Consider the following 53705-nt stretch of genomic DNA (forward strand, 5'->3'; position numbering starts at 1 on the left):
GGCAGCCAGGGCAACGGCACCTCCCTGGGCAAGATCCTGGGGCCCTCGTTCTTCCGCGAGGACGTGCCGGAGGTGATCGACAAGCTGCTGCAGGTCTATGTCGGCAGCCGCCAGCCCGACGAGACCTTCCTCGACACCTATCGCCGCATCGGCCTCAAACCCTTCAAGGAGCGTGTCTATGCCTGAGCAGACCGTCACCCGCCCGCTGATCGTCAAGCGCCGCCTGGTCGAGGACCACTGGATCCGCCACGACGAGGAGACCGCCCCTGCGCAGGGTCCCGCCCTGGTCCCCCTAGCGGTGTGGCAGGCCGCCGGCCGGCGCGACGACCTGGCCCCCTGGCTGCCCAGCGACACCGAGCTCACGCCGGCGCTGGCCGACGAGCTGATGGCGGCCCCGCTGGTGGGCATCGACTTCCCGAAGTTCACCGATGGCCGGGGCTACAGCATCGCCCGACTGCTGCGCGAGCGGCATGGCTACCGGGGCCAGATTCGCGCCCTGGGCGACGTGCTGATCGACCAGCTGTTCTACATGTCCCGCTGCGGCTTCGACGCCTTCTCGCTGCGCGAGGACCAGGTCGTCGAGGATGCCCTGCGCGCCCTGGATACCTTCAGTCGCGGCTACCAGCCGGGCACCGACGACCCCGAGCCGCTGTTCCGCCGTCGCCTGCGCGAACTCGCGCAGCGGCGCGCGCAACCCGCGCTGGCCTGACGCCCCCTTCCGTGCAGAACACGCCGCCGGCCCGAGGGCCGGCGGCGTCGTTTGTATCCGGGGTGTCTCAGCCGCGGCGCTTCTGCTGGCGCTCCCGGTTCGCGGCCCTCGCCCGCTCGCTCTTGCGCAGCATCACCCAGGTCGCGCCCAGGCCACCGTCTGCCTGGGCCGCCGAGACGTAGGCCTGAACCTCGTCGAAGGCACCGAGCCACTTCGCCAGGTAGGAGCGCAGCACGTTGGGCGGGCTGTCGATCTCGCGCCCCCGGCCGTGGACGATCAATACCGAGCGCAGGTCGTGGGCGTAGGCCTCGCGGATGAAGGGCGGCAGCAGGCGCCGGCACTCCTCCAGGGGCCGACGCAGCAGGTGCAGGCTGGCCTGCACCGGGTAGCCGCCGTGGCGCAGGCGGTCGACCACCGCCTGCTGGATGCCGTCCCGGTAGAAGGACAGGGGGTCGAAGGGCGGCACCAGATCGACGAAGTCGTCGGAGAGGAAGTCGCGACCCGCCGCCTCGGCCGCGGCACTCTCGCGCCTGGCCAGCTGCGCCTCGCTGGGTGCGTGCCGTGCGCGCCCGGGGTCGGCCCGGTTGGTGGCGCCATGCAGGGGGCGCACATCCTCCATCAGTGCCCGGAAATCCACGTCGTCGCGATTCACCTGGCTCATGGGGCACCTCCTGAACGTCATGGGGGAAATCCCATCCTAGCAGAGCCGTCCCGGCGGCTTAAGTCGCCGGCCCGATCGTGGCAGGATGGCCCTCGGACCATGACAAGGATACCCCATGCGACCCCTCAAGTGGCTGGGGGCCCTGGCCCTCGGTACCCCGCTGGCCCTGGCCGGCTGGCTGTGGCTCTCCCTGCTCAGCCCCTGGACCTACGACCGCCCCGACCACCTGGCTCCCGTCCAGGAGGGGCCCCACCGGGTCTTCGTCTATGGCACCCTCACCCATGCGCCGGTCCGCTGGCTGGTCTACGGACGTGTCGGCGACCCCGAGCCCGCCGTGCTGGAGGGCTACCGGCGCAACGACCTGGATCTTGAAAAGGCCCCTCGCGGGGAAGTGGAAGGCCTGGTGCTGACCGTCGATGCCGGGGAGCTGGCCCGCCTGGATCGCTATGAGCGGCTGGGCATTCGCTATGATCGCGTCCAGGTGACGCTGGCGGATGGCCGCCGCGCCTGGGCCTATCGACGACGCGATTAGGCGGCTTCGCGGTTATACGGGGGTGGGGATAGGCGATATCCTGTCACTGAAGCCGGCCCCGCCGTGCCTCACCCCACCACCCCCGGCGGTCTTTTCGGCTCAAGGAGATGTCATGGAAAGCGAGATCTCGCTGCTCGACATGTTCGCCCGACTGGGCGTGGCCGCCGGCCTGGCGCTGGTGCTGGGCCTGGAACGCGAGCTGCGCGGCAAGCCCGCAGGGTTGCGCTCGCACATGCTGGTGGCGCTCGGGGCCGCGGCTTTCCTGATCGTGGGGCTGGAGATCCTCTTCGCCACCGCCGAGGGAGATCCCTCCGCGCGCATCGACCCCACGCGTATCGTCGAAGGGGTGATCGGGGGCATCGGCTTCCTGGGGGCCGGCAGCATCATTCGCAGCGGCGCCAGTGTCCACGGCATCACCACCGGCGCCTCGATCTGGCTGGCCGGCGCCATCGGCATTGCGGCCGGGGTCAACAACTTCGCACTGGCCGCCATGGTCACCTTCATGGCGCTGGTGATCATGTCGGTCCTGGGCGCCATCGAGCGCGTCCTCCCCGGCCACCGGGACGCAGACTGAGTCCGGTCGGTTGTGGCGAGATTCCGCCGCAGCCTACAATGAGCCCCCTTCTCTCCGAGTGGCAAAAGGACGCGTCCATGATCACCCTCCTCCACAACCCGCGCTGCTCCAAGTCACGCCAGGCCCTGGCCCTGCTCGAGGAGGCCGGTGCCGAGGTGACCGTCCGCCGCTACCTGGACGAGCCGCTGGATGCCGATGAGCTGCGCTCCCTGGTCCGGCGCCTGGAGGGGAGTGTCTCGGCGCTGGTGCGGCGCAACGAGACCGAGTGGAAGCAGCTGGGGGCCGATGTCGAGGATCCCCGCCAGGTGATCGATGCCATCGTCACCCACCCGCGCATCCTGCAGCGGCCCATCGCCGACGATGGGCGACGGGCGGTCGTCGGCCGTCCGCCCGAGGCGGCCTTTGCCCTGCTCGACTGAGCGCCATCCGCACGCCACGTCTCTTCAGGCCATCAGGAACCCCCATGACCGACCACCGCCCCTATGTGCTGATCCTCTTCTACTCGCGCCACGGCGCCACCCGCGCCATGGCCGAGCGCCTCGTTGCCGGCGTCGAGTCCTGCCCCGGCATCGAGGCCCGCCTGCGGACCGTGCCACCGGTCTCGACCACCTGCGAGGCCGTCGACCCCGAGATTCCCGAGGCGGGTGCCGTCTATGCCAGCCTCGATGACCTGCGTCACTGCGCGGGCCTGGCCATCGGCAGCCCGACCCGCTTCGGCAACATGGCCGCTCCGCTCAAGTACTTCATCGACGGCACCAGCGAGCTATGGCTCGGTGGCGCCCTGGTCGACAAACCGGCCACGGCCTTCACCTCGACCTCCAGCCTGCATGGGGGCCAGGAGACCACCCTGGTCTCGATGCTGCTGCCGCTGCTGCACCACGGCATGGTCTATGCCGGCCTGCCCTACAGCGAGGTCGAGCTGATGGAGACCGCCGCCGGCGGGACGCCCTACGGGGCGAGCCATGTCGCCGGCAAGCGCAGCGACCGGCCGCTGGACGAGCATGAGCGCCACCTGGCCTTCGCCCAGGGCAAGCGCCTGGCCCGGCTGGCCCTGGCCCTTGAGGCCTCGCGCCGGGAGGCCAAATGAGACAGTGGCTGGAAGGCGTGGAAGCCCGCAAGGGGCTCGACCGGCTGACCGACGGCTCGCGCCGGCTGGTGCTGGGCAGCTACGGCCTGCTGCTGGCGTTGATGGTCTATCGTGGGGTGATCGTCACCACCGACGGCAATCCGCTGGTGCCCCTGCTGGCCTTCGTGCTGCCGCTGGTGCTCTTCCTCCCCTCGATCCTCACGCGCCGCCCCCGCGGCCATGCCTGGCTGGCCTTCGTCAGTCTGCTCTACTTCACCCAGGGGGTAATGGTGGCGACCCTGCCCGGCCAGGGGCTGCGCGGCGGAGCCGAGGCCCTGGTCGCCCTGGCCCTGTTCGTCGGCTGCACGGCCTACGCCCGCTTCCGCAGCCGGCAGCAGCGGGCCGACTAGCGGATGGCGAGGGAGCTGCTAGGCTGAGCGTGACCGGCGTCAAGCGGCGACCGGTCATCCCCTCAACGGACACGAAACGGAGATCGTGATGCCTCTATCCCGCCTTTCCCTCATCGCTGCCGCCACCCTCACCACCGCCCTTCTCGCCTCGACCAGCAGCCAGGCCGACGTCGACAAGGCCATCGAGTACCGCCAGGATGCCCTGGGCGTCATGGCCTGGCAGATCGGCCCGCTGGGTGACATGGCCCAGGGCAAGATCGACTACGACGCCGAGGTGTTCGCCCGCCGTGCCGAGAACCTCGCCGCCGTGGCGCCTCTCCCCTGGGAGGGGTTCGTCGAGGGCTCCCTGCGGGGGGGCGGCCATGGTGTCGACACCGATGCCCTGGCCGATATCGCCGACGACTGGGCGGACTTCGAGTCCCGCCAGCAGACCCTGATCGAGGAGACCGCCACCCTGGCCGAGCTCGCCCGCGGGGATGACTTCGCCGCCATGCGCCGGCAGGTGGCGACGGTCGCCGACACCTGCAAGGGCTGCCACGACAACTACCGCGCCGAGTGATCCGGCGCGACGCCGCAGCGCCGAGGCGGCTCGCTGTGACGCCTCGGCCCTGACCTCAGCCCGCCGCCTGTCACAGCTGCCACCATAGCCAGCCCACCACCCCGACGGCGACCAGCAGCAGGACAGCCGCCAGCCAGGGGCTTCCACGCACAGGGTCCGTGCCTTCGACTGCCAGGTCCGCGGGACGTGCCGGCAGCTGCTTGCGCCCCGTGACCATGGCGCCCACCAGGCGCTCCCCCTTCAGCCGATGCACCACCAGGGCCACCAGGTGCAGCACGATCAGCACGATCAGCAGCTGTGCATTCCAGTGGTGCAGGGTGCGCAGGGTGTCGCTGACATCGGCCGGGACCCGGTCATGCAGCGGCGCCTGGAAGAAGATGTCGTCGCTGAGGAAGAGCCCGCTGACCGCCTGGACGCTCAGTGACACCAGCATGGCCAGTACCGCCAGTCCCCCGAGGGGGTTGTGACCCGCATAGGGCGGCAGCGGCCCGCGGCGCAGGGCGCGCAGATAGTCCACGATGGCCCCGGGCCCGTGCAGGAAGTGCCACAGCCGCGCATGCCGGCTGCCCCCCAGGGCCCAGCCCCAGCGAAAGAGCAGCAGGCCCAGCACGACCAGGCCGGCCCGACCATGTATCTCCACGGGAAACACGAAGGGCGCGCCGCCGGTCTTCATGGTGTAGAAGGAGAGCGCCACGGCGCTCACCAGGGCCCAGTGAAACAGGCGGATCGGCAGGTCCCAGACCCTCACTTGGTGCATCGTGCTGGCTCCTCGCGGTGTTGGAACGACATCCTTGCCGGCGGGTGAGGCCCGGCCCGCCTAGGCGTATAATGTTCTGCTCATCAAAGTGTCGGCGCTATGCCGCACGACGACAAGGAGGTCCACCTTGCCCAAGCGTCATGCCTGGCAGGAAGCCGGTGTCACCACCCTGCCGGTCGTGTTCGGCTACCTGCCACTGGGGGCGGCCTTCGGCATCCTCGCCATCGAGGTGGGCATCCCGGCCTGGGGAGCGCTGCTGATGTCACTGCTCATCTATGCCGGGGCCGGGCAGTTCCTGGCCGTCACCCTGCTCGCCGCCGGCGCCGGCCTGGTGGAGGTGGCCGTGGCCACCCTGATGCTGAACTCCCGCCACCTCTTCTATGGCCTCTCCCTGCTGCGACGCTTCCAGGGGGCCGGCTGGCGCAAGCCCTACCTGGTCTTCGCCCTCACGGACGAGACCTACTCGCTGCTGACCAGCCAGGCCGGGGACGCCGGCCTGGACCATGCCCAGGCCTTTCGGGTCAGCCTGCTCAATCAGCTCTGGTGGGTGCTGGGCTCGATGGCCGGGGTGCTGGTCGGCACGACCCTGGCGTTCGACAGCCGCGGCATCGAGTTCGCCCTCACGGCGCTGTTCATCGTGCTGACCCTGGAACAGGCACGACGGCTGCGCCAGTGGCTACCCTTCGCCATTGCCCTGGCCACCGGTCTCGGGGCCATGCTGCTGCTGCCGGACCGCCACCTGCTGCTGGGGGCCATCGGGGCGGCCAGCCTGGTGCTGCTGGTCGACTATCGGCGTCGACAGCCCGGAGGTCGCCCATGAACGGCCTCGACCTGCTGGGATTCATCATGGTGTGTGCCGCGGCGACCCTCGCGACCCGGGTGCTGCCCTTCGTGGCGCTGGCGCGACAGGCGGAGCACCCGCTGATCCTGCACCTGGGGCGCTACCTGCCGCCGGCGGTGATGATGATCCTGGTGCTCTACGCCCTGCGCGACTTCCGCCCGCTGGCCGACGGCCAGCTCAATGCCGCAGCGGATGGCTGGCCGATGATCCTCGCCTCCCTGGCGGTGGTGGGCCTGCACCTGTGGCAGCGCAACGCCCTGCTGTCGATCATCGGCGGGACCGGCGCCTACATGGCGATGGTGCAGCTGGGCTGGGCGCCATAAGGTTAGCCGAAAATATCTCTCACCCGCCCCGTTCGAGGTATTGAGCTCGACCCGGCGAGCGGCGACCATGGCACAAAATCCGAGGAGAAGGTCATGACACGCAAGATTGCCGACATCCGGCGCGACTATGAAGGTGGCCAGCTCGACGAGTCCGCCACCCCCGACGAGCCCATGGCGCTGTTCGACGAGTGGCTGACCCTGGCGCTGGAAGAAGAGGGAGATGACGGCAATGCCATGACCCTGGCCACTGCCGACAGCCAGGGCCTCCCCCATGCCCGCATCGTGCTGCTCAAGGGCATCGACGACCAGGGGCTGGTCTTCTACACCAACTACCACAGCCACAAGGGCAGCGAGCTGACCAACGTGCCCCATGCGGCCCTGGTCTTCTGGTGGCCGTCGCTCTCCCGACAGGTGCGCGTCGAGGGCCGGGTGGAGCAGGTGGCGCCCGAGGAGTCGGATGCCTACTTCGCCACTCGCCCGCGCGGCAGCCAGCTGGGGGCGTGGGTGGCCACCCAGAGCGTGGTGATCCCGGATCGCACCTGGCTCGCGGAGCGCGAGCAGCGCTTCGAGCGCGCCTATGAGGGACAGGAGGTTCCGCGCCCCATCCACTGGGGCGGCTACCGGGTCGTTCCCGACATGATCGAGTTCTGGCAGGGGCAGCCGAGCCGGCTCCACGACCGTATCCGCTACGAACGGCGCGACGGCAGCTGGCACCGCTTCCGCCTGGCGCCCTGAGCTCGCCTTCGGCTCCCAAGGAACGGCCCCCGCCTACGGGGGCCGTCGTCGTTCGGCGGGTGACTCAGTCCGGCAGGCTCTCCAGGCGATGCTTCTGCCAGTCGCTCTCGGGCTCGTTGAGCCGCAGCACCGCATCCACCACCTGCTCCTCCATGTTGTAGCGCTGCTTGAAGCCCAGGTGCTTCATGAGCGCGCGCATCGGGTGGTTGTCGACCATGATCTTGCCGATCATCTCCAGGGTGCCCACGCTCTTGCAGTAGCTGATCATCTTCTTCATCAGCAGGCTGCCGATGCCCAGCCCCTGGAGGTCGTCGCGGATGATGACCGAGAACTCGGTGCGGATGTTGTCCGGGTCGTTCCATACGCGGACCACGCCGAGCATCTCCTTGCTGCCGTCATCGCGCAGGTGCTCGGCGATGAAGGCCATCTGCCGGTCGTAGTTGATGTGCGAGAGGTTCGACAGGTCTCGCTGGGTCAGGTCGGCCTTGTTGTGGAAGTAGCGGAAGCGGATGCTCTCCTCGGAGAGCTGCTCGTGGAAACGGGTGATCAGCGGCGCGTCCTCGGCCCGGATCGGGCGAACCTCCACCTGCCAGCCGTTCTTGAGCGTCACCCACTCCCGCAGCTCCTCGGGATAGGGCATGATCGCGAACCGCGCGGGGGGGCCGAGGTCCATGGCGAAGTCCACCGCTACCACGCCATCGCGGTTGAGCAGCAGCGGGTTGAGCTCCAGGCCGCGCAGCTGAGGCAGATCGCTGGCCATCTGTGACAGCTTGACCAAGAGCTCGCAGAGCCGCGCCAGGTCACGCTCAGGATGGCTGGAGTGTTCGCGGATCAGTCGGGCCGCATGGGTGCGCCCCACCACGTCCGAGGCCAGGCTCATGTTGAGCGGGGGCAGTGCCACCTGGCGGTCGGCCAGGATATTGACCTTGTAGCCGCCGATACCGAACACGATGACCGGACCGAAGATCGGATCCCGGGTGATGCCGGCGCACAGCTGCATGGAGTGCTTGCCGCGCTGCATGGCCTGCAGGCAGTACTCGCGGATCGCGAAGTCCGGAAACTTCTCCTTCACCTTGTCGTGAAGACGACCCACGGCTTCGGCGACCTGCTCAGGGCTCGCCAGGTCCTGGACAAGGCCGGCGGAGATCTTGTGCGGGTGCTGGCGGTAGCGGAAGGGGCGGCAGTTGCCCTCGTGGACCACCTTGAGGGCCATGGGGCCCTCGAAGGCGGTGGCTGCCTCGGCGGCCTCCTCGGCGGTCTGCGGATAGCGGCTAGGGGCCACCGGGAGCCCGTAGGCCTCCAGCACCTGCGCGGTCTCGGAGTGCGACAGGCACTCGCGGCCTGTCTCGCGGGCCTCCTCGATCAGTGACCGGCAGCGCCGGCGGATCTCCGGGGTGGTGGTGAAGGGCAGGCTCGGGGGAAGTTCCTGGAGCAATGCCTGCACGCGCTGATAGTCGACCATGTGCATGAAGGCCTTCACCGCCTTCTCCGGGGAGATGTAGGTCGGTATGCCGGCCAGGTTGCACTCGTGGCGTGCCGATAGCGCCTCCTCCAGGCCCATCCAGCTGGTCAGCAGGTTGCGCCGGAAGCGCTTGCGTGCGGCGATGATCGCCTGGGCGGTGGTCTTCGACGGGGCCAGGCGGGTCGGGGCATGGACCACCAGCACGGCATCCACGCCCGGGTCGGCCGCCACGATCTCCAGGGCCTCGACGAGTCGCTCCGGGCTGGCATTGCCGCCCAGGTCCACCGGGTTTTCGCCAGGCTTGCTCATGTCGAAGTCGCCTCGGCGCAGGGCATCGCGGGTTGCCTCGCTGAAGCTGGCCAGCTTGCCCCCGGCGTTGATCAGCTTGTCGATGGCCAGCATCGCCGGCCCCAGGCCATTGGAGACGATGGCCAGGCGGTCCCCCTTCAGGGGCTTCATGCGCGAGAGCGTCTCCAGGGCATCGAACAGCTCGTCGGAGTCATCGACCCTGACCACCCCCGCCCGGGCGAAGGCCGCATCGAAGACCTGGTCACGATTGGCGATACCGGGCGTGGGCGGCAGGCCGGAAATGTCGGACTCCGCGGTGCGCCCGCTCTTGATGGCCAGTACCAGCCGGTTGCGCGAGGCATCGCGCAGCGCGGTCATGAAGTGCTGGGCATCCATGATGCGCTCGAGATGGAGCAGGATCGCCTGGGCGGGCGAGAACTGGTTGATATAGTCCATCAGGTCGGGCAGCAGGACGTCGACGCTGTCCCCCACCGTGAGCAGGTGCGAGAAGCCGATGCCGCGGCCGGCGGCCCAGTCGATCATGGCATTGCCGAGCATCCCCGACTGGCCGAGATAGGCCACGCGCCCGGCCTTCACCGGCTGGCTGGCATAGGAGGCGTTGAGCTTGCGCCCCGGCACGATCAGCCCCATGCACTCGGGGCCGAGGACGCGGATGCCCGAGGCCCTGGCGGCGGCGAGCATACGACTGCGGATCGAGCCCTTGTCGCCCCGCGCATCGTCGAGGTGGGCACCGCCGGAGAGCACCAGCGCGGCCTTGACGCCGAAGCGCCCGAGCCTCTCGATCAGGCCCGGTACCGTCTCCACCGGCGAGCAGATCACCGCCAGGTCGGGCACCTCGGGCAGCTGCGAGACCCGGCTGACGCAGGGCATCGAGAAGACCGACTCATAGCCCTTGGGATTGACCGCCCACACGCTGCCGGCAAAGCCGCCTTCGCGGAGGTTGCGGATCACCAGGCCGCCCATGGAATGGGGCTTCTCGGAGGCCCCGATCACCGCGATGGTGGTGGGCTCGAAGAAGTGGCGCAGGAAGCGGGTGCTCAAGCAGGATCCTCCCTGAAGGAACGTTGCCCTTTATTGTGTAAGACTTATTGACACTGTTCTGCAAGCGGGCGTCACGATTAAGGTGACCTCAGTCACTTCGGAGCCAGTGCATGATCACCGCCTACATTACTCACCCCGACTGCCAGTTGCACCACATGGGCCCCGAACATCCCGAGAGCCCGCTGCGGCTGGATGCCATCCGGGCGAGGCTGATGCTCTCCGGCGTGCTGCAGCAGACCATGCAGTCGGAGGCCCGGGAGGCCACCGAGGAGCAGCTCGCCCGGGTCCACCCCCTTCGCCACCTGCGGGCCCTGGACAAGTGCGTCCCGGAGCAGGGCATCGTCACCCTCGACAGTGACACCATGATGAACCCGGACAGCCTTAAGGCGGCAAGGGTGGCCGCGGGGGCGGTGGTGCGCGGGGTCGACCAGGTGTTCCGCCACCAGGCCGACAACGTCTTCTGTGCGGTGCGTCCCCCGGGGCACCATGCCGAGGCCACCGACGCCATGGGCTTCTGCTTCTACAACAACGTGGCGGTGGGTGCCGCGCATGCCAGGGCCAAGTACGGGGCTCGCCGGATCGCCATCCTCGACTTCGACGTGCACCAGTGCAATGGCACCATCGACATCTTCAAGGATGATCCCGAGGTGCTGGTCTGCACCAGCTTCCAGTTCCCGTTCTACCCCTGGCGCTACCTGCGCAGCGAATGGCAGAACGTGGTCAATACGCCCCTGCCCGCCGGCACCGACAGCGCCGCCTTCCGCCAGGCGATCGAGGACGACTGGCTCCCCGCCCTGCATGCCTTCAAGCCGGAGATCGTGCTCGTCTCGGCGGGCTTCGACGCCCACTGCGAGGACCCCATGGCGGAGCTCTGCCTGGAGGATGAGGACTTCCACTGGGTCACCCACATGGCGCTGGAGATCGCCGCCCTCTATGCCGATGGCCGCCTGGTGTCGGTACTCGAAGGCGGCTATGACCTGGATTCCCTGGGGCGTAGTGCCGAGGCCCACCTCAAGGCCCTGCTCGGACTGCCCTTCGGCAATTGAAGCCGTTTCTCGTCGCCGGGAAACAGCCGAGCCTCCGCCGGACAGGCATTTCGCCCGTCGCTCCTCGGCATGACGGCGTCGCCGGCGTGGGGCCGCACGCGGCGACTGTGGTAGGCTTGGGGAAACCTCGTTTCCCATAGTGAACAGCGCATGACCGCCACCACCGATCAGGATGCCGCCCTGCGGATCGCCGCCGGCCGCAAGCCCTTCGTCGAGCCGCTGCGCCTCGGCGAGCGACTCAAGGAGATTCGCCTGGCGCACCAGTGGACCCTAGAGGACGTCAGCCAGCGTACCGGCCTGGCGCGCTCCACGCTCTCCAAGATCGAGAACGATCAGATCTCTCCCACCTTCACCGCGGTGCAGAAGCTGATCAATGGCCTGGGCATCGACCTCCCCCAGCTGCTCTCGCCACCCAGGGTGCAGCCCCGCACCATGGGGCGGCGCGACCTCACCCGCCGGGGCGAGGGGCAGCGCCACCCCACTCCGACCTACGAGCACGAGCTGCTCAGCTGCGAGCTCGCCCAGAAGCGCATGATCCCCTTCAAGACGATCGTGCGGGCGCGCGCCTTCGACGAGTTCAGCGAATGGGTGCGCCACGACGGCGAGGAGTTCCTGATGGTGCTGGACGGCGAGATCCTGCTCTACACCGAGTACTACGAGCCGCTGGCCCTGGCCAGCGGCGACAGCATCTACTTCGACAGCGCCATGGGCCATGCCCTGGTCTCGGTCAGCGATGACGATGCCGCGGTGCTGTCGGTCTGCACCCGGGGCGAGGGCAGCACCTGAGGCTCAGACCCGCACCCGGTCCCCCGGGCGCCGCGCGGGGACGGCATCGAGCTCGAGCCGCCCCGCGCCATGGATCGCCTGGAAGTGGCGTCCCTTGGCCCGGGCGATCAGCAGCACGCCGAAGCGCTCGGCCAGCTCCACCCCCTTCTGGGTCACGCCCGACCGTGACACCAGCACCCCGATCCCCATCTGCGCCACCTTGAGCACCATCTCGGAGGTCAGCCGCCCGGTGGTGTAGAAGATGTCGGCGTCGGCACTCTCCGCCGCCAGCAGCCACTGGCGTCCGGCCAGGGTGTCCACGGCATTGTGCCGCCCCACGTCCTCGACGAAGTCCAGCACCGCCTCCTGGCGACACAGCGCGCAGCCGTGCACGGCGCCGGCACTGCGATAGGTCTCGTTGTAGGCCCCGAGGTTGTCGAGCAGCCGGTAGAGCACCGACTGGCGCATCACGGTGGCCGGCAACGGCCGCAGGGAGGTCGCCTCGAGCAGCCGGCCGAAGACCGTGCCCTGGCCGCAGCCGGTGGTCACGGTGCGCTGGCCAAGGCGCTCCTCCAGGTCCTCCGGCAGGTGGCGGGTGACCACCGCGGCGGCCTCCACCTCCCAGTCCACGTGCACCGCCTGGAGGTCCCGCCGCTCGGCCAGCAGCCCCTGGTTGCGCAGGTAACCGACCACCAGGGCCTCGGGGTCGGCACCCAGGGTCATGAGCGTGACGATCTCCCGCTTGTTGAGATAGACGGTGAGGGCCCGTTCCGCGGCGATGGCCTGCCGCTTCGCCTCGCCGAACTCGTCGAGCACCTCGATCTCCAGGGTGGCAGGCAGGCGCGCCCGGCTCAGGCTGATGTCGTGCATCGACGGCTCCTCGACAGAACGTTGATTGACGATGATGGCATTGTCTTTCTCTACTGTCTTTACTACATGGACACAAGGCTGGAGCAATTCGTCAGATGTCACCAATCAGCAGCACTCGCTCCCTCAGCTTCGATGTCGCCGGCGAGCCGCTCGCCATCAAGGGCTTCACCACGACCCGCTGGAGGATCATCGACCTCGCCCCCGGGCATGCCGGTCCCTGGACCCTGGACCTGCAGCTCTACATGACCGAGCGGGCCGCCTACCGCTTCAACCTCTCCAGTGCTACCCCTCGCCTGTTCGTCAGGGCCGGTGAGGCCGGCGCCCAGCCGGTTCCCGCCGCCATCACCGCCAGCCAGGAGGTGGCCGCGGGCTGGCTCGATGGCGAGCACCGGGTGCTGGAAGTGCCCATGCCGCTGGCGATACAGGCCTGGATCGAGGCCTACCTCGCCCATCATGGCGAGGCCCCGGTGGAGGGGCGCAAGAAGAAGCGCAAGGGAGCCGGGCGCGCCAGGGAGATCGGGGCATGAGCCGCTTCGAGAGATGGTCCCGCCTGAAGCGCGGCGAGCACCCGGCATCGCCCGAAGCGCCGTTGCCGCCTCGGGCGGGCGATGAGCCTGCTCCGGTATCGCCGTCGTCCGACGACCGCTCCGATCGGGAAGCCTCACCGGCAGGTGCGCCAGAACCCGGCAGCCTGGACCACACCCTGCCCGACCCGGAGACCCTGCCGGTCGGCAGCGACATCAAGGCCTACCTGGCCTCCGGGGTCAGCAGCGGACTGCGCAAGCGCGCCCTGCGACGCCTCTTTGCCGGGTCGCATTACGGCATCCGTGACGGCCTCGACGACTACGACGATGACTACCGGGAGAAGCTCCAGCCCCTGGCCGGCGAGGTGGCCGAGCGGCTGCGCCACTGGACGCGGCGGCAGCTGGAGGACGACGAGACACCGGAAGAGGTCCCGTCAGAGGGTCTGGCCACCGATGGCGAGGGCCACCAAGAGACTCCCCCGGAGGCAACCGAACAGGTGTCGCATGCCGATACCGCCGAGCCACAGGAGGCACCACGCTCCCATGAACAACCGGGATGACGCCGGGGCGGGCGCAGCCGGCAAGCCCCGTGGCCTGTCCATAGAACCGGCCTGTCGGGGCCATGCATCTGTCCTGTGCATTAGACCAAGGGAGCGTTTGCGCGCGGCGCCGATTGGACCAACACTGGTAAATTAGCACTTCACAACAAGAACAAGTTCAACCTACGCAACCCGACCGCGAGACTGCATGAACCAGCGAATCGATATCATGCCGGTGGATGATGACCGCAACCGGCAGGCGCGGGAGGCGGCACGCCAGCGTGTCTCCTGGCCGGTCAACCTCACCCCGGCCAGCGTCGGCTACCGCAGCGAGGGGCACGCCCTGGTGCTCGGCAACGAGCGCGACGTCCGGCGTGCCGCTCTCGCCCTGCACGACCGGGGCCTGCCGGCGCCGACCCTGCTCTTCACCGAGCCCATGGCCGGCGGCGAGCCGGACCAGGAGGACGAGGCACTGCTGGCCGACACCGCCGGCATGACCAGCCAGCGACTCTCACGGTCGCAGGCCCGTTCGCTCGAGCTCGAGGGCTACCTGGGGCACTTCTCGGTCCGCCTGGCCGGCGTGGACGACACGCTCGACCTGGCGCGGGCCCTGGCCGACCGCGAGCATTTCGACCTGGTGCTCGACCTGGGCGAGACCCCGGTGCTTGCCCTCGAACTGCCCCCGCCCGGCTATATTGCCCTCGCCTGGCATGACCCGCAGCGCGATGAGCAGCTTGAGGCGCTCGCCGGCCTGGTCGGCGAGTTCGACAAGCCGCGCTACTTCCAGATCGACAATGCCCTCTGCGCCCACTCGGCCAGCGGCTACACGGGCTGCACCCGCTGCCTGGAGGTGTGCCCCGCCGATGCCGTCAAGAGCCACCAGGGCCGGATCGACGCCTGGATCGAGATCGACCCCTTCCGCTGCCACGGCGTCGGCAGCTGCAGCAGCGCCTGCCCGACCGGGGCGATCCAGTTCCGTCTCCCGGAGACCGCCCGCCAGCAGGAGACCCTGCTGGCCTGGCTCGCCGCCTACCGGGACGCCGGCGGCACGGCACCGGTGGTGCGCTTCGCCGAGGCCGGCGACCTGGCCGCGGAAGGGGACGCCGCGGGCCATGTCCTCGACATCCCCCTCGAGGAACTGGGGGCCGCCGGCCATGACCAGTGGCTGACCGCCCTGGCCGGCGGTGCCGCCGAGGTACGCATCCAGTGCCGCCCCGGCATGCCCGACCGCCTCACGGCCTTCATCGACGACCAGCTCGCCCAGGCCCACGCCCTCCTCCACGCCCTCGGCCACTCGCCATCACGGGTGAGCCGCCTGACGGCCGGGGACACGGCGGCGCGTGACGCCCTGCCGGGCGAGGCGCCGCTGGAGGGCGATCCCCTGGTGTTCACCGGCAGCGACAAGCGCGACCGCCTCGACAGCGTGCTGGACCACCTGGCACATCACGGCACGCCCGATGGCCAGCGCCATGCGATGCCCAGCGGTGCCCCCTATGGCGGCCTGGCGGTCGACGGCGAGGCCTGCACCCTGTGCCTCTCCTGCGTCACCAACTGCCCCACCCCGGCACTGGCCGCCGGCGATGACCGCCCGCTGCTGAGCCTGCGCGAGGCGGACTGCGTGCAGTGCGGGCTCTGCGCGGAAGCCTGTCCGGAGAATGCCATCACCCTGGTGCCCGGCTTCCTGGCCAACGCCGGGCGACGCGAACGCCGGGTCCAGCACGAGGAGGCCGCCTTTCCGTGCATTCGCTGCGGCAAGCCCTTCGCCACCGCAAGCACCGTCGCGACCCTCAAGGCCAAGCTCGCCGACCATCCCTACTTCGCCGGCGATGCCCTGACGCGCCTGGAGATGTGCGAGGACTGCCGTGTCAAGGATGTCTGGCAGGCCATGGCCCGCGACCCCGAATCGCAGCTGAAGGTATGACGCCATGAACGAGTTGAACGAGCGCGACGCCCTGCGGGCCGATGTCTACCGGCTGCTGGCCCGGCTGCTGCGCGAGGCGCCCGATGCCTCGCTGCTCGAATGGCTGGCCGGGCTGGAGGTCGAGCAGGACGGCACCCTGCTCGCCGAGCGCTGGGCATCGCTGGTCGCCGCCGCCGGCGCGAGCACGGCCGATGATCTCGCGCGGGCCCACTTCCGCCACCTGGTCGGAGTGGTGCAGGGCGACATCACGCCCTACGCCTCCTGGTACCGAAACGGCGAGCTGATGGATGCGGCGCTGGTCGCCCTGCGCCGTGACCTCAAGGCGCTGGGCTTCCAGCGTGCCGAGCACAGCCGGGACCCAGAGGATCACCTGGCCGCCCTGTGCGAGGTGATGGCCATGCTGATCGAGGGCCGCGCCCCGGACGAGGCGCGCTTCTTCATGGCCCACCTCGCGCCCTGGGCCGCGAACTGCCTGGCGGATCTCGGCCGGGTCGACACCCCCTTCCACGCGCGCCTGGGCCTGCTCGGCCAGGCCTTCATCGAGGAGGAGTCCCGGCGACTCGAGGCCGAGTCGCGCGAGGATCCCGTCAGGATCGTCGAACCCTGACGCCCCACACCGGACCGTGATGCCACAACCACACAACAGGGCCCGGCAAGGGCCGCAGACAGCATGAGTAGAGGAGACATCCCCATGCCCAACACACGCAACCCGGAGCGCCGGCGCTTTCTCAAGACGCTCGGCATCGGTACCGCCGCCGCCGGCGCGGCGGCGGCAGTCGGTCACGTGACCCTGGCCCAGGCCGACGCCAAGCCGACGGCGAAGGAGGCAGAGCCCTCCCGAGAGTACCGGGAAACCCCCCACATCCGTGCCTTCTACGCCACCCTGCGTGACTGACGGCCCCGAGCCAGGAGAGCGATGCCATGCGTCTGACACCTAGATCCGATACCCCGAGGGCCGGCGGACTGGGCATTTCCCGCCGCCAGTTCCTCAAGCGCAGCGGGGCCACCACCGGCGGGCTCGCCGCCGCTGGCTTCATGGGCGCCCCCATGATGCAGCGTGCCGAGGCCGCCGAGAAGACCGCCGTCTCCGATGCCCCGGTGGAGACCAAGCGGACGGTCTGCTCCCACTGCTCGGTGGGCTGCGGCGTCTACGCCGAGGTCCAGGAAGGCATCTGGACCAAGCAGGAACCCGCCTTCGACCACCCCATCAACCGCGGCGCCCACTGCGCCAAGGGCGCCTCGCTGCGGCAGCACGGCCACTCGAGTCGCCGCCTCAAGTACCCCATGAAGCTGGTGGGCGGCGAGTGGCAACGGCTGAGCTGGGAGGATGCCATCGAGGAGATCGGCAGCAAGGTGCTGGAACTGACCGAGCAGCACGGCCCGGACAGCATCTACTGGCTGGGCTCGGCCAAGTTCAACAACGAACAGGCCTACCTGATGCGCAAGTTCGCGGCCCTGGCCGGGACCAACAACACCGACCACCAGGCGCGCATCTGTCACTCCACCACCGTGGCCGGGGTGGCCAATACCTGGGGCTACGGGGCGATGACCAATTCGCTCAACGACATCCAGAACAGCAAGTCGATCATGTTCATCGGCTCCAATCCCTCCGAGGCGCACCCGGTGGCCATGCAGCACATCCTGCTGGCAAAAGAGCGCAGCCAGGCGGAGATCATCGTCGTCGACCCGCGCTTCACCCGCACCGCGGCCAAGGCCGACAGCTACGTGCGGATTCGCCCCGGCTCCGACGTGGCCTTCATCTGGGGCCTGCTGTGGCACATCTTCGAGAACGGCTGGGAGGATCGGGAGTACATCAACCAGCGCGTCTACGCCATGGACGAGGTGCGCGAGGAGGTGGCCCAGTTCTCCCCGGATGTGGTCGAGAACATCACCGGCGTCTCCGAGGAGGCGATGCGCGACACCGCCCGGCGCCTCGCCGAGAACCGTCCGGGGTGCGTGGTGTGGTGCATGGGGGGTACACAGCACACCACCGGCAACAACAATACCCGTGCCTACTGCATCCTCGAGCTGGCCCTGGGCAACATCGGCAAGTCCGGCGGCGGGGCGAACATCTTCCGTGGCCACGACAACGTCCAGGGCGCCACCGACCTGGGCCTGATGTCCCACTCCCTGCCCGGCTACTACGGTCTCTCCGAGGGTGCCTGGCAGCACTGGGCCCGCGTCTGGGACCTGGACTACGAGTGGCTGAAGGGGCGCTTCGACCAGGCCGAGTACGCCGACGGCCAGCCGATGTACTCCAGCGGCATCACCGTCTCGCGCTGGATCGACGGCGTGCTCGAGCAGGAGGAGGACATCTCCCAGCGCACGCGGCTCAAGGCGATGTTCTACTGGGGGCACGCGGTCAACTCCCAGACCCGCGGCCCCGAGATGCAGAAGGCCATGCAGCAGCTCGAGATGATGGTCATCGTCGACCCCTATCCCACCGTGGCGGGGGTCATGCACGACCGCCAGGACGGCGTATACCTGCTGCCGGCGGCCACCCAGTTCGAGACCTACGGCAGCGTGACCGCCACCAACCGCTCCATCCAGTGGCGTGACAAGGTGATCGAGCCGCTGTTCGAATCCAAGCCCGACCACGAGATCATGTACCTGCTGGCCAGGAAGCTGGGCTTCGGTGACGAACTCGTCAAGAACTACCAGATGAATGGCGACGAGCCACTGATCGAGGACATCACCCGCGAGTTCAACGCCGGTATGTGGACAGTGGGCTACACCGGCCAGAGCCCCGAACGCCTCAAGGCCCACCAGCAGAACTGGCATACCTTCAGCTTCCGCGACCTCAAGGCCGAGGGCGGGCCCGCCGACGGCGACTACTACGGCCTGCCCTGGCCCTGCTGGGGCACCGCCGAGATGGGCCACCCGGGCACGCCGATCCTCTACGACACCAGCAAGAAGGTCTCCGAGGGCGGCCTGACCTTCCGCGCCCGCTTCGGCATCGAGCGCAATGGCGAGAACATCCTCGCCGACGGCTCGTTCAGCGAAGGCTCCGAGCTCGAGGACGGCTACCCCGAGTTCACCGACGCCATGCTCAAGGACCTGGGCTGGTGGGACGACCTGACCGAGGAGGAGAAGGCCGAGGCGGAAGGCAAGAACTGGAAGACCGACCTCTCCGGCGGCATCCAGCGCGTGGCGATCGCCCACGAGTGCGCCCCGTTCGGCAATGCCAAGGCGCGCTGCAACGTCTGGACCTTCCCCGACCCCATCCCCAAGCACCGCGAGCCGCTCTATACCAGCCGCCGCGACCTGGTGGCCGACTACCCGACCTGGGACGACGTGGCCTCCCACTACCGCCTGCCCACCCTCTACAAGACCATCCAGGAGAAGGACGTCACCGGGGAGTACCCGATCATCCTCACCTCCGGGCGACTGGTCGAGTACGAGGGCGGCGGCGAGGAGACCCGCTCCATGTCCTGGCTCGCCGAGCTGCAGCAGGAGATGTTCGTCGAGATCAATCCGGCACTCGCCAACGACCTGGCCATCGCCGAGGGCGACATGGTGTGGGTCGAGGGCGCCGAGGGCGGCCGCGTGAAGGTCAAGGCGCTGGTCACCCCGCGGGTCGCCCGCGAGGTGGTCTTCATGCCCTTCCACTTCGGCGGCATGTTCCAGGGCGAGAGCCTGCACGACCGCTATCCGGAAGGCTCGGCACCCTACGTGCTCGGCGAGGCGGCCAACACCGCCACCACCTACGGCTATGACTCGGTGACCCAGATGCAGGAAACCAAGTGCACGCTGTGTCGCATCGAGAAGGCAAGCTGAGGAGAACACCATGGCCACTATGAAGTTCATGTGCGACGCGGAGCGCTGCATCGAGTGCAACGGCTGCGTCACCGCCTGCAAGAACGCCAACGAGGTGGAATGGGGCGTCCAGCGCCGTCGCGTGGTGACCCTCAACGACGGCGAACCCAGCGAGGTCTCCATCTCGGTGGCCTGCATGCACTGCGACGATGCACCTTGCATCGCCGTCTGCCCCACCGAGACCCTGTTCCAGCGCGATGACGGCATCGTGCTGCACGACAAGGACCTGTGCATCGGCTGCGGCTACTGCCTCTACGCCTGTCCCTTCGGCGCCCCGCAGTTCCCGAAGCAGAACGCCTTCGGCGAGCGGGGCAAGATGGACAAGTGCACCTTCTGCGCCGGCGGCCCGGCGGAGACCAAGGAGGAGGAGTACCAGAAGTACGGGGCCAACCGCATCGCCGAGGGCAAGCTGCCGCTGTGTGCCGAGATGTGCTCGACCAAGGCCCTGCTCGCCGGCGATGCCCAGGAGGTCGCCGATATCTTCCGCCAGCGGGTCGTGCAGCGGGGGCACAAGGATGGCGGCTGGTCGGGAAACCCCCGGGCCGACGCCGATTCCCTGGCCTACGACGCCACCCAGCAGGGGTAAGGAGGTCATGTCATGAGCAAGTCCACACCCTGGCGGGCGCTGTGGCGACTGCCCCTTCTGGTGCTGGCCCTGGTGGCAAGCCTCGGGGTCGCCCAGTTCGCCCTGGCCCAGGCCGACCCCGATCGCGAGGCGGCCACGGCGGTCCCGGCCCTGGACGCCGATGCCTGGCGGCAGATCAAGAGCGGCGAGACCGGCCCCAACTACCGGGACAGCCGGTTCGACTCCAACTACAACCTGATCAACGCCAGCGGCGAGACCTGGCGGCAACTGCGTGAGCGCTGGGTGTCTCCCTTCGGGGTGATCGCCGTGGTGGGCATGATCGTGGTGATCGCCCTCTTCTACCTGGTGGTCGGCCGCAAGAAGCTCGACGAGCCGCGAACGGGGCGCAAGCTCCTGCGCTGGTCCCTGGTGGTCCGGTCCCTGCACTGGACGGTGGCGACCCTGTTCATCCTTCTGGCCCTCACCGGGCTCAACCTGGCCTATGGCAAGGCCGTCTTCCGCCCGATCTTCGGCGACGGCTTCTGGGCGGCGATGATGTCCGGCACCAAGCTGATCCACAACTACCTGGGGCCGCTGTTCGGCATCCTGCTGGTGATCCTGCTGCTGCGCCTGCTGGCCCACAACATTCCCCGCAAGCATGACCTGGCGTGGTTCGCCAAGGGCGGCGGCCTGGTCGGCAAGGGGCATCCCGACGCAGGCTTCGCCAACGGCGGCGAGAAGCTGTGGTACTGGCTGCTCGCCACCGCCGGCATCGCGGTGATCGTCAGTGGCCTGGTGCTGGACTTCCCCAACTACGGCCAGGCCCGCGACACCATGCAGTGGGCCAACATCATCCATGCCGTGGGCGCCTTCGGCCTGACGGCGGTCGCCCTGGGCCACATCTACATCGGCACGCTGGGCACCGAGGGCTCCTTCGAGAGCATGGCCACCGGCTACGTGGACGAGACCTGGGCCAAGGAGCACCACAACCTCTGGTACGAGGAGGTCAAGGACCAGGCAGTCCCCGAGGAGCAGCTGACGGCCGACCGGTCGTCCGCACAGGGTGACGAGCCGGCCCCCCGCTCCGGCTGAGCGTTGGCAGGAAGGCGACCCTCGACACCGCCTACGGGCGGTGTCTTTTGTTAAGCTGATACAACAGACGCAATGCCACCCCGAGGAGCCACCATGCAGCATCTCGACGACGCCACCCGCACCGAGCTCGAAGCGGCCGCCTTTCGCCGCCTGCTCCGCCACCTGGACGAGCACAAGGAGGTGCAGAACATCGACCTCATGATCCTCGCCGACTTCTGCCGCAACTGCCTCTCCAAGTGGCTGGTGGCCGCCGCCGACGAGCGCGGCGCCGAGCTCGACTACGATGCCGCCCGGGAGCACGTCTACGGCATGCCCTACGCGGAGTGGAAGGAGAAGTATCAGCAGGAGGCCACCCCCGAGCAGATGGCCGCCTTCGAGGCGCGCCAGGCCGCCAAGCAGGAGCAGAAGGACGGATGAGCGAGCCGATGATTCCCCTCTCCATGGCGGTGCTGACCATCTCCGATACGCGCAACGAGGCGACCGACCGCAGCGGCCAGGCGCTGGTCGAGCGCCTCACGTCTGCCGGACACACCCTGCACGAGAAACGCATCGTGCCCGATGACGTCTACCGCATCCGTGCCGTGGTGGCCGGCTGGATCGCCGATCCGGACGTCCAGGTGATCCTGACCACCGGCGGCACCGGCTTCACCGGCCGCGACTCCACGCCCGAGGCGGTCTCGGTCCTGCTCGACAAGCGGATCGAAGGGTTCGGCGAACTCTTCCGCCACCTTTCCTGGCAGGAGATCGGCAGTTCCACGGTGCAGAGCCGCTGCCTCGGCGGACTGGCCAACGCCACCGTGGTGTTCTGCCTGCCCGGCTCCACCGGGGCCTGCCGCACCGCCTGGGACGGCATCCTGGCCGAGCAGCTCGACAGCCGGCACAAGCCGTGCAACTTTGCCAACCTCGTCATCCCCGAGCGAGGCCAGCATGCTTGAGACCATTGGCAGCCGGCACACGCCCTGCAACTCTCCATACGTTCAGGCCAATCCCGTGATCCCCGAGCGAGGTCAGCATGGCTGAGCTGCAATCGGTCGAGGCCGCACTGGCGGCGCTGCTGCGTGGCGTCGCCCCGACACCGCCGGAACCCCTCTCCTGCGACGCGGCGGCGGGCCGGGTGCTCGCCGAGGCGATCGAGGCACGGCTCGACGTGCCCGCCTTCGACAACAGCGCCATGGACGGCTATGCCCTCCACCACCGGGATGCCGGCAAGCGGCTGCCGGTCGCCCAGCGCATCGCCGCGGGCTCGCCGGCCACGCCCCTGGCGCCCGGCACCTGCGCGCGCATCTTCACCGGGGGCGAGATCCCCCCCGGGGCCGACTGCGTGGTGATGCAGGAGCGCGTCGAGGTGGCGGCCGACCTGGCCGCGATACCGCCCGACATCCCGGCCGGCGACAACGTTCGCCGCCGCGGTCGAGACGTCGCGGCGGGCGCCCCCCTGCTGCCTGCCGGCGAGCGGCTGGAGGCCGCGGCGCTGGGCCACCTGGCCGGACAGGGCATCACCGAGGTGGTGGTGCGCCGGCGGCCTCGAGTGGCGCTGCTCTCCACCGGCGACGAGATCGTCGACCCGGGTCAGCCGCTTGCCGCGGGCCAGATCTACAACTCCAATCGGCCGATGCTCAGACGGCTGCTGGAACGCTTCGGCGCGGAGCTGACGCTGGTCACCTCGATTCCCGATGACCCGGCGGGCACCCGTGAGACGTTGAGCGCCGCCGCCCGGGAAGCCGACCTGGTGATCAGTACCGGCGGCGTCAGTGTCGGCGAGGAGGACCACGTCAAGGCCGCCCTGGCCTCGCTGGGCCAGCTGGACCTGTGGCGGCTGGCGATCCGACCCGGCAAGCCCCTCGCCCTGGGGCGCCTGCCGGGGCGGGAGGGACGTGAGGTTCGCTTCGTCGGCCTGCCCGGCAACCCCGTCTCCTGTTTCGTCGGGGCCTGGCTGTTCCTGCGCCCCCTGCTGGGTGCCCTGCAGGGGTGTCCGGCACTCGCGCAGCTGCCCGGCCTGCGGGCCCGGGCGGATTTCTCCACGCAAACCGGCCCGCGGCGCCATTACATGCGCGTGATGCTCGAGTTCGGGGAGGACGGGGTCGTGGCCCGGGCCTTCCGGGACCAGAACTCCGGCGTGCTGTCGTCCTGCATCAGCGCCGATGCGCTGGCGGTGGTTCCGGCCGAGAGCCGGATCGAGCCGGGCGATGCGGTCGACTGCCTGTGGCTCAGGGTCGAGTGACCCCTCCCTGGCGAGGGGGCACCCCCAGGGCGTCGTTGACCGCGGGCCAGAGCCTGTCGAAGTCGCGGGCGAGCCGCTCGTAGTCCTCCTCCAGCCAGGGCACCAGCTCGGCCAGGCGGTTGGGCCCCGAAAGCCGCCGGCCGATGCCCTCGATGGCCCGGCAGGTGAAGGCGAAGTCGGCGTAGCGATTGAGCCAGTCCTGCTCCACCAGGACCGGCATCATCGCCGCCAGCCGCGCCGGGGCGGGACGCCTCGCCAGCACCTCATAGCAGCGCTGGACCAGCCAGCACCGTTCGTCGCTAGCCAGTGTCCGCGCCGCGAAGTGGTCCCAGACCAGGTCCAGGGCGATGCCGGCATAGCGGCGTTGCCTGCGGGGCGAACGCGCGAGGACGGCCGAGACTACCGAATGGCCATCGACGAAGGCATCCACCCGCCGATGGTGGCGAATGCCGCTGGCCTGCTCGGCGCTCCAGGCCGAGAGGTCCGCGCCCTTGACCCCGTCGGCGATCAGGTTGCCGTAGAGGAAGTCATCGCTGCCGCCCCGGGCGAGCCAGCCATGCGCCAGGAAATTCATGATCGGTGGATCACAGGCAATGGGTGGGCTTGGGCAACCCGGCCAGACGGGCGGCCACCTTGGCCGGGCTGCCCGGGAAGAGGCGCATCAGGTGGATGGAGCGTCCCTTCTCCGGCCCCAGCGCGCGCGCCACGGCCTTCACCAGGGGGCGCATGGCCGGCGCCATCTCGTAGCGTGCATAGAAGTCACGTAGCACCTGCAGTATCTCCCAGTGCTCAGCGGTCAGGGTGATGCCTTCCTCTCTGGCCAGGGCCTCGGCGACTTCCGGTGACCACTCATCCATGTCGACCAGGTAGCCTTCCGGATCGAGGGCATACCGCTGTGAGTCGACAGGAAGATAACGGTATATTTTCGTGGATGCCATCAGTACCAGCTCACCGTGCGCTCGGCTTCCTCGGTCAGGTCCACGAAACCGTCCACGTCGACCACCTGCACACTGGCGTCGCAGCGCCCGAGCAGGCCGCGCGATTCCAGGTCTTCCTTCAGGGCGAACAGCCGCCCCTCCAGGCCCGCGTAGTACCGCACCAGCTGGGGGAGCGCCCCCTGGACCCCATCCTCGATCAACAGCAGGCGATCCTCCGGTGACATGCCGGCCAGGGCCTGCTGGTAGACACGGCTGGTCGCCGGGGAACGGTTCACGACATGCAGCAGCATTGGCGCACTCCTTGCGTCTGGCTAGAAGGTCAGCACCAGGCGATGCCCGGAGAGGACACGCGCCAGTGCCGAGGGCGACAGGCACTCCACCTCGAGCATCAACTCGTCGCTCGAGAAGCCGAGACACGAAAGCCCCTGCTCTTCCACCAGCAGCGTCTCGATATCATACATCTCCAGCATCTCCAGCGTCGCGGCCGTGCCCTTCTGCCCCAGGGGGCCTACCTGCTGGCCCGGCAGCAGGGCCGTCACCCCCTCCCCCATGAACAGCAGGGAGACGCGCCGACCGAAGGCCGCGGCGACCAGGGCAGCATCCAGGCCCTCCCTCAGCCAGCTGCTGCCGTGGGGAGCGTGGCGCAGGATGACCAGCAGGTCACTGTCATCATGGTGTTCTTGCATCGGGACTCCGTGGGAGGCGCTCAGGGACCGAAGGTGACCAGGCGGTCGCAGCGGGTGCCGAGGTCGACCAGCTGGCCCAGTCCGGTCAGCTCGAAGGGAGGCTCCACGCTGACGCCATCCTTGCCATGCCGGGCCGCTTCCCGTTCGTCCAGCAGGCCCCGGCGCAGCGCGGCGGCGATGCAGACCTGCAACGCCACTCGATGCTCCTTGGCCAGCGCCGCCCAGGCATCCACCAGATGCGGCTCGTCCTGGGGGGGAGCGGCCAGCCGGGCGGCGTTGTACACCCCGTCATGGTAGAAGAACACCGCCTCCAGCTGGTGGCCTCCTGCCACCAGGGCACGGGCGAAGCGCAAGGCGGAGTGGCTCGCCTGGTCACTGTAGGGGGCACCCATCAGCAGGATGGCATAGCGCATGGGGTCTCCTGAAACAGCCTGGCCCCGCCGGGAGGCGGGGCCAGGTATCCGTGCTGTGGCGAAGCCGTCAGTCCTGGCTCATGATCCCAAGGATGGAGAGCAGGCTGACGAACAGGTTGTAGATCGACACGTAGAGGGTAATGGTGGCGAGGATGTAGTTGGTCTCGCCGCCCCGATGGACGATCTCGCTGGTCTGGTAGAGGATCGCGGCCGAGGCGAACAGCACGAAGCCGGCCGAGACCATCAGCGACAGCGCGGGAATCTGCAGGAAGATGCCCGCGACCATGGCGATGATCAGCACGATGGCACCGGCCATCAGGAAATTCGCCAGGAAGCTGAAGTCCTTGCGCGTGATCAGCGCCACGGCCGAGAGGCCGACGAAGGTCACCCCGGTCATGCCCAGCGCGGTCATGATCAGCTGGGCCCCGTTGGGCAGGGTGAGGTAGGCGCTGAGGATCGGCCCCAGGGTGAAGCCCATGAAGCCCGTGAAGGCGAAGGTGGAAAGCAGGCCGATCGCCGAATTGGCCGTCTTGTGCACCAGGAACATCAGGCCGTAGGCACCGATGAAGAAGACCAGAATGTTCATCCGCTCGATGCCCATGGGCATGGCGGCACCGGCCGTCACGGCGGAGAACAGCAGGGTCATCGCCAGCAGGCCGTAGGTATTGCGCAGGACCTTGCTGGTACCGACAGCCTGGGTCTGCTGCCGTGTCATCTGCGTGTCTTGGTAAGCCATGGATCCGAAGCTCCCTGTATGGTTGATCTTGGCACTTGACCTAGAATGCCGCCAGAAGGTTCCCGACGCAAGAGACTGGCTAGTCGGGCTTCAACGCGCTTTCTGCGGACATCGCCTCGGCCAGCACCCGGCGCGCCACCCGGGACGCCGATTCACAGACCTCCCCGTCATCCTGTTCGAGGGCCTCGAGGTCCATCCAGCGCAGCTCGGTGGCATCGTCGGCTGCCGCCTCCACCCCGCCCTGCCATTCGAGCTGCACCACCACGATGACGAAATGCATCCTCAGCAGGCCCGCGTCGTCGTGGTCGAACAGATCGATCGCCGTCAGGATCCGTCGGGGGGCCGCGAGCACACCGGTCTCCTCCAGCAGCTCCCTCGCCGCGGCCTGCTGGAGGCTCTCGCCCGCTTCCACCTTGCCGCCGGGCAGGGCCAACATGCCTGCGCTCGGCGGGTTGCGACGTCGCACCATGAGGATGCGGTCACCCTTGATCACGGCGGCCGAGACGGCGGGGACCGGACGCACCCCGGGGGTCAGTGTGGGGTCAAGCATGATGCTCTCCTGCAGTCACCGATTCCCTCATTGTGCCTCAGCTCGCCATGTGAGGCCTAACATCTTGATCCCTAGGCGCTCTTGACCCGGCGAGGAAAGCTGGTAGTATACCCATCCGTGAGCCGGAGGGATGGCAGAGCGGTTGAATGCACCGGTCTTGAAAACCGGCGAAGGTGAGAGCCTTCCCAGGGTTCGAATCCCTGTCCCTCCGCCATTACGTCTTACGAATCAAGCGCCTACGGGCGCTTTTTTCGTTTACCCGCCCAAAGACCCGCCCACCCCAAAACGCTAGCATTAGTGACGCTTGAAAGCCGTCAACCAGACGTAGACCACCAATTCGGTGAAACGCGACAAGTCTAGTCAGCAGGGTATCTTCTACACTGCTATGGGACTGCTGGCTTGCCGAAGTACCGGAGGAGGTTCGGATGCGCAATTTTATAGGCTTCGTGATAATCGCCATTGGCGTGGTCTTCATGGCCTACCTTGCCGGGCCTTTTTTGCTCGACGGGCACATTGTTATGACGTTCTTCATGATGGTCCCAGGCGGCCTAGTGTTGGCGGTTGGCATCGCCCTGCTCGACGACACCCCGCCGGGCAAGTCTGGCCAGGCCCAGTCGAACTCGTCAGATCATCCTCCCCGCGATTAACCCTCACCACTACCTTTTGACGCCTCGGCTATCCGCCGGGGCGTTATGGTTCTGGGAACTGCTGGCTTACCAAAGTATCCGCATGGCGGCTTAGTTGAACACATCCCGGAGTAAATCACGGAAAAACCCTAAACTCTCGAGAACCACGCTCGGCGGTACTCGCGGTGGTGAAGGGTTCCAGGAAGGACCCGCGACCTCAGACGGCAAGGGTTAGCCCGGGCGGGGGTTGCCGTGTAACCAAACCGGCGGATTCCGCCGGGTATCCGCCGCCTATCGTCCGAGTAACGTCCGCCTATCGTCCGGGTTGTCCGGTTTGCACCGTTTGCCGGGTTTGCCGCCCCCCCTATAAGGGGCGGCAACCCGGCGACACCCCGGACGGCATAACGGCAGGTCAGGAGGAGTGCAGTAAGTTCACCGTCTCGCCATCGTCTTCAGCGAAGATCCACCCCAGCTTGGCTAAACTGTCCAAGGCTTCCGATACCCGGCGGCGGTCTACGCCTTCCTTGTCCAGCTCTCGGCGCAACGTTTCCAGGGCTACCCGGCAACCGCCCTCCCCGCTTTCCACGTCATCCGGGAAGGCAACCAGATTCTCCAGGATCTCCAACACGCGACGGGGGTGCTTACCCTTCGGCCGTTTCGGCACTCCTACCCGTGCTTCGGTCGGCTCGGGTGCGCAGGACCAAACCGGCTTCCCGTCGTCATCCGTCAAAGGCAGCTCGATAGACGCCAGCCGGAAGGCCCGGCGGCCGGGCGTGTCGGCGTCCTTCATCTTGGTAGCCTCGAGGGTCACCGTGCCAGCGGGGTCCTTGGTTACCCGGTATTCCGCATCCACCGCACCGCGTAGCGCCGTCGATCCTCGAGCGCCCCTCGCGGCGTCCTTGCCGCTGTGGTGGACCACCAGCACGGTCGAGCGCCAGCGGTGCCGCAAGGCGTCCAGGTTAGTGACGAAAGCCCCTATGTCCGTAGCGCTGTTCTCGTCACCACCGAAGCAACGCGCCAGGGTGTCCACCACGATAAGGGCGGGCGTTTGCCCGGTCTCCATCGCCAAGTCATCCACTACCCGAAGGACCTCGAGGGCGCTGTCCTTATCATCCAACGGGGCTGCCCGCTTCGATGCGTACAAGGGCACCCCCGTCAGGCTAGCCCCGCGGTGGAGTTCCCACGCCTTATAGCGACGGCCTAACCCGTTGTGGCCCTCCCCGGCGATATAGAACACGGCCCCCGGCTGGGTCTCCGCCCCGTGCCAGGGCGTGCCGGTGGCGATACTGGCGGCCAGGTCGATAGCCAGGAAGGACTTTCCGTGTCCGGGCTCCCCATAGACCAGCGCCAGGGAGTCGGCCTCCAGGTAGCCCCTGACCAGCCACGACACCGGCCGCAGGTCGGCGACCAGGTCCCCGACAGGGACGAAACCAAAGGCCCGGCTCTGGCGCTTTCTGCCGTCCTCCCGGGCCTCCCCGTCCTCCGGGTCACCCAAGTCCTTGAACGCCTCCAGGGTGTCAGCCCGCAGGGTTTCGCGGTAGCGGTCCTGATTGAACTCGGTAAGGGTGCGCCCATCCTCCGTGGTCATCATGCCGCCCACGGCCCGCAGCGCGGCGTCCGGGTCGCCGCCACACTCCCAGAACGTCAGCAAGTCAAAGGCATCCCCCCACTCCGGCAGGCCGGCGGCCAGGTCGCTTCCGTGCTTGGTGTGCCAGCGGGTGCCGTCCTTAGTGATGGTCACGCCAGGGGTGCCGGACTCGGACAGCGGCGACAACCAGCGCGTGCCGTGCTGCCGGTAGCCGTGGGCTTCCAGGACCAGCGGCAAAGGATAGGCGGCGTTATAAGCACCGATGGGGCTAGCCTGCCCGGTTGCCTCCCGTCCTGCCAGCTTGGCCCGGGCCTCTGCCTGCCGGCGCTCCAGCTCCTCCCGGCGCTCTGCTTCGGCCTTGTCGTGGGCTGCCAACTCGGCGGCGAAGGCAGCCCGCCAATCAAACCCGTCCAGCGCCAGCACGTCCTCCCCGGTGGTCGCGGCGTAGAACTCCCCGCGGTTGGGCAGATAGCAAACCTGATTCGCGCGCTCGGTGGCCCGGTCGGGGGTGATCCCCAGGGCCTCGAGACGGTCATTCAAGATACGCTGGCAAGCCTCAACACGGCTGCCCGGGCAGACAATGGCGAGGGGGACCACCAGCCGGGCCTTCGGGTTGTCTTCCGTGGCGCTGGCGCTGGTATAGGCCAGCACGGTTGCGCCGAGGTCAGCGGCCAGGCAATCGGCTGCGTCCTGCAACTCAGGCGGGATGTGGTCCAAGTCCGCCCACAAGGCGTAGAACCGCCCATGCTGGCGCTGCTCTTCCGCCCGGCGACTCGGGTAGTCGGAGAAGATAGCCCAACGTGCGTGGGCCTTGTCGACCCGCTGGGGGGCTCCCAACATGGCGACAATCGCGGCGCCCGTGATGGTCTCCAGAGCACGCGGGTTGCGCTTGGCGTCGGGACTGTGAAACTGGCCTTCCCCGCTACAGAAACGTGCCTCCAGGAAGGTACGGGGCAACCCCAAAGCCCCGGCGTCGATGGCAGGCGAAGGGTGAAGGGGGACCACGCTCGCGGTCATGCGACGTCCTCCGTGTTGAAGGCGGCCAGGATGCGCGCGATGCTCCGGCGATCCGCAGCCGTGGGGACGTACAGACCACACCACGACGGGTCGCCGTCGATAGTCGTGCAGGGGATACGCTCACAAGGCAGCGCCAGCCGATAGGCCCGGCGAAGCGTGCCGATGAAGTGGGGCCCGTTGGTAGCCGGGGCGATGCGGTCGGCATCCTCACGGCTCACCGGACCGAGTGCCAGGGCCTCCAGCAGACGACGCTGCCGGGGCGTCGGGGGTGCAATGGCGTGCATTGCTGGTCCTCCAGGTTCAAAGGCACCAGCACGGCTAGGGGGGACGCCTGCCCAGGCTGGCAGGGTTTCAACTCCAGGTTGAACGGCTGCCGGTCGTGGGTTAGGCTTCGAATATCCCGTAGCCAGTGCTGGGGCGGGTTTCGGGAGGTTCAAGGCATCCGGTCGCCAAACTGTCAGCCCTGATCCCCTCCAGGAAAGAACACGCGCAAACGCTCGGACCTAACCCTTCAAGGTGGTGTCGAGCGTTTTCGTTTCGGGTTCAACAATTCGTGCACCAGCGTCAAGGGCATCGCTGATATGGACCTTCGCTGCCCAAGCGCGCTGCAGGTGCACAAACCCATTTCCCCCCCGGCGCTTTGCTTCACAGGCTGCACGCCACTCCCGCAAAAGCATCGGAATAGCGACATCGACCTTGTCACTTGACGGATGCAGAAAACAGCCTGCATCGAAGATAGCGAAAAAGCGTTTTGTCTCGATAATTTCGCGGTCGATCCGTGCGATTTCCTCGGTAGGGGTCATGCGCGCGCCTCCCGTGATGTCTCGAAACTCTCCAAATCGACCAAGCGCCAGCGAGTGCAGCCGGGCCCCAACTTCACAGGAGTGGGAAACGCACCAGCCTGAACCCAGCGCCAGACGGTCGACGGGCTCACGCGATAGCGGGCGGCGGTTTCCTTGTCGGTAAGGAACGGGCGTTCCTTGGTGTGGTCAGTCATGTTCTATCCCCTTTCATCTCAACAGAGACCAAGCGTGGGCTTGGTAGGAGATAGACTAGATTGCACGGGAATAGAGTCTCAAGCGGTTTTTTCAATTAGAACAGATACTTAGAGTCAACCTTAGGTTGACTCTCTCCGAAAAATGCCAATCGGTGCAAAGGGTTAGCCCAGGCTGGGGTTACGCCTCCACTTTGCGAATCGGCGTCACTTTCTCTCCTTCTTTTGGCACCTGCCGGCAGAATTCCGCCCATTGCTGCATGAGTCGGCGGCGCTTATCGAGCAGGTCGCCGCGGCGATAGGCAGCCTCTGCACTGTTCTTGATGGTATGAGCCAGGGCCATTTCTGCCACGTCATGCGGTGTCGCGGTGAACTCGGCAACCCAGTCACGGAAGGTCGAACGGAAACCGTGGGCGGTGGCCTTAATTCCCATGCGCTTAAGCACATTGGTCAGAGCATTTTCGGATAGCTGGCGCCCACGGCTTGGCTTGAAGACCAAATCCCCGGCGCCACCAGCCGGCAGCCCACGCAGAACGGCTAGGGCATCATCCGACAGCGGCACACGGTGCGGCCTGCCGGCCTTCATGCGCTCGGCGGGGATGATCCAAACCTTGGCGCCCAGGTCTATCTCCGTCCAAGTGGCGCCCCGCACCTCACCAGAACGCGCAGCCGTCAGGATAGCGAACTCGAGTGCACGGGCTGCCAGGGCCTCACGCTTGCGCAGGACATCCATAAATGCGCCCATCTCGGTAATGGGGAGCGCGGCATGGTGGCCGGCTTTCTTCACTTTGGCCGGCTTCGGTAGCACCGCATCCAGATTGCCGCGCCACTCTGCCGGGTTCGGCCCTTCCCGATAGCCATGCGTGGTAGCCCATGACAGCACGGCCTCGATGCGCTGGCGTACACGGGTGGCGGTCTCCGTCTTGGTTTCCCAGATAGGCCGCAGAACCTCGACAACATGCGCAAGCTCGATTTCCGACGCGGCCAGGGCACCCAGCTTCGGCGAGGCGTAAGTCTCGAGAGTGCTTTGCCACTGCGCGGCGTGTTTCGGGTTGCGTGACTCGGCTTGCTTCACCTTGACCACCTCGGCAGCGCACTCGTCGAAGGTGATTTGTTTTCGCTGGGCAGCCAGCAGTGCAGCGAGCGCCGCCTTGCGCTCGGCAACCGGGTCGATGCCTTGCGCCAGCTTGTCGCGGAGCTCGGCACCCTTAGCCCTAGCGGCCGCCAGGGAGACCATGGGGAAACTGCCCAGGCCGAATTCTCGACGCCTGCCGCCGACACGGGCGCGCAGTATCCAGGAGCGCCCCCCACCAGGCTTCACTTGCAGACACAAACCGGGCACGCCACCTACCGCATGGTAGCCAGGCTCCACAATTCGGCGGACTTCCACCGCCGCTAACTCCTTGGCAATTCTGGGCATTTTGAAAGCCTCCGCCACATTTGACCCACCCAACGACCCGCCCAAAACAATAGCATTGGGCGGGATTTCTTGCCACCGAATGGGACTTGATGAGACTTAAACTTTCATGAAAACAGTATCTTGTAGTCGCAACTAATTGACCAGAAACACAAAGTGACGGACTGTCCCTCCGCCACTTATTCTTTAGAATCAGGCGCCTACTGGCGCCTTTTTCTTTTTCCCAACCTCTTGCCCCGTTCCATGGACAACGCGTGCCATCGCATTGTCGTCGCCCTGCTCATCTCAACAGGTCGCGCGCATCGACCAAAGTCAGGCGGCCGGTGCAGAAGGCCCCGGTGTCGAGGTAATGGACATTGCCCAGGGTCAGTGGCCGCTCCACGATGGTATGGCCGACGACGACGGCGTCGATACCCGCCACCGCCGTCTCGTCCCCCCGCTGGATGCGGAATCGCCCCCATATCAGCGCTTCCTGGTCGGCCGACTCGATACGCGACCAGTCGGCCGGTGGCTCAGCGTGTACCATGCCGACTCGCTTGCCCTTGACCGCGACTTCGCGCGCCAGGGGCAGATGGCGAAGCGACGCCTCCAGGATCTCTCGTGTCTCGCCCACCCCGCTCTCGACGATCCAGCCACCACCGTTGATCATCCACAGCGCCCAGGCGCGACTCCCTTCCCCGTCGCGCAGCGCGCTGCGTGCCATTTCCTCATGATTGCCCATCACGGCGTGAAACCACGGCATGAAGACGAGCATCAGGCAATCGAGCGAATCGGCACCCCGATCGATAAGGTCACCCACGCAGAACAGGCGGTCCTCCGACTGGTTGAAGGCGACACCCTGCAAGGCTCTCCGCAGCAGCTGGTATTGACCGTGAATGTCACCCACGAAGAAATCGCGCCCCCTGATGTTTGCTTGGTGCTGAATCAGCATCGTATGCCCTCCTCATTCACTCTCGCACCGCCGACTATGTCATGATGTCTCTCCTCTTTCCCAAGCCGACGGTCGACTTACCCTCATGGCTCTCAAGTCAATGATTCACAAGGTCCAGCTGCAGATCGCCGACATGGACCGGCACTACTACGCGGACCATCCCCTGACCGTGGCGAGACACCCCTCGGAGACCGACGAGCGCATGATGGTCAGGCTGCTGGCCTTCGCCCTGAACGCCGACGAGGCCCTCGCCTTCGGGCGGGGCGTGAGCACCGAGAACGAACCCGACCTCTGGCGCCAGGATCTGACCGGCGACATCGTGCTCTGGATCCAGCTGGGCCAGCCCGACGAGAAGGCCATTCGCCGTGCCTGTGGGAGAGCCGATCGGGTGATCCTCTATACCTACAGCGGCCAGGGCGCCGCGATCTGGTGGGAGCAGATCGCCGGCAAGCTCGCCACCCTCGACAACCTGAGGGTGGTCGCCATCTCACCGGCTTCCGTGGCGGCACTTGGCGACCTGGCCGCGAAGAGCATGACGCTGAACTGCATGATCGAGGATGGCGGGGTCTGGGTGACCCATCCCGACCGGGGGGCCGTCGAGGTGGAACTCGAGGTGCTCAAGGACTTTCGCGCCGGTTGACCCCGCCGGAAGCCCCCGGTGCCTCGGCTCAGTAGAGCCTCAGCCCGACCCGGGTGACCTTGTTGCCGTCCATCTCGCTGACCACCCAGTGGATGCCGTGCCAGTCCACGTCGTCGCCCACCACCGGATGACCGCCAACCCGCAGGGAGATGAACTCGGCCAGCGTCATGTCCCGCTCGCCGGGGCTCAGGGTCAGGCCATAGGCATCGGCGATGTCGCGCATCTGTGCCTCACCGTCGAAGGTGAAGGTCCCGAAGAAGGCCCGCTCGCGCTTGAGCTTGGCATCGCCGTTGAACAGGCGGTTGAGCGCCGGCAGGTCGTCGGTGCGCCCGATCACGCAGATCACGTCCCCCAGGCGCAGCCGGGTGCTGCCCTTGGGATGCAGCATGGCGTGCTCGCGGAAGAGCGCCGAGATCAGCGCCCCGGAGGGAAAGCGCAGCAGCCGGATCGGCACGTCCTCGAGGTCGGCGTTCTCGACCTCGTAGACGAACATCTCGTAATCGTTCTCGGGCAGGATGCCCAGTGGCCCGCGCCGGTTAGGCGTGACAGTGGGTGGCAGCTCGACCTTCATGCGCCGCGCCATCCACGGCAGGGTGCCCCCCTGGATCAGCAGCGAGAGCAGCACCACCGCGAAGGCGACGTTGAAGTAGAGCGAGGCATTCTCAACCCCGCCGATCACCGGGAAGATCGCCAGCACGATGGGCACCGCCCCGCGCAGGCCCACCCAGGCGATGAAGCCGATCTCCCGCCAGCGGAACTTGAAGAAGGGCTTGACGGCGATGAGCACCGCCAGCGGCCTGGCGACGAAGATAAGCGCCAGGGCCACCAGCAGCGCCGGCAGCGCGTAATCCAGCATCTCGCTGGGGGTGACCAGCAGGCCCAGCACCAGGAAGAGCCCGATCTGGGAGAGCCAGGCCAGGCCGTCGTGGACCGGCAGGATGAAGTTGAGGTGGCGACCGGGGCGGTTGCCGATCATCAGGCCGGCCAGGTAGATGGCCAGGAAGCCACTGCCGCCCAGGGCGCTGGTCAGGCCGAAGACGCAGAACCCCAGGCCCAGGGCCAGCAGCGAATAGAGGCCCGGGGCCAGGTCCAGCCAGCTCAGCAGGCGCGCACTCAACCAGCCGATGCCCACGCCGATGACGATGCCCAGGCCGAACTGCTGAACGAGGAACAGCAGGGTCTCGCCCACCCCGCCGATCTCGCCGACCAGCACTTCCACCAGCATCAGGGTGAGGAAGATCGCCATGGGATCGTTGGTCCCGGACTCGATCTCCAGTGTCGCCCCGACCCGCTCGTTGAGGTTGACCCCACGGCCGCTGAGCATGGAGAACACCGCGGCGGCATCGGTGGAGCCCACGATGGCGCCCACCAGCAGCCCCTGGACCAGGCTCAGGTCGAACAGCCACATGGCGAACACGCCCACCAGCGAGCTGGTGATGAAGACCCCCAGCGTGGCCAGGGAGAGCGCCGGTCGGAAGCCGACACGGAAGGTCTTGAGACGCGTGCGCAGCCCGCCATCGAGCAGGATCATGGCCAGCGCCAGGTGGCCGATCAGGAAAGCCAGTGAATAGTCGTCGAACTGGATGCCGAGCAGGCCCTCCTCCCCGGCCAGCATGCCAAGGCCCAGGAAGATCAGCAGCAGGGGCACCCCGGCCATCGAGGAGAGGCGGCTGGCGAGAATGCTCAGGGCCAGCAGGAAGCCGCTGAGCAGGAAGAGGCTGTTGATCGAATCCATGGCATCCTGCCTCGGCTGCGAGAGAGCGGATTATCGCATGCCCCGCCCGGCACGGCGATTTCCGTTTGTGGTCATGGCTGGTCGCGGCCCGTGGGCAGCGGTTAAGCTTGCGCGGCACCCAGGCAGGCCCGGATAGCGCGCATGGCAGGAGTCCCGATTCGATGACCAGACCCGTTTTTCGGCGGCCGAGCCGCTGGCGCCTGCTGCTGTCCGCTGCCGCCCTGCTGTCGACGCTGACTGCCGCGGCCGACCCGCCGGCCGACGCCGCCGAAGCGCAACAGGGCTACCCGCCGCTGGGCACCGAGGTGATGGTGCCGGACCTCGAGTCCCTTGCCGACAAGGCGGCAGGGGCCGCCGCCGAGGCCGCCGCCTGGGCAGAGACCCGACGTCGCTACCGGGAGGCGCCGACCGGCCCCAGCGTCGACACACCCTCGCGCCCCAGTGTCCCCGCCATCGCCCTGCGCCCGGCGGAACCGATCGAGCCACCGCCGGTCACCCCGCTCAGGATCATGCTGGACGGCTACCCGAGCCCTCGCCATGCCGCCCTGCTCATCGCCCGGGAGAGGCGCCTGTTTACCAGCCGCGGCCTGGCGGTGACCCTCGCCACCCCGGCCGACCCGGACGTGCCCAGCAAGCTGCTGGCGGCGTCACGGATCGACCTGGCAGTGGCCCGCCAGCCCTTGCTGCACCTCCAGGTGGATCGCGGGCTCTCGCTGATCCGTGTCGCCACCCTGGTCGCCATGCCCTTGAGCGCCCTGGTGGTCCCCGTGGACGGGCGCATCGAGACGCCGACCCAGCTGGCCGGCTCGCGCATCGGCCATGCCGATATCGACAGCCGTGACGTGCTGCTGGCGGCCCTGCAGCGCGGCGCGGCGATCCGCGACGACGAGGTGGAGACCGAGGCGCTGCACTTCCGGCTCGGCGATGCCCTGCGCGAGGGCCGCGTGGATGGCGTGATCGGCGCCATGCGCCACCTGCTGCCCCGACAGCTCGCCGACGAGGGGCTGGCCACCCGGGTACTGCGCATCGAGGAGCTGGGCATCCCACTCCATGATGGCCTGGTGCTACTCGCCAACCGCGACCACCTGGCGCCGCAGCGGGATGCCATCCGCCGCCTGGTGGCGGCCATCGAGGAGGCCACGGCCTGGATCGCCAACCATCCGGAAGAGGCCTGGGCGCTGATGGCGACCGCGGAGCCGGCCCTGGACACCGCGGTCAACCGTGAGGCCTGGGAAATGATCCGCTCGCGCCTTAGCCTCAGCCCCGCGGCCCTGGACGAGGGCCGCTACCGCCGCTTCGAGGAGTACCTCTTCGAGGCCGGCCTGATTCGGGAGCGCCACCCGGTCTCGCGGCTGGCCATCGACCCCGGGGCAGCCCCTCGCTAGCCCTCCACGCGCGCGAGGAAGGCGTTGACCGCCGACTGGAAGGCCTTGGGCTGCTCGGCGTGCAACCAGTGGCCCGCCTCCAGGGTCTCGACCTCGGCTCGCGGCAGCACCTCGCGCAGCGCCGGCAACATCTCGTCGGTCACATAGCGCGAGCGGGCACCGCGCAGCACCAGGGTCGGCCGCTCGAAGGCGTCCTCTCCCGCCGGCTCCGCCATGATCGTCTCGTAGTCCTCCTGGATCTCGTCGAGGCCGATGCGCAGGCGCAGGATGTCCTCGTCGTCGCGCTCCAGGTTGGTGGCCAGGAAGAGGCGCACGGCGGACTCCTCGACATGCTCGGCGAGCATCGCGTCGGCCTCGCGACGGTTGGTGGGCTCTCCCGCCTCGACGCGGCGCAGGGCGGCGAACACGCTGTCGTGGTCATGGCCGTAGGCGAGCGGCGCGATGTCGGCGACGATCAGCGAGGCCACCCGGGTCGGCGCCAGCCGGGCGAGACTGATCACCACCTTGCCGCCCATGGAGTGGCCCAGCAGGTGGGCACGCGCCACGCCGAGCCGGTCCAGCAGGGCGAGGAGGTCCTCGGCCATGGCGTCATAGCCCATCCCCGCCAGGTGCGGCGACCGGCCATGGTTGCGCAGGTCGACGGCAATCACCCGATGCCGGCGCTGCCACTGCTTGAGGTGGGAACGCCAGTTGTCGGCGCTGCCAAGCAGGCCGTGGACGACCACCAGCGGGGTGTCGTCCCCCCCGGTGTCGATGTAGTGGAGGTCGATGGGCATCTCAGTCTCCTCGGCTGGAAGGATAGGGTCAGATCCGGGCGCGTGCCTGGCCGGGCATCAGGTCGGCGCTGCCCGTCACCGCGACCAGGCGGCGGCTGAGCCAGGCCAGCAACACGCCGTAGAGGGGCAGGAAGAACGCCAGGCTGATGCCGAGCTTGATCACGTAGTCGACCCAGGCGATCTCCGGCCAGTTGGCGGCCATGAAGGGGTCGGGGCTCTCGTGGAAGGCGATGGAGAAGAAGGCGAAGGTATCCGCCAGGTTGCCGAGCACCGTGGAGACGGCCGGCGCCACCCACCAGGCCTTCAGGGCGCGCAGGCGGTCGAAGACCTGCACGTCCAGCAGCTGGCCCAGCACGTAGGCCATGAAGCTCGCCAGCGCGATCCGCGCCACGAAGAGGTTCCACTCGCCCAGCCCCTCGAGCCCGGCAAAGCCGCCGCGCGGGAAGACCACCGAGACCACATAGGAGATCACCAGCGCCGGCAGCATCACCCGCAGCACGATGGCTCGTGCCGGCTCCTTGCCGAACAGGCGCACGGTGAGGTCGGTGGCCAGGAAGATGAAGGGAAAGCTGAAGGCGCCCCAGGTGGTATGGAACCCGAACAGGGTGAAGGGCAGCTGGACCAGATAGTTGCTGGCGGCGATGACCAGGATATGGAAGGCGACCAGCAGCGCCAGGCAGCGCCGGTACTGGGCATCGGAAAGCACGAACATCACGGCATCCTTTTTTGGGGAGGGGTGAGGGAACCCTCATGGCACGGGAGCCGCCCGGGGCGGACAGGCCGCGTATTATACGGCCTGGCCCGGTGCCTGGCCATGGCTCGCCCTGCCCCGAAGCGACGCCGCCGCCCCGAAGGGCGGCGGCGTGCGATCGAGACCAGGCGTTCACGCGACTGGCGTCAGACCTGACGGGCCTCGTGGGCGGTACCCACCGAGCGCTCCTTCATGGCCTCATGCACGTCCTGCAGGCTCGCCGGGTCGTCGATGGTCGAGGGCACGCCGAACTCCTTGCCGTCGGCGATGTTGCGAAGCAGCTTGCGCAGGATCTTGCCGGAACGCGTCTTGGGCAGGCGGTCGACCACCAGCACCTGCTTGAAGCAGGCAATGGGCCCGATCTTCTCGCGCACCAGGGCGATCAGCTCCTCCTCGAGGTCGGCCTCGCGGCCCTCGAAGCCGTCCTTGGGAATCACCAGCCCCACCGGCAGCTGGCCCTTGAGGGCATCGTGGATGCCGATCACCGCACATTCGGCCACGGCGGGATGGGCACCGACGACCTCCTCCATCTCGCCGGTGGAGAGGCGATGGCCGGCGATGTTGATGACATCGTCGGTGCGCCCCATGATGAACAGGTAGCCATCCTCGTCGAAGTAGCCACCGTCACCGGTCAGGTAGTAGCCGGGGAAGGCCGCCATGTAGGCGCTGTGGAAGCGCTGCGGGTCGCCCCATACGCCGGTCAGGCAGCCAGGCGGCATCGGCTGCTTGATCACCACGCTGCCCTGCTCCATGGGGCCGACCGGCTCTCCCTCGCGGTCCAGGACCTGGACATTGAAACCGGGCACCGGCACCGTCGCGCTCCCCGCCTTGGTGGGCATCGGCTCCAGGCCCTGGAGGTTGGCGGCGATCGGCCAGCCGGTCTCGGTCTGCCACCAGTGGTCGATCACCGGCACCTCCATCAGGTCGTCCAGCCAGTGGAAGGTCGGCGGGTCCAGGCGCTCGCCGGCCAGGAACAGCGCCTTGAGGCAGGAGATGTCGTACTGGGCCATCAGCCTGGCGTCCGGGTCCTCCTTCTTCATGGCGCGGAAGGCCGTGGGCGCGGTGAAGAAGCTCTTGACCCGGTACTCGCTGATCAGCCGCCAGAAGGCCCCGGCATCCGGGGTCTTCACCGGCTTGCCCTCGTAGACCACGGTGGTGCAGCCGCGCAGCAGGGGGGCATAGACGATGTAGGAGTGGCCGACCACCCAGCCCACGTCGGAGGCCGAGAAGAAGACGTCCCCGGGGTCGACGTCGTAGATGGTGTCCATGGAGTAGCTCAGCGCCACGGCATAGCCGCCGGTATCCCGCACCACCCCCTTGGGCTTGCCGGTGGTCCCGGAGGTATAGAGAACATACAGCGGGTCGCTGCCCTTGACCGGCACGCAGTCGGCAGGCTCGGCCGTCTCGACCAGGGCCGCCCAGTCGTGGTCGATCGCCCCCAGCTCGGCGTGATGCTGCTCGCGCTGGAACACCACGCAGGCAGCGGGCTTGTGGGCACTCTGCTCGATGGCCTCGTCGATGATCGGCTTGTAGGGCAGCACCTTGCTGCCCTCGATCCCGCAGGAGGCGGCAACCACGACCTTCGGTGCCGCATCCTCGATGCGTACGGCCAGCTCGTGGGGCGCGAAGCCGCCGAACACCACCGAGTGCACGGCGCCCAGGCGCGCGCAGGCGTACATGGCGACCAGTGCCTCGGGCACCATGGGCATGTAGATCACCACCCGGTCGCCCTTCTCCACGCCCAGCCCCTTCAGGGCCCCGGCGAAGCGAGCCACCTGGTCGCGCATCTCGGCGAAGGTGAGGGTCCGCTTGCTGTCGGTGACCGGGGAGTCCCAGAAGATGGCCGCCTGATCGCCACGCCCCTGCTCGACATGGTGATCGAGGGCGGCATGGCAGATGTTGAGCTCGCCATCCACGAACCAGCGGGCATGGCCCGCCTCGTCGTATTCGAGAATGGTGGTGGGCGGGGTGAACCAGGGAATACGCCTGGCCTGCTCGGCCCAGAAGGCCTCGGGGTGATCAATGGAGCGGCGGATCTCGTCTTGGTACATGCTCATCTGCATCCTGTCAGCAATCGAAGGGGCGTTGATTGTTGACACTCTAGAGCAACTTCACGGCCATAACCTCATACCATCGGCTAACCTTCGACAAAAGTGCAAGGCATCCCGGGGGCCATTGTCGACAACGAGACGCGCGAAATCCCGGTTTCGGCATTGACCCAGCGTTGACTCGGCGACAGGCGCCAAGCTGGACTATTATTGAGGATAAGCTGAATCAGGATGTGCACGATCAACAGACGCCCGCCGCGCATGGCGCGGTGCATGTTAATGCATTCAACAGCGCAGGCGACCGGCCATCGGGATGCCGGACCTGCCCGGCAGGGGACTGATCATGGGCAATACCAGCGACGCTGCAGCACGTCTCCTGGAAGGCGGCTCAGCGGTCATCGACGAGGCCAGCGCCCTGCTCAAGGCGATGGCCAACGACAATCGTCTACGGATACTCTGCCTGCTCGACGGCACCGAGCTCTCGGTGACCGAGCTCAACCAGCGTCTCTCGCTCAGCCAGTCGGCGCTCTCCCAGCACCTGGCGATCCTGCGTCGCGAGAACCTGGTCAGCACCCGTCGGGAGTCCCAGACCATCTACTACTCCCTGCACGGCAAGCGTGCGAGAACCCTCATCGAGGCCCTCGGCAGCCTGGAACTCGGCGGCAGGCCCTAGTTGCCGATCAACGCTTCTGCCAGCGCCCCGCATCGAGCATCTCGAGCCCCCGCTCGATGCTGTGCTCCACGCCCCGTGAGACTGCCATGCCCAGGCGGTCGCCGAGCCTGTGCTTCTGCTCCAGCTTCAGGCTGATCACCCTCGCCTGCTGCATGCGCTCGACCAGGTAGGCCTCGCTGGTGCCCAGGGCATCCACCAGGCCCCTCGCCAGGGCATCGCTGCCGTACCAGATCTCGCCGGTGGCCACCGCCTCGATGTCGAGCCCCGGACGCCGCTCGGCCACATGGCGCTTGAAGAGCTCGTGGGTGGTCTCGAGGTCCTCGAGGAACTTCTCGCGGCCCTCCTCGGTATTCTCGCCGAAGACCGTGAGGGTCCGCTTGTAGCGCCCTGCCGTGAGCAGTTCCACGTCGATGTCGTGGCGCTTGAGCAGGCGGTGCAGGTTGGGGAGCTGGGCGACCACCCCGATGGAACCGATTACCGCGAAGGGAGCGGCACGCAGCCGGTCGGCCGCGCAGGCCATCAGGTAGCCGCCGCTGGCGGCCACCTTGTCGACGCACACCGTGGTGGACAGGCCCGCCTCGCGCAGACGATCCAGCTCGGCCGCCGCCAGGCCATAGCCATGCACCAGGCCGCCGGGCGACTCCAGGCGGATCACCACCTCGTCCCCCTCGGCGGCCACCGCCAGCACCGCCGAGACCTCCTCAGCCAGTTGCCCGGTACCGCTGGCCCGGATGTCGCCATGGAAATCGAGCACCCAGACCGTCGGCGAGGCCTCTCCTTCCCCCTTGCGACCGCGACGGTCCTGTGCCTTGTCATCGCGTCGGAAGGCCTTGACCAGCCGCTTGCGAGCCCCCGGCTGGCTGGCGGCCAGCTGCATCCGCCTGCGGCGGGAGCGGCGCGTGCCGTTGAGCTCCTCGAGCCGCAGCCGAGTGCGTTCCCCGGTCTCGCCCCTGACCCGCACGACCACCGCCACGGCCAGGCCGATGACCACCACCAGGGTCAACAGCTGCGCCACGAACATGCCGAATTCCGTCAGCCACTCGTTCACTGCCTTCTCCTTTCGCTCGCTGTCCCGACATCCTGCCCGCGGCCTTCCCGGCGGCACAAGGGCGCTTGATTCAAACAATCGTTTCAAATACGCTCTGACACCGGACATCCGCCCAGCGATCAAGGATCCCCATGTCAGACGCCACCATCGACAAGCTGCAGCGCCGCTTCGACCCCGAGGCCGCCAGCGGCATGCATGAAGTCTTCCAGTTCCACTTCTCCGATGCCGGCGACCATTACCTGGTCGTGGACGACGGTACCCTGGAGGTCCACGAGGGCGAACACGACGATCCCTCGGTCAGCCTGAGCATGAGCACCGAGACCCTGAAGGGCGTGATGAATGGCGAGATCAACGGCGTGAGCGCTTTCATGACCGGCAGGCTCAAGGCCACCGGCAATGTCATGCTGGCCACGCAGCTGACCCGGCTGTTTCCCGGCCACTGAGCACTCATCCCGGGGTCAGCCCCCCTACCTCCTAGCCCCGGCTCCCTACCTCCCGGAGGTGGGTCTCGATCAGCGCCCGGGAGATGGAGTAGAGCGGTGGCAGCTGGGGCAGTCGCCTCGGGCTGAACCAGGCCGCATCGGCGATCTCGACGCCGTCGATGCGGATGCGCCGGCTGGCCGCCTCGGCGAAGAACCCCAGCATCAGCGAGTGGGGGAAGGGCCAGGCCTGGCTCCTGAAGTAGCTGACGCGCCCCACGCTGAGGCCCACCTCCTCGAAGATCTCGCGACGCACGGCCTCCTCCGCCGCCTCGCCCGGCTCGATGAAACCGGCCAGGGTCGAGTAGCGCCCAGGCGGGAAACGCGGGCTGCGGGCCAGTAGCAGCGACTCGCCATGGGTGACCAGGGTGATGATGCAGGGCGAGATGCGGGGGTAGTTGCGATGACCGCACTGCTCGCAGTGCATGGCGAACTCGGCGTCGAGGCGCCGCGCCGGCGCACCGCAGCGGCCGCAGAAGCGGTGGTTGTCGAGCCAGGCCGCCACCTGCAGGGCCGTGGAGAGCAGCGGGAACCAGGACTCCGGCAGGCGGGCCAGCCAGGCCCGGGCGTCGGACCAGTCCTCCCCGGGGCGGGCCTCCAGCGAGAGCGCCACCGGCTCCTCCTGCCACCAGCACAGCGGCTGCATCCGCTCATCCCAGGGCTGGAAGGCCTGCAGCGGGCCCTCGTCGACACCGGGCGCGATGCGCCCCCCGGCCAGGCGAATGACCCGCCCGGCCGTCTCATCGCTGGGCAGCTCCCGCCGCAGCATCAGGGTGACGCCTCACCGCCCGGCAGCTCGGGGTGGGCATCCCAGCGGCACTCGCCGGCCGCATCGCGGATACGCTCAAGCTTGGCCCGGTGTGCTGCCAGTTCCGCCTCGTCGGGCGTTACCACGCGCAGCTGTCCCGGGGAGAGGGAGAGACGGCGGATCGCCAGCCCCTGGGATTCGCCGCTGCGGCCTTCCGCGCTTGCCGAGGCGTCCAGGGAGAGCAGGGTCTGCCCCCCGGTCATGGCCAGGTAGACGTCGGCGAGGATCTCGGCGTCGAGCAGGGCCCCGTGCAGGACGCGGTGCCCGTTGTCGATCTCGTAGCGCTTGCACAGGGCATCCAGGCTGTTGCGCTGGCCGGGGTGCTTGTCGCGCGCCAGGGTCAGGGTATCGAGGATCCGGCAGTGGTCGGCCACCGGCCCGAGCCGTGGCTCGCCGCGACGCGCGTTGAGCATGCCGAGCTCGTGGTCGATGAAGCCCACGTCGAAGGGGGCGTTGTGGATCACCAGCTCGGCCCCCTCGATGAAGGCCCAGAAGGCGTCGGCGATCTCGGCGAAGACCGGCTCCCCGGCCACCCGCTCGTTGGTGATGCCGTGCACGCCCACGGCCTCGGCCTCGATGTCCCGCTCGGGGTTGATGTACTGGTGGTAGCGGTTGCCGGTGAGGCGGCGGTTGACCATCTCCACCGCCCCGATCTCGATCAGGCGATGGCCGTCACGGGGATCGATGCCGGTGGTCTCGGTATCCAGGATGATCTGACGCATGGGGGTCTCTCGTCGGCTCTCAGGGAAGGCGTGGCGTCAGGCGCGGGCCCGGTGCTCGTCGATGGCCGCGTTGGCCAGCTCGTCGGCGCGCTCGTTGCCGGGATGGCCACTGTGCCCCTTGACCCAGTGCCACTCGATCCGGTGGCGATGGGTCTCCTCGTGGAGTTCACGCCACAGCTCGGCGTTCTTGACCGGCTGGCGGGACGCGGTCTTCCAGCCACGCTTGATCCAGTTGTGGATCCACTCGGTGATGCCCTTTCGCAGGTACTCCGAGTCGGTCCACAGCGCCACCCGGCAGGGGCGCTTGAGCTCGCGCAGCGCCATGATTGCCGCCATCAGCTCCATCCGGTTGTTGGTGGTCACCGCCTCGTAGCCCTTGAGCGCCTTCTCGTGGTGACCACTGACCAGCAGGGCCCCCCATCCCCCGGGGCCGGGATTGCCGCGGCAGGCCCCGTCGGTATAGATCGTCACTGTCTGGGGAGACTCGGCGTGGTGTCTGTCAGTCACCCTTGCGGTTCCTTTCCGGTTGTGGCCCGACTCGCGTGGCGCTGCCCAGCGCCGGCCCGGCCAGGGGGCGGGCCAGCTCGAAGCGCGAACGCTGCGACTGGGCGAGCTGCGCCCGGCGGCGAGCATGGATCATGTAGCTGTCGCCCAGTGGCAGGTTGTGGCGCCGCCCGAGGGTCTCCAGCATGGCGTTGCGCGGCTGGCGGCCGGGCAGATGGAAGCCGCAATAGTCTACCCGCTCGATCTCGAAATCGACAAACGCCAGCCAGTCGCCGAGCCGCCCGGGAGAGCGCCAGCGTCCTCGCCAGGGCATCTGACGTCGCCTGCCCGGCCAGGCCCGCGAGAGCCCACCGGCGCTCAGCGGGTACCAGCCGAAGATGATCAGTCGGCCATTGTCGGCGGTGACGCGGGCCGCTTCCTGCAGCATGTGGTGCGGTTCGTCCACCACCTCCAGCAGGTGGTGGACCACCACCAGGTTCAGGCTGTCATCGGGAAGCGGCAAGGCATCCGGCGGGCACACCAGGGTCGAGTCGTGCTCGGCCATCTCGCGGCTCGGCGACCAGCCCAGGGCATGGCGGATCGGGCAGATGTCGCTGAGCACCGGGGCCATGCCCAGCTCCAGGCTGTGGCGCCCGACCAGGCGTTCGCAGACCGGCCCCAGGCAGGCGCGCTCGGCCCGCCACAGCGCCTGCCCCGCCGGTGACGCCCAGTACCGACGCCCCTCCCGGACCAGCTGCGCCAGGGCATGGGGATCCCGCGAGTTTGACATAGTGCCGTTTTCCCTCCACAGTGCCTGATTTTGTAAACCATATCGCAACGAATCGCGGCAGCGTCTGGCAACGCCTCCGTCCAAGGACCCCGAGCCCATGTTGAGCGTGACACCGATACCCGCCTTTAGCGACAACTATATCTGGCTGCTGCGCCAGGACACGAGCCAGGCAGTCTGCGTGGTGGACCCCGGCGATGCAACGCCGGTGATCGAGTGGCTGGAGCGCGAGGGACTGGAACTGGGGACCGTGCTGATCACCCACCACCATCATGACCATACCGGTGGCCTGGCGGAGCTGATAAAGCGCTACTCGCCGCGGGTGATCGGCCCCGACAATCCCGAGATCGACGGCATCGACGAGCGGGTCGGCGACGGCGACGAGGTGCGGGTGATGGGCCGGCTGTTCGAGGTGCTCGCCCTGCCCGGCCACACTCTGGACCATATCGGCTTCTTCACGCCGGGCATCCCGCCGCTGCTGTTCAGCGGCGATGTGCTGTTCAGTGCCGGCTGCGGCCGACTCTTCGAGGGCACCCCGGCACAGATGCATGAGTCGCTGTCGCGCCTCGAGTCCCTGCCGGAGGACACCCTGGTGTTCGCCGCCCACGAGTACACCCTGGCCAACCTGGCGTTCGCCCGCGCCGCCGACCCGGACAATGCCGATATCGAGGCCGCCGAGGCGGAGTGCCAGAGGGCCCGCGAGCTCGAACGCCCCACCCTGCCCACTACGCTTGGCCGCGAACGCCGAATCAACCCCTTCCTGCGCTGCGCCTCGGCCGGGGTGCGCCAGGCCGCATCGGCGCAAGGCGACACCGACAGCGACCTGGCGACCTTCACCACGCTGCGCGCCTGGAAGGATGGCTTCTGAACACGCCGTTGATGGATGACACCCGGCCTGCCCGTGGCGGCAGGCCTTCGCATGACCAGGAGATCACCTTTCGATGACCTACCACACGACACGTCGACGGATCCTGGGCTTCACCAGCTGTCTCGCGCTGATGGGTTCACTGATGGCCACCACCGGCAACAGCCAGGCCTCACCGACGCCCCAGCGCGCCTTCAAGGACGATTCGGCCAGCCACAAGGCCCAGCCTGCCCCGCTCCCCGCCAACCAGACCTTCTGGGACGCCCTGGCCCTCGAGCCCCGGGATGCCTGGTCGCGCCTCGCCGAGGCCTTCCAGTGGCAGGAGGACATCGACCAGGCACGCGTGCGGCAGTGGATCGACCACTACCGCCAGAGCCCCCACAACATCGTCGAGATCACCGAGCGCGCCAGACCCTGGCTCGCCTGGATCACCGAACGGGTGGAGGAGCGCGGCCTGCCCGGCGAGGTTGCCCTGATCCCCTTCATCGAGAGTTCCTTCGATCCCACCGCCCAGAGCCATCGCGGGGCGGCAGGCCTGTGGCAGTTCATGCCCGGTACCGGCCATGCCCTGGGGCTGCGCCGCGGCGGCGGCTACGACGGCCGCCTGGACGTGGCGCGCTCCACCCATGCCGCCCTGGACTACATCGAGATGCAGGCCGAGCAGTGGTACGAGGGGGATATCGAGCTCTCCCTGGCGGCCTACAATGCCGGCGCCGGCACCGTGAACCGTGCCCGCAGCGCCGCGCTCTCTCGCGGCAAGGCCGGCAGCTACTGGGACCTCAAGCTGCCGCGGGAGACCATGGCCTACGTCCCCAAGCTGATCGCCATCTCGGCGATCATCGCCGAGCCGGAGCGCTACGACGTCGAGCTGCCCCCCATCGAGGCCGCCCCGGCCGTGGCCGAGGTGCCGGTGACCCGGCCCATGGACCTCGGCGAGGCGGCCCGCATGGCGGGGGTCTCCCACGCGACCCTGGCCGACCTCAATCCCGGCCTGCTCGGCAACCGGGCCGACCCCCGCCACGTCAAGCGCCTGCTGGTCCCCGCCAGCAGTGCCGAACGGCTGGTGGCCAGGCTCAGCGGCAACGCCACGCGACGCACAGCCGCCACCGACGGCGACGACATCTACGTGGTCCGTCGCGGGGACAGCCTCTCTGCCATCGCCTCCCGCCATGCCGTGGCGCTGACCGACCTGGCCCGCTGGAACGGCATCGAGCGGCCCGACGCTTTACAACCGGGGCAACAGCTGACACTTTCCGGTAGTTGATGTCAGGGGCCACGGCCCCGCCTGCTACAAGGAACCTGATCGATGCGACACGCTGCCCCTGGCCTGGGCCTGCTGCTGGGCGCGCTGCTCGGTGGACCGGTCCTGGCGGCCGACCCGACCGAAGTGCCGACCGTCCACGGCCTGGCCCTCTATGGCGACCCGGCGTTGCCGGCGGACTTCACGCACTTCCCCCACGCGAACCCCGACGCCCCGACGGGCGGCAGCCTGGTGCGCTCGGCCATCGGCAGCTTCGACTCCACCAATCCCTTCATCATCCGCGGCACCCCGGCCACCGGCCTGACCGAGATCTACGACACCCTGCTGACCCAGAACCCCGACGAGCCCTTCTCGATGTATGGCCTGCTCGCCGAGGGCGTGCGGCTGGATCCCGAGCGGCAGTGGATCGAGTTCGACCTGCACCCCGAGGCGCGCTTCCATGACGGCGAGCCGGTCACCCCCGAGGACGTGGTGTTCAGCTTCGAGACCCTCACGGAAAAGGGGCAGCCCTTCTATGGCGCCTACTATGCCGACGTCATCGACGTGACGGCGCTCGACGAGGATACCGTCCACTTCGACCTCGCCGACAGCGAGTCACGTGAGCTACCGCTGATCATCGGGCAGCTGCCGATCCTGCCGGCCCACTTCTGGCAGGAGCGTGACTTCGAGGCCACCACCCGCGATGCCCTGCTCGGCTCCGGCCCCTACCGCATCGGCGAGGTGGAGCCGGGGCGGCGCATCGTCTTCGAGCGCGTCGACGACTACTGGGGACGGGACCTCCCGGTGAACCGTGGCCGCCACAACATGCAGCGGCTGGTCTACGACTACTACCGCGACCAGACGGTAGCCCTCGAGGCCTTCAAGGCCGGCAACCTCGACATGCGCATCGAGACCAGCGCCCGCAACTGGGCCACCGCCTACGACTTCCCGGCCCTGGAAGAGGGATTCGTCAAGCGGCTCGAGGTGCCGGACGGCCAGCCCGCCGGCATGCAGGCCTACGTGATGAACCTGCGGCGCGACAAGTTCCAGGACGTACGCGTCCGCGAGGCCCTCAACCTGGCCTTCGACTTCGAGTGGCTCAACCGCAACCTCTTCTACGGCGCCTACCAGCGCACCGAGAGCTACTTCGCCAACTCCGAGATGGCCGCCGAGGGCCTGCCGAGCGAGGCCGAACTGGCCCTGCTCGAGCCGCACCGCGAGGCCCTGCCCGAGCGGGTCTTCGAGGAACCCCTGCCTGTCGAGCACCCCGAGGAGATGCGTCCACGGCTCGCCCGGGCCCTGGAGCTGCTCAACGAGGCCGGCTATGTGGTTCGCGATGGGGTCATGACCCACCTCGACTCCGGTGCGCCGCTCACGGTGGAGGTCCTGCTCTTCGACACCCAGTTCGAGCGGGTCGTGCAGCCGCTGCTGCAGAACCTGGCCAAGATCGGCATCGAGGGCAATATCCGCATCGTCGACGTCAACCAGTACCTCAACCGGCTGCGCGGCTTCGACTTCGATATCATCGTCGGCAGCTTCCCCCAGTCGGCCAACCCCGGCAACGAGCAGCGCGACTTCTGGACCAGCGAATACGCCGAGATCCCCCAGAGCCGCAACCTGATCGGGCTCAGTAACCCGGTGGTCGACGAGCTGGTCAGCACCCTGATCGCCGCCGACTCCCGGGAGGCACTGGATACCGCCGCCCGGGCACTGGACCGGGTGCTGCGCTGGGGCTTCTACGTCATTCCCCAGTGGCACCTCGGGAAGACGCGCATCGCCCTGTGGGACAAGTTCCGCTGGCAGGAGCCCTTCCCCGAGTACAACCTGGACCTGGCCGCCTGGTGGGTGGACCCCGAGCGCGGCGCCGAGATCGAGGCCCGCCAGCGCAACCGCTGAAGGTGCATGACCGGCGGCCGGTGCTCCGGCCGCCATCATCCGTGGAGTAAGGACACGCCGTGGCCCGCTATGTACTGCGCCGCCTGCTGCTGATGATCCCCACCCTGCTGGGGATCATGCTGCTCAACTTCATCATCGTCCAGGCCGCCCCGGGCGGCCCCATCGACCAGATGCTGGCCCGTTTCGAGGGGCTCTCGAGCCAGGCCAGCACCCGCATGGAGGGAGGCGGCGGGGATGTCACCGTCGCGGGAGACTCGCGGGGATCCCGCGGTGTACCGGAGGAGCTGATCCGCCGGCTGGAGACCCAGTTCGGGTTCGACCAGCCCCCCCATGAACGCTTCCTCGGCATGATCGTCGACTACGCCACCTTCGACTTCGGCGAGAGCTTCTTCCGCGACGAGCCCGTCACCACGCTGATGCTGGAGCGGCTTCCCGTCTCGATCTCGCTGGGGCTCTGGACCACCCTGGTGGTCTACCTGGTGTCGATCCCGCTGGGCATCCGCAAGGCCCTGCGACACGGCTCACGCTTCGACGTCTGGAGTTCGGGGCTGGTGATCGTGGGCTACGCCATCCCCGGCTTCCTGTTCGCCATCCTGCTGATCGTGCTGTTCGCCGGCGGCAGCTACTGGGACCTCTTCCCGCTGCGCGGCCTCACCTCGCCGGACTTCGACGAGCTCTCCGCCTGGGGCAAGGTCAAGGACTACCTGTGGCACATCACCCTGCCGGTGATCGCCTCGGCGATCGGCAGCTTCGCGACCCTGACCATGCTGACCAAGAACAGCTTCCTCGACGAGGTGCACAAGCAGTACGTGCTCACCGCCCGTGCCAAGGGCGCCAGCGACCGCCGGGTGCTCTACGGCCACGTCTTCCGCAACGCCATGCTGATCATCATCGCCGGGCTGCCGGCGGCCCTGGTCGGCATCTTCTTCACCGGCTCGCTGCTGATCGAGGTGATCTTCTCGCTCAACGGCCTGGGCCTGCTGGGCTTCGAGGCGGTGATGCAACGCGACTATCCGGTGATCTTCGGCACCCTCTACCTCTATACGCTGATCGGGCTGGTACTGAAGCTGATCTCCGACCTGACCTATGTGTGGGTGGACCCGCGCATCGACTTCGAGACACGGGAGTCCTGATCCGATGTCACTGCTCTCGCGCGAGCTCTCCCCCATCACCCGGCGCCGCCTGGCGGTCTTCCGCGACAACCGCCGGGCGCGGGTCTCGCTGTGGATCTTCGCGACCCTCTTCGTGATCAGCCTGGTGGCGGAGGTGATCGCCAACGACCGGCCGATCGTCATGCAGTACCAGGGAGGGTGGTACGTGCCGGTCATGGTGGACTACCCGGATACCGAGTTCGGCGGCTTCCTGCCCAGTCCCGCCGACTACCGCGACCCCTTCGTGCGCGACGAGATCATGGCCAACGGCTGGATGCTCTGGCCGCCTATCCCCTTCTCCTACGAGACCCTGGACATGGAACTCGACCACCCAGCGCCGTCGCCGCCCACCACACGGCACTGGCTGGGTACCGACGACCAGGGCCGCGACGTCATGGCGAGGGTGATCTACGGCTTCCGCCTCTCGGTAATCTTCGCCCTGGTGCTCACCGCCGGCTCGCTGGTACTGGGCGTGCTGGCCGGCGGCATCCAGGGCTACTTCGGCGGCAAGGTGGACCTGATCGGCCAGCGCTTCACCGAGATCTGGTCGGGGCTGCCGATGCTCTTCCTGCTGATCATCCTGGCGAGCCTGGTGGAACCCAACCTCTGGTGGCTGCTGGGCATCATGCTGCTGTTCTCCTGGCTGGGGCTGGTGGACGTGGTGCGCGCCGAGTTCCTGCGTGCCCGGAACCTCGAGTACGTGCGCGCCGCTCGCGCCATGGGCCTGCCCTCGCGGCTGATCATGTGGCGCCATGTCCTGCCCAATGCCATGGTGGCGACCCTGACCTTCATCCCCTTCCTGTTTACCGGCGCCATCACCACCCTCACCGCCCTGGACTTCCTGGGTTTCGGCCTGCCCCCGGGCTCGCCGTCCCTGGGCGAACTGGTCGCCCAGGGCAAGAACAACCTGCAGGCCCCCTGGCTTGGCATCACCGCCTTCGTCACCCTCTCGGTGATGCTCTCGCTGCTGGTATTCATCGGCGAGGGGCTTCGCGATGCCTTCGACCCCCGCCATATCCAGCATGCCGCGAGCCCCGCCCCAGCACCGAGCGAGCCCACGAGGAGCGGCCAGGATGCGTGAACCCATGTCCACCCCCCTGCTGCAGCTCAACGACCTGACCATCGCCTTCGACGGGGTCAGCGTGGTCGACCGGCTGTCGCTCACCGTCAAGCGTGGCGAGACCCTGGCGCTGGTCGGCGAGTCCGGCTCCGGCAAGTCGGTCTCGGCCCTCGGCGCCATGAACCTGCTGCCCCCCAATGCCCGGGTCGAGGGCGGGCGCCGGCTGGGCGACACCGACCTCACCACCCTGTCCGACCGGGGATGGCGGGGGCTGCGCGGTAGCCGGGTGGGTTTCGTCTTCCAGGAGCCCATGACCTCGCTCAACCCGCTGCACCCCATCGGCAAGCAGATCGGCGAGACCCTGCGCCTGCACCAGGGGCTCACCGGCCGGGCCGCCCGGGCACGCACCTGGGAACTGCTGGAGCAGGTCCGCCTGCCCCGCGCCGGCGAACTGCTGGATGCCTGGCCACACCAGATCTCGGGCGGCCAGCGCCAGCGAGTGATGATCGCCATGGCGATCGCCAACGGCCCCGAGCTGCTGATCGCCGACGAGCCCACCACCGCACTGGACGTCACCGTGCAGCAGGAGATCCTCGGCCTGCTCGCCGAACTGCGCGATGCCCATGGGATGGGCATGCTCTTCATCACCCACGACCTCAACCTGGTGCGCCGCCATGCCGACCGCATCTGCGTGCTGCATGCCGGCCGTGAGCAGGAGACCGGGCCGGTGGCGGAGGTCTTCACCCATCCCCGCAGCGACTATACCCGGCAGCTGCTGGAGGCCGAACCCGCGGGACGCCCGGCGCCGGTGGCACGTGTTGCCCCGCTGCTGAGCGCCCGGGGGGTCGCGGTCAGCTTCCCGCGCCCGACACGGCTGTTCGCCCGGCGTCCGCCTCCCTTCGAGGCGGTCAAGCCTCTGGACCTCCAGGTGGCGCCCGGCGAGACCCTGGGCATCGTCGGGGAATCCGGCTCGGGCAAGACCACCCTGGCCCTCGCGCTACTGCGACTGGGCCAGGGCAGCGGCGAGATCGACTTCGACGGCAACCGCCTCGACCAGCTGACCGGCAACGCCCTGCGACGCCAGCGGCGCAGCCTGCAGGTGGTGTTCCAGGACCCCTATGGCTCGCTCTCGCCGCGCCTGCCGGTCTTCGATATCGTCAGCGAGGGGCTGCGCTTCCATCACCCGGAGCTCGACAGAGCCGAGGTCGACCGCCGCGTGCGCGCCACCCTGCGCGAGGTGGGCCTCCCCGAGGAGTGCGCCTCCCGCTACCCCCACGAGTTCTCCGGCGGCCAGCGCCAGCGCATCGCCGTGGCCCGGGCGATCATCCTCGAGCCACGTCTGGTGGTCCTCGATGAGCCCACCTCGGCGCTGGATCGCAGCGTCCAGAAGCAGCTGGTCGAGCTGCTTCGCGACCTCCAGGCGCGGCGCCACCTCAGCTACCTGTTCATCAGCCATGACCTGGCGGTGGTGCGTGCCATGGCCCACCGGGTGCTGGTGCTCAAGGACGGCGAGGTGATGGAACAGGGCGACTGCCTGCAGGTCCTCGAAAATCCCGCCAGCGACTACACCCGGGCCCTGGTGGCCGCCGCGGGGCTTGCCCCGCGCGGGTGAGCCGGTCAGCGAGCTGGCCTCGAGGGCAGGACAGCGGCGTTCCCCCGATGGCGTACCGGACTCCAGCTTCTCCCGAGGCGAGAATACATTGAGGCATTCGCAATGAGATAACGGTATAAATATGGGGCACCATACGGGAGTGCCATGGGATCCGCCCGCGGGGCGTTGACAAGGGTGGCAGCCATCGCGGGTTACGCTGGGTTACACTGCGTATCTGATCCGAGGCCCCAGGACGCCATGCGCTCACTCCTCTCCTCCCTGCTCGGGACCCTGTTGCTGACGTTGCTGCTGGTCGCGCCCGCCTGCGCCGGT

General features: G+C 68.0%; 61 protein-coding genes, 1 tRNA gene and 1 pseudogene (1 of these 63 running past the window's edge). 37 read left to right on the forward strand and 26 right to left on the reverse strand.

What is annotated here, in order from left to right; translation table 11 throughout:
- A pseudogene (locus SCI24_RS00650) lies at positions 1-186 on the forward strand (nitrite/sulfite reductase); the annotation flags it as partial.
- Entirely contained in the window at positions 179-709 is a 531-nt protein-coding gene (locus SCI24_RS00655) for a DUF934 domain-containing protein (protein ID WP_278030836.1), read from the forward strand. The pseudogene SCI24_RS00650 and the gene SCI24_RS00655, both read left to right, overlap by 8 nt.
- A gap of 67 nt (positions 710-776) precedes the next feature.
- Here SCI24_RS00655 and smrA read toward each other — a convergent pair whose 3' ends face one another.
- Positions 777-1370 (reverse strand): DNA endonuclease SmrA, encoded by a 594-nt coding sequence (gene smrA, locus SCI24_RS00660; protein WP_318723446.1) that lies wholly within the window; start codon positions 1368-1370, stop codon positions 777-779.
- Between the two features lie 115 nt (positions 1371-1485).
- Here smrA and SCI24_RS00665 point away from each other — a divergent pair, with 115 nt between their 5' ends.
- The 6 genes from SCI24_RS00665 to SCI24_RS00690 all read left to right on the forward strand — a co-directional run bounded on the left by SCI24_RS00665 (position 1486) and on the right by SCI24_RS00690 (position 4511).
- Complete coding sequence (locus SCI24_RS00665) at positions 1486-1902, forward strand: gamma-glutamylcyclotransferase family protein (RefSeq protein WP_318723447.1); 417 nt, start codon at positions 1486-1488, stop codon at positions 1900-1902.
- A 112-nt stretch (positions 1903-2014) separates the two neighbouring features.
- On the forward strand, positions 2015-2476 hold the full coding sequence (locus tag SCI24_RS00670; RefSeq protein WP_278030839.1) for an MgtC/SapB family protein: 462 nt from the start codon (positions 2015-2017) through the stop codon (positions 2474-2476).
- Between the two features lie 77 nt (positions 2477-2553).
- Complete coding sequence (locus tag SCI24_RS00675) at positions 2554-2895, forward strand: arsenate reductase family protein (protein ID WP_318723448.1); 342 nt, start codon at positions 2554-2556, stop codon at positions 2893-2895.
- 44 nt (positions 2896-2939) lie between these two features.
- On the forward strand, positions 2940-3563 hold the full coding sequence (gene wrbA, locus SCI24_RS00680) for an NAD(P)H:quinone oxidoreductase (RefSeq protein WP_318723449.1): 624 nt from the start codon (positions 2940-2942) through the stop codon (positions 3561-3563).
- The gene (locus SCI24_RS00685; RefSeq protein WP_133634101.1) at positions 3560-3952 is read left to right on the forward strand and encodes a DUF2069 domain-containing protein; all 393 of its coding nucleotides are present in this window, start codon (positions 3560-3562) and stop codon (positions 3950-3952) included. Before wrbA ends, SCI24_RS00685 begins: the two co-directional genes overlap by 4 nt.
- An 88-nt stretch (positions 3953-4040) precedes the next feature.
- Positions 4041-4511 (forward strand): cytochrome c, encoded by a 471-nt coding sequence (locus SCI24_RS00690; RefSeq protein ID WP_318723450.1) that lies wholly within the window; start codon positions 4041-4043, stop codon positions 4509-4511.
- Between the two features lie 70 nt (positions 4512-4581).
- Here the strand turns inward: SCI24_RS00690 and SCI24_RS00695 are convergent, their stop codons facing one another.
- Positions 4582-5268, reverse strand: coding sequence for a cytochrome b/b6 domain-containing protein (locus tag SCI24_RS00695; RefSeq protein WP_318723451.1), 687 nt, complete (start codon positions 5266-5268; stop codon positions 4582-4584).
- A gap of 127 nt (positions 5269-5395) precedes the next feature.
- Here SCI24_RS00695 and SCI24_RS00700 point away from each other — a divergent pair, with 127 nt between their 5' ends.
- The 3 genes from SCI24_RS00700 (at position 5396) to pdxH (ending at position 7167) form a co-directional block, all read left to right on the forward strand.
- Positions 5396-6088, forward strand: a complete 693-nt coding sequence (locus SCI24_RS00700; protein WP_318723452.1) for an AzlC family ABC transporter permease — start codon at positions 5396-5398, stop codon at positions 6086-6088.
- Positions 6085-6432 (forward strand): branched-chain amino acid transporter permease, encoded by a 348-nt coding sequence (locus tag SCI24_RS00705; protein WP_250059135.1) that lies wholly within the window; start codon positions 6085-6087, stop codon positions 6430-6432. The genes SCI24_RS00700 and SCI24_RS00705 overlap by 4 nt, the downstream gene beginning before the upstream one ends.
- A gap of 93 nt (positions 6433-6525) precedes the next feature.
- Entirely contained in the window at positions 6526-7167 is a 642-nt protein-coding gene (gene pdxH / locus SCI24_RS00710) for a pyridoxamine 5'-phosphate oxidase (RefSeq protein WP_318723453.1), read from the forward strand.
- A gap of 64 nt (positions 7168-7231) precedes the next feature.
- On the opposite strand, the gene SCI24_RS00715 is transcribed toward pdxH, so the two are convergent.
- Positions 7232-9979, reverse strand: coding sequence for a bifunctional acetate--CoA ligase family protein/GNAT family N-acetyltransferase (locus tag SCI24_RS00715; protein WP_318723454.1), 2748 nt, complete (start codon positions 9977-9979; stop codon positions 7232-7234).
- Positions 9980-10089: 110 nt separating this feature from the next.
- Here SCI24_RS00715 and SCI24_RS00720 point away from each other — a divergent pair, with 110 nt between their 5' ends.
- Entirely contained in the window at positions 10090-11025 is a 936-nt protein-coding gene (locus SCI24_RS00720) for a histone deacetylase family protein (protein WP_318723455.1), read from the forward strand.
- Positions 11026-11175: 150 nt separating this feature from the next.
- Positions 11176-11811: an XRE family transcriptional regulator gene (locus tag SCI24_RS00725; protein WP_318723456.1), complete on the forward strand. Its 636-nt coding sequence runs from the start codon at positions 11176-11178 to the stop codon at positions 11809-11811.
- 3 nt (positions 11812-11814) lie between these two features.
- Here the strand turns inward: SCI24_RS00725 and SCI24_RS00730 are convergent, their stop codons facing one another.
- A complete protein-coding gene (locus SCI24_RS00730) occupies positions 11815-12660 on the reverse strand; it encodes a formate dehydrogenase accessory sulfurtransferase FdhD (RefSeq protein WP_318723457.1) in 846 nt (281 codons plus the stop codon).
- Between the two features lie 95 nt (positions 12661-12755).
- Between SCI24_RS00730 and SCI24_RS00735 the strand changes: the two genes are divergently transcribed.
- From SCI24_RS00735 to glp, 11 genes are all read left to right on the forward strand, one after another.
- Positions 12756-13187: a DUF3305 domain-containing protein gene (locus tag SCI24_RS00735; protein ID WP_318723458.1), complete on the forward strand. Its 432-nt coding sequence runs from the start codon at positions 12756-12758 to the stop codon at positions 13185-13187.
- Positions 13184-13744: a DUF3306 domain-containing protein gene (locus SCI24_RS00740; protein WP_318723459.1), complete on the forward strand. Its 561-nt coding sequence runs from the start codon at positions 13184-13186 to the stop codon at positions 13742-13744. The genes SCI24_RS00735 and SCI24_RS00740 overlap by 4 nt, the downstream gene beginning before the upstream one ends.
- A gap of 187 nt (positions 13745-13931) precedes the next feature.
- On the forward strand, positions 13932-15644 hold the full coding sequence (locus SCI24_RS00745) for a 4Fe-4S dicluster domain-containing protein (protein ID WP_318723460.1): 1713 nt from the start codon (positions 13932-13934) through the stop codon (positions 15642-15644).
- A gap of 4 nt (positions 15645-15648) precedes the next feature.
- The gene (locus SCI24_RS00750; RefSeq protein ID WP_318723461.1) at positions 15649-16251 is read left to right on the forward strand and encodes a molecular chaperone; all 603 of its coding nucleotides are present in this window, start codon (positions 15649-15651) and stop codon (positions 16249-16251) included.
- Positions 16252-16335: 84 nt separating this feature from the next.
- The gene (locus tag SCI24_RS00755; RefSeq protein WP_318723462.1) at positions 16336-16539 is read left to right on the forward strand and encodes a twin-arginine translocation signal domain-containing protein; all 204 of its coding nucleotides are present in this window, start codon (positions 16336-16338) and stop codon (positions 16537-16539) included.
- A gap of 26 nt (positions 16540-16565) precedes the next feature.
- Positions 16566-19421 carry a molybdopterin-dependent oxidoreductase gene (locus SCI24_RS00760; RefSeq protein ID WP_318723463.1) on the forward strand — a complete coding sequence of 952 codons (2856 nt, stop codon included), beginning with the start codon at positions 16566-16568 and terminating at the stop codon, positions 19419-19421.
- A 10-nt stretch (positions 19422-19431) separates the two neighbouring features.
- A complete protein-coding gene (gene fdh3B / locus SCI24_RS00765) occupies positions 19432-20046 on the forward strand; it encodes a formate dehydrogenase FDH3 subunit beta (RefSeq protein WP_106231288.1) in 615 nt (204 codons plus the stop codon).
- Positions 20047-20058: 12 nt separating this feature from the next.
- Entirely contained in the window at positions 20059-21117 is a 1059-nt protein-coding gene (locus tag SCI24_RS00770; RefSeq protein ID WP_318723464.1) for a formate dehydrogenase subunit gamma, read from the forward strand.
- Between the two features lie 93 nt (positions 21118-21210).
- Positions 21211-21534 (forward strand): DUF1244 domain-containing protein, encoded by a 324-nt coding sequence (locus SCI24_RS00775; RefSeq protein WP_318723465.1) that lies wholly within the window; start codon positions 21211-21213, stop codon positions 21532-21534.
- The gene (gene moaB / locus SCI24_RS00780) at positions 21531-22052 is read left to right on the forward strand and encodes a molybdenum cofactor biosynthesis protein B (protein WP_318723466.1); all 522 of its coding nucleotides are present in this window, start codon (positions 21531-21533) and stop codon (positions 22050-22052) included. Before SCI24_RS00775 ends, moaB begins: the two co-directional genes overlap by 4 nt.
- 77 nt (positions 22053-22129) lie before the next feature.
- The gene (gene glp / locus SCI24_RS00785) at positions 22130-23338 is read left to right on the forward strand and encodes a gephyrin-like molybdotransferase Glp (protein WP_318723467.1); all 1209 of its coding nucleotides are present in this window, start codon (positions 22130-22132) and stop codon (positions 23336-23338) included.
- Here the strand turns inward: glp and SCI24_RS00790 are convergent.
- The 7 genes from SCI24_RS00790 to SCI24_RS00820 all read right to left on the reverse strand — a co-directional run bounded on the left by SCI24_RS00790 (position 23325) and on the right by SCI24_RS00820 (position 26661).
- A complete protein-coding gene (locus SCI24_RS00790; RefSeq protein WP_318723468.1) occupies positions 23325-23912 on the reverse strand; it encodes an ACP phosphodiesterase in 588 nt (195 codons plus the stop codon). The two genes, glp and SCI24_RS00790, sit on opposite strands and share 14 nt — an antisense overlap.
- Positions 23913-23922: 10 nt before the next feature.
- Positions 23923-24276: a TusE/DsrC/DsvC family sulfur relay protein gene (locus SCI24_RS00795; protein WP_318723469.1), complete on the reverse strand. Its 354-nt coding sequence runs from the start codon at positions 24274-24276 to the stop codon at positions 23923-23925.
- A complete protein-coding gene (gene tusB, locus SCI24_RS00800) occupies positions 24276-24566 on the reverse strand; it encodes a sulfurtransferase complex subunit TusB (RefSeq protein ID WP_133634056.1) in 291 nt (96 codons plus the stop codon). The genes SCI24_RS00795 and tusB overlap by 1 nt, the downstream gene beginning before the upstream one ends.
- Positions 24567-24587: 21 nt before the next feature.
- Positions 24588-24962 carry a sulfurtransferase complex subunit TusC gene (gene tusC / locus SCI24_RS00805; RefSeq protein ID WP_318723470.1) on the reverse strand — a complete coding sequence of 125 codons (375 nt, stop codon included), beginning with the start codon at positions 24960-24962 and terminating at the stop codon, positions 24588-24590.
- Between the two features lie 20 nt (positions 24963-24982).
- On the reverse strand, positions 24983-25375 hold the full coding sequence (gene tusD, locus SCI24_RS00810; protein WP_318723471.1) for a sulfurtransferase complex subunit TusD: 393 nt from the start codon (positions 25373-25375) through the stop codon (positions 24983-24985).
- Positions 25376-25442: 67 nt separating this feature from the next.
- On the reverse strand, positions 25443-26111 hold the full coding sequence (locus tag SCI24_RS00815; RefSeq protein WP_318723472.1) for a Bax inhibitor-1/YccA family protein: 669 nt from the start codon (positions 26109-26111) through the stop codon (positions 25443-25445).
- Between the two features lie 79 nt (positions 26112-26190).
- Positions 26191-26661, reverse strand: a complete 471-nt coding sequence (locus SCI24_RS00820; RefSeq protein WP_318723473.1) for an NUDIX hydrolase — start codon at positions 26659-26661, stop codon at positions 26191-26193.
- A gap of 124 nt (positions 26662-26785) precedes the next feature.
- Here SCI24_RS00820 and SCI24_RS00825 point away from each other — a divergent pair.
- Together SCI24_RS00825 and SCI24_RS00830 are read left to right on the forward strand one after the other, a co-directional pair.
- Positions 26786-26875 (forward strand) — tRNA-Ser (locus SCI24_RS00825).
- 211 nt (positions 26876-27086) lie between these two features.
- Positions 27087-27308: a hypothetical protein gene (locus SCI24_RS00830; RefSeq protein ID WP_318723474.1), complete on the forward strand. Its 222-nt coding sequence runs from the start codon at positions 27087-27089 to the stop codon at positions 27306-27308.
- A gap of 391 nt (positions 27309-27699) precedes the next feature.
- Here SCI24_RS00830 and SCI24_RS00835 read toward each other — a convergent pair whose 3' ends face one another.
- From SCI24_RS00835 to SCI24_RS00860, 6 genes are all read right to left on the reverse strand, one after another.
- The gene (locus SCI24_RS00835; RefSeq protein ID WP_318723475.1) at positions 27700-29892 is read right to left on the reverse strand and encodes a helicase RepA family protein; all 2193 of its coding nucleotides are present in this window, start codon (positions 29890-29892) and stop codon (positions 27700-27702) included.
- Complete coding sequence (locus SCI24_RS00840) at positions 29889-30176, reverse strand: hypothetical protein (RefSeq protein WP_318723476.1); 288 nt, start codon at positions 30174-30176, stop codon at positions 29889-29891. Before SCI24_RS00840 ends, SCI24_RS00835 begins: the two co-directional genes overlap by 4 nt.
- A 219-nt stretch (positions 30177-30395) precedes the next feature.
- Positions 30396-30695 carry a hypothetical protein gene (locus tag SCI24_RS00845; RefSeq protein ID WP_318723477.1) on the reverse strand — a complete coding sequence of 100 codons (300 nt, stop codon included), beginning with the start codon at positions 30693-30695 and terminating at the stop codon, positions 30396-30398.
- Positions 30692-30889, reverse strand: coding sequence for a helix-turn-helix transcriptional regulator (locus SCI24_RS00850; RefSeq protein WP_318723478.1), 198 nt, complete (start codon positions 30887-30889; stop codon positions 30692-30694). Before SCI24_RS00850 ends, SCI24_RS00845 begins: the two co-directional genes overlap by 4 nt.
- A gap of 178 nt (positions 30890-31067) precedes the next feature.
- Positions 31068-32306: a tyrosine-type recombinase/integrase gene (locus SCI24_RS00855; protein WP_318723479.1), complete on the reverse strand. Its 1239-nt coding sequence runs from the start codon at positions 32304-32306 to the stop codon at positions 31068-31070.
- A 277-nt stretch (positions 32307-32583) separates the two neighbouring features.
- Positions 32584-33234 carry a metallophosphoesterase gene (locus SCI24_RS00860; protein WP_318723480.1) on the reverse strand — a complete coding sequence of 217 codons (651 nt, stop codon included), beginning with the start codon at positions 33232-33234 and terminating at the stop codon, positions 32584-32586.
- 85 nt (positions 33235-33319) lie between these two features.
- Here SCI24_RS00860 and SCI24_RS00865 point away from each other — a divergent pair, with 85 nt between their 5' ends.
- Positions 33320-33874: a YaeQ family protein gene (locus SCI24_RS00865; RefSeq protein ID WP_318723481.1), complete on the forward strand. Its 555-nt coding sequence runs from the start codon at positions 33320-33322 to the stop codon at positions 33872-33874.
- A 28-nt stretch (positions 33875-33902) separates the two neighbouring features.
- Here the strand turns inward: SCI24_RS00865 and SCI24_RS00870 are convergent, their stop codons facing one another.
- Entirely contained in the window at positions 33903-35609 is a 1707-nt protein-coding gene (locus SCI24_RS00870; protein ID WP_318723482.1) for a potassium/proton antiporter, read from the reverse strand.
- 161 nt (positions 35610-35770) lie between these two features.
- Between SCI24_RS00870 and SCI24_RS00875 the strand changes: the two genes are divergently transcribed.
- Positions 35771-36994 (forward strand): ABC transporter substrate-binding protein, encoded by a 1224-nt coding sequence (locus SCI24_RS00875; RefSeq protein WP_318723483.1) that lies wholly within the window; start codon positions 35771-35773, stop codon positions 36992-36994.
- Here SCI24_RS00875 and SCI24_RS00880 read toward each other — a convergent pair.
- The 3 genes from SCI24_RS00880 to SCI24_RS00890 all read right to left on the reverse strand — a co-directional run bounded on the left by SCI24_RS00880 (position 36991) and on the right by SCI24_RS00890 (position 40578).
- The gene (locus tag SCI24_RS00880) at positions 36991-37770 is read right to left on the reverse strand and encodes an alpha/beta fold hydrolase (protein ID WP_318723484.1); all 780 of its coding nucleotides are present in this window, start codon (positions 37768-37770) and stop codon (positions 36991-36993) included. The genes SCI24_RS00875 and SCI24_RS00880 overlap by 4 nt on opposite strands.
- A gap of 28 nt (positions 37771-37798) precedes the next feature.
- Positions 37799-38482: a 7-cyano-7-deazaguanine/7-aminomethyl-7-deazaguanine transporter gene (locus tag SCI24_RS00885; RefSeq protein WP_318723485.1), complete on the reverse strand. Its 684-nt coding sequence runs from the start codon at positions 38480-38482 to the stop codon at positions 37799-37801.
- Positions 38483-38667: 185 nt separating this feature from the next.
- Positions 38668-40578: a propionyl-CoA synthetase gene (locus SCI24_RS00890; protein WP_318723486.1), complete on the reverse strand. Its 1911-nt coding sequence runs from the start codon at positions 40576-40578 to the stop codon at positions 38668-38670.
- A gap of 334 nt (positions 40579-40912) precedes the next feature.
- On the opposite strand from SCI24_RS00890, the gene SCI24_RS00895 reads away from it, so the two are divergent.
- Positions 40913-41242: a metalloregulator ArsR/SmtB family transcription factor gene (locus SCI24_RS00895; protein WP_318723566.1), complete on the forward strand. Its 330-nt coding sequence runs from the start codon at positions 40913-40915 to the stop codon at positions 41240-41242.
- A 7-nt stretch (positions 41243-41249) separates the two neighbouring features.
- On the opposite strand, the gene sohB is transcribed toward SCI24_RS00895, so the two are convergent.
- On the reverse strand, positions 41250-42290 hold the full coding sequence (sohB, locus tag SCI24_RS00900) for a protease SohB (protein ID WP_318723487.1): 1041 nt from the start codon (positions 42288-42290) through the stop codon (positions 41250-41252).
- Positions 42291-42421: 131 nt separating this feature from the next.
- Here sohB and SCI24_RS00905 point away from each other — a divergent pair, with 131 nt between their 5' ends.
- Positions 42422-42733 carry an SCP2 sterol-binding domain-containing protein gene (locus SCI24_RS00905; RefSeq protein WP_318723488.1) on the forward strand — a complete coding sequence of 104 codons (312 nt, stop codon included), beginning with the start codon at positions 42422-42424 and terminating at the stop codon, positions 42731-42733.
- Between the two features lie 31 nt (positions 42734-42764).
- On the opposite strand, the gene nudC is transcribed toward SCI24_RS00905, so the two are convergent.
- From nudC to SCI24_RS00925, 4 genes are read right to left on the reverse strand one after another with little or no spacing between them, the layout of a single operon-like run.
- Positions 42765-43538 carry an NAD(+) diphosphatase gene (nudC, locus tag SCI24_RS00910; RefSeq protein WP_318723489.1) on the reverse strand — a complete coding sequence of 258 codons (774 nt, stop codon included), beginning with the start codon at positions 43536-43538 and terminating at the stop codon, positions 42765-42767.
- Positions 43538-44299: a DNA polymerase III subunit epsilon gene (gene dnaQ / locus SCI24_RS00915; RefSeq protein WP_318723490.1), complete on the reverse strand. Its 762-nt coding sequence runs from the start codon at positions 44297-44299 to the stop codon at positions 43538-43540. The genes nudC and dnaQ overlap by 1 nt, the downstream gene beginning before the upstream one ends.
- Before the next feature lie 36 nt (positions 44300-44335).
- Positions 44336-44806 carry a ribonuclease HI gene (rnhA, locus tag SCI24_RS00920; protein ID WP_318723493.1) on the reverse strand — a complete coding sequence of 157 codons (471 nt, stop codon included), beginning with the start codon at positions 44804-44806 and terminating at the stop codon, positions 44336-44338.
- Positions 44799-45572, reverse strand: a complete 774-nt coding sequence (locus SCI24_RS00925) for a methyltransferase domain-containing protein (RefSeq protein ID WP_318723494.1) — start codon at positions 45570-45572, stop codon at positions 44799-44801. The genes rnhA and SCI24_RS00925 overlap by 8 nt, the downstream gene beginning before the upstream one ends.
- A gap of 97 nt (positions 45573-45669) precedes the next feature.
- On the opposite strand from SCI24_RS00925, the gene gloB reads away from it, so the two are divergent.
- The 7 genes from gloB to SCI24_RS00960 all read left to right on the forward strand — a co-directional run.
- Complete coding sequence (gloB, locus tag SCI24_RS00930) at positions 45670-46437, forward strand: hydroxyacylglutathione hydrolase (protein ID WP_318723495.1); 768 nt, start codon at positions 45670-45672, stop codon at positions 46435-46437.
- 73 nt (positions 46438-46510) lie between these two features.
- Positions 46511-47698 (forward strand): transglycosylase SLT domain-containing protein, encoded by a 1188-nt coding sequence (locus SCI24_RS00935; RefSeq protein ID WP_318723497.1) that lies wholly within the window; start codon positions 46511-46513, stop codon positions 47696-47698.
- Between the two features lie 42 nt (positions 47699-47740).
- Positions 47741-49570, forward strand: a complete 1830-nt coding sequence (locus SCI24_RS00940) for an extracellular solute-binding protein (protein WP_318723499.1) — start codon at positions 47741-47743, stop codon at positions 49568-49570.
- Between the two features lie 59 nt (positions 49571-49629).
- The gene (locus tag SCI24_RS00945) at positions 49630-50703 is read left to right on the forward strand and encodes a microcin C ABC transporter permease YejB (protein WP_318723501.1); all 1074 of its coding nucleotides are present in this window, start codon (positions 49630-49632) and stop codon (positions 50701-50703) included.
- A gap of 4 nt (positions 50704-50707) precedes the next feature.
- The gene (locus SCI24_RS00950) at positions 50708-51802 is read left to right on the forward strand and encodes an ABC transporter permease (protein WP_318723502.1); all 1095 of its coding nucleotides are present in this window, start codon (positions 50708-50710) and stop codon (positions 51800-51802) included.
- Positions 51795-53393, forward strand: a complete 1599-nt coding sequence (locus SCI24_RS00955) for a dipeptide ABC transporter ATP-binding protein (RefSeq protein WP_318723503.1) — start codon at positions 51795-51797, stop codon at positions 53391-53393. The genes SCI24_RS00950 and SCI24_RS00955 overlap by 8 nt, the downstream gene beginning before the upstream one ends.
- Positions 53394-53630: 237 nt before the next feature.
- Positions 53631-53705: the 5' portion of a diguanylate cyclase gene (locus SCI24_RS00960; protein WP_318723504.1), read on the forward strand. Its footprint extends 1668 nt past the window's final position; 75 of the gene's 1743 nt are visible here — the first part of the coding sequence; the start codon lies at positions 53631-53633; its stop codon lies off the right edge, out of view.

Source organism: Halomonas sp. (assembly GCF_033549285.1).
GTDB lineage: Bacteria > Pseudomonadota > Gammaproteobacteria > Pseudomonadales > Halomonadaceae > Halomonas.

Excerpts from the sequence above, each read along its gene's own strand:
- SCI24_RS00655 (WP_278030836.1), top strand. The coding sequence starts at position 179 with ATGCCTGAGCAGACCGTCACCCGCCCGCTGATCGTCAAGCGCCGCCTG.
- smrA (WP_318723446.1), bottom strand. The coding sequence starts at position 1,370 with ATGAGCCAGGTGAATCGCGACGACGTGGATTTCCGGGCACTGATGGAG.
- SCI24_RS00665 (WP_318723447.1), top strand. The coding sequence starts at position 1,486 with ATGCGACCCCTCAAGTGGCTGGGGGCCCTGGCCCTCGGTACCCCGCTG.
- SCI24_RS00670 (WP_278030839.1), top strand. The coding sequence starts at position 2,015 with ATGGAAAGCGAGATCTCGCTGCTCGACATGTTCGCCCGACTGGGCGTG.
- SCI24_RS00675 (WP_318723448.1), top strand. The coding sequence starts at position 2,554 with ATGATCACCCTCCTCCACAACCCGCGCTGCTCCAAGTCACGCCAGGCC.
- wrbA (WP_318723449.1), top strand. The coding sequence starts at position 2,940 with ATGACCGACCACCGCCCCTATGTGCTGATCCTCTTCTACTCGCGCCAC.
- SCI24_RS00685 (WP_133634101.1), top strand. The coding sequence starts at position 3,560 with ATGAGACAGTGGCTGGAAGGCGTGGAAGCCCGCAAGGGGCTCGACCGG.
- SCI24_RS00690 (WP_318723450.1), top strand. The coding sequence starts at position 4,041 with ATGCCTCTATCCCGCCTTTCCCTCATCGCTGCCGCCACCCTCACCACC.
- SCI24_RS00695 (WP_318723451.1), bottom strand. The coding sequence starts at position 5,268 with ATGCACCAAGTGAGGGTCTGGGACCTGCCGATCCGCCTGTTTCACTGG.
- SCI24_RS00705 (WP_250059135.1), top strand. The coding sequence starts at position 6,085 with ATGAACGGCCTCGACCTGCTGGGATTCATCATGGTGTGTGCCGCGGCG.
- pdxH (WP_318723453.1), top strand. The coding sequence starts at position 6,526 with ATGACACGCAAGATTGCCGACATCCGGCGCGACTATGAAGGTGGCCAG.
- SCI24_RS00720 (WP_318723455.1), top strand. The coding sequence starts at position 10,090 with ATGATCACCGCCTACATTACTCACCCCGACTGCCAGTTGCACCACATG.
- SCI24_RS00725 (WP_318723456.1), top strand. The coding sequence starts at position 11,176 with ATGACCGCCACCACCGATCAGGATGCCGCCCTGCGGATCGCCGCCGGC.
- SCI24_RS00730 (WP_318723457.1), bottom strand. The coding sequence starts at position 12,660 with ATGCACGACATCAGCCTGAGCCGGGCGCGCCTGCCTGCCACCCTGGAG.
- SCI24_RS00735 (WP_318723458.1), top strand. The coding sequence starts at position 12,756 with ATGTCACCAATCAGCAGCACTCGCTCCCTCAGCTTCGATGTCGCCGGC.
- SCI24_RS00740 (WP_318723459.1), top strand. The coding sequence starts at position 13,184 with ATGAGCCGCTTCGAGAGATGGTCCCGCCTGAAGCGCGGCGAGCACCCG.
- SCI24_RS00745 (WP_318723460.1), top strand. The coding sequence starts at position 13,932 with ATGAACCAGCGAATCGATATCATGCCGGTGGATGATGACCGCAACCGG.
- SCI24_RS00750 (WP_318723461.1), top strand. The coding sequence starts at position 15,649 with ATGAACGAGTTGAACGAGCGCGACGCCCTGCGGGCCGATGTCTACCGG.
- SCI24_RS00755 (WP_318723462.1), top strand. The coding sequence starts at position 16,336 with ATGCCCAACACACGCAACCCGGAGCGCCGGCGCTTTCTCAAGACGCTC.
- SCI24_RS00760 (WP_318723463.1), top strand. The coding sequence starts at position 16,566 with ATGCGTCTGACACCTAGATCCGATACCCCGAGGGCCGGCGGACTGGGC.
- fdh3B (WP_106231288.1), top strand. The coding sequence starts at position 19,432 with ATGGCCACTATGAAGTTCATGTGCGACGCGGAGCGCTGCATCGAGTGC.
- SCI24_RS00770 (WP_318723464.1), top strand. The coding sequence starts at position 20,059 with ATGAGCAAGTCCACACCCTGGCGGGCGCTGTGGCGACTGCCCCTTCTG.
- SCI24_RS00775 (WP_318723465.1), top strand. The coding sequence starts at position 21,211 with ATGCAGCATCTCGACGACGCCACCCGCACCGAGCTCGAAGCGGCCGCC.
- moaB (WP_318723466.1), top strand. The coding sequence starts at position 21,531 with ATGAGCGAGCCGATGATTCCCCTCTCCATGGCGGTGCTGACCATCTCC.
- glp (WP_318723467.1), top strand. The coding sequence starts at position 22,130 with ATGGCTGAGCTGCAATCGGTCGAGGCCGCACTGGCGGCGCTGCTGCGT.
- SCI24_RS00790 (WP_318723468.1), bottom strand. The coding sequence starts at position 23,912 with ATGAATTTCCTGGCGCATGGCTGGCTCGCCCGGGGCGGCAGCGATGAC.
- SCI24_RS00795 (WP_318723469.1), bottom strand. The coding sequence starts at position 24,276 with ATGGCATCCACGAAAATATACCGTTATCTTCCTGTCGACTCACAGCGG.
- tusB (WP_133634056.1), bottom strand. The coding sequence starts at position 24,566 with ATGCTGCTGCATGTCGTGAACCGTTCCCCGGCGACCAGCCGTGTCTAC.
- tusC (WP_318723470.1), bottom strand. The coding sequence starts at position 24,962 with ATGCAAGAACACCATGATGACAGTGACCTGCTGGTCATCCTGCGCCAC.
- tusD (WP_318723471.1), bottom strand. The coding sequence starts at position 25,375 with ATGCGCTATGCCATCCTGCTGATGGGTGCCCCCTACAGTGACCAGGCG.
- SCI24_RS00815 (WP_318723472.1), bottom strand. The coding sequence starts at position 26,111 with ATGGCTTACCAAGACACGCAGATGACACGGCAGCAGACCCAGGCTGTC.
- SCI24_RS00820 (WP_318723473.1), bottom strand. The coding sequence starts at position 26,661 with ATGCTTGACCCCACACTGACCCCCGGGGTGCGTCCGGTCCCCGCCGTC.
- SCI24_RS00830 (WP_318723474.1), top strand. The coding sequence starts at position 27,087 with ATGCGCAATTTTATAGGCTTCGTGATAATCGCCATTGGCGTGGTCTTC.
- SCI24_RS00835 (WP_318723475.1), bottom strand. The coding sequence starts at position 29,892 with ATGACCGCGAGCGTGGTCCCCCTTCACCCTTCGCCTGCCATCGACGCC.
- SCI24_RS00840 (WP_318723476.1), bottom strand. The coding sequence starts at position 30,176 with ATGCACGCCATTGCACCCCCGACGCCCCGGCAGCGTCGTCTGCTGGAG.
- SCI24_RS00845 (WP_318723477.1), bottom strand. The coding sequence starts at position 30,695 with ATGACCCCTACCGAGGAAATCGCACGGATCGACCGCGAAATTATCGAG.
- SCI24_RS00850 (WP_318723478.1), bottom strand. The coding sequence starts at position 30,889 with ATGACTGACCACACCAAGGAACGCCCGTTCCTTACCGACAAGGAAACC.
- SCI24_RS00855 (WP_318723479.1), bottom strand. The coding sequence starts at position 32,306 with ATGCCCAGAATTGCCAAGGAGTTAGCGGCGGTGGAAGTCCGCCGAATT.
- SCI24_RS00860 (WP_318723480.1), bottom strand. The coding sequence starts at position 33,234 with ATGCTGATTCAGCACCAAGCAAACATCAGGGGGCGCGATTTCTTCGTG.
- SCI24_RS00865 (WP_318723481.1), top strand. The coding sequence starts at position 33,320 with ATGGCTCTCAAGTCAATGATTCACAAGGTCCAGCTGCAGATCGCCGAC.
- SCI24_RS00870 (WP_318723482.1), bottom strand. The coding sequence starts at position 35,609 with ATGGATTCGATCAACAGCCTCTTCCTGCTCAGCGGCTTCCTGCTGGCC.
- SCI24_RS00875 (WP_318723483.1), top strand. The coding sequence starts at position 35,771 with ATGACCAGACCCGTTTTTCGGCGGCCGAGCCGCTGGCGCCTGCTGCTG.
- SCI24_RS00880 (WP_318723484.1), bottom strand. The coding sequence starts at position 37,770 with ATGCCCATCGACCTCCACTACATCGACACCGGGGGGGACGACACCCCG.
- SCI24_RS00885 (WP_318723485.1), bottom strand. The coding sequence starts at position 38,482 with ATGTTCGTGCTTTCCGATGCCCAGTACCGGCGCTGCCTGGCGCTGCTG.
- SCI24_RS00890 (WP_318723486.1), bottom strand. The coding sequence starts at position 40,578 with ATGAGCATGTACCAAGACGAGATCCGCCGCTCCATTGATCACCCCGAG.
- SCI24_RS00895 (WP_318723566.1), top strand. The coding sequence starts at position 40,913 with ATGGGCAATACCAGCGACGCTGCAGCACGTCTCCTGGAAGGCGGCTCA.
- SCI24_RS00905 (WP_318723488.1), top strand. The coding sequence starts at position 42,422 with ATGTCAGACGCCACCATCGACAAGCTGCAGCGCCGCTTCGACCCCGAG.
- nudC (WP_318723489.1), bottom strand. The coding sequence starts at position 43,538 with ATGCTGCGGCGGGAGCTGCCCAGCGATGAGACGGCCGGGCGGGTCATT.
- dnaQ (WP_318723490.1), bottom strand. The coding sequence starts at position 44,299 with ATGCGTCAGATCATCCTGGATACCGAGACCACCGGCATCGATCCCCGT.
- SCI24_RS00925 (WP_318723494.1), bottom strand. The coding sequence starts at position 45,572 with ATGTCAAACTCGCGGGATCCCCATGCCCTGGCGCAGCTGGTCCGGGAG.
- gloB (WP_318723495.1), top strand. The coding sequence starts at position 45,670 with ATGTTGAGCGTGACACCGATACCCGCCTTTAGCGACAACTATATCTGG.
- SCI24_RS00935 (WP_318723497.1), top strand. The coding sequence starts at position 46,511 with ATGACCTACCACACGACACGTCGACGGATCCTGGGCTTCACCAGCTGT.
- SCI24_RS00940 (WP_318723499.1), top strand. The coding sequence starts at position 47,741 with ATGCGACACGCTGCCCCTGGCCTGGGCCTGCTGCTGGGCGCGCTGCTC.
- SCI24_RS00950 (WP_318723502.1), top strand. The coding sequence starts at position 50,708 with ATGTCACTGCTCTCGCGCGAGCTCTCCCCCATCACCCGGCGCCGCCTG.
- SCI24_RS00955 (WP_318723503.1), top strand. The coding sequence starts at position 51,795 with ATGCGTGAACCCATGTCCACCCCCCTGCTGCAGCTCAACGACCTGACC.